Source organism: Streptomyces sp. PsTaAH-137, assembly GCF_003259365.1.
Classification (GTDB): Bacteria; Actinomycetota; Actinomycetes; order Streptomycetales; family Streptomycetaceae; genus Streptomyces.
Window position 1 is genome coordinate 43,088 of sequence record NZ_QLLY01000026.1, and the last position, 57,671, is coordinate 100,758.

Consider the following 57,671-nt stretch of genomic DNA (forward strand, 5'->3'; position numbering starts at 1 on the left):
GTTCCCCGCGCCCCTGAGGCGTGCGCTGCGCGCAGCCTCCCCTGAGGCTGCGCTTCGCGCGCCTCCCGATGGGGCGGCGGGGGTGCGCCTCCCCTGATGGGGCGGCGGTGGTGCGTCTCTCTTGATGAGATGGCGCACGAAGTGCGCATCTCAGGGGCGCGGGGAACTGCGCGGGAAGCGGTCACCGGCCGGTAGTCGATGTACGGCCCAGGGGCGCGGGGAACTGCGCGATCAGACCCCGCCGGAGCCGCGGACGGGCGACGGGGCGGTGTCAGTCGGTGTCCGGGGCGTCGGGCCAGACGCCTATGTGGTCCTGTTCCAGCTGGAGCAGGACGCGGTGTTCCATCGACAGGGAGTCGACGTACTCCGACGGCAACTGGAGGCGGCCCGCGCGATCGAGCATCGCGTACTCGCGGGCCTCCACCGAAGTGCGCCCGCCCTCGTCGACGGTGGTGCGGCGCAGCGTCTCCGTGGAGGTGCGGCCGTCGCGGATGGCGACCGTGCGGCGGACCTCGTTCGCCACGGCCTGGTCGTGCGTCACCACCAGCACGGTGGTGCCGAGTTCGTCGTTGGCCCGGCGGAAGGCGGCGAAGACGTCGGCGGCCGTCGCCGAGTCGAGTTCGCCGGTCGGCTCGTCGGCCAGGAGCAGCGACGGGTCGTTGGCGAGCGCGACCGCGATGGCGACCCGCTGCTGCTCGCCGCCGGAGAGCGCGGCGGGCCGCCGGTCGGCGCGATCGGCGACGCCGAGCAGCCCGAGCAGATCGTGGGCGCGCCGCGCGGCGGCCGCGCGGGCCTTCCGGCCGCCGCGGTGCGCGAGCCGGATGGGCAGGGCGACGTTCTGCGCCGCGTCCAGGTACGGCACGAGGTTGCGCGAGGTGCGCTGCCACACGAAGCCGACGGTCGCCCGCCGGTAGGCGAGGCGGTCGCGGGACCCCATGGTCAGCAGGTCGCGTCCCGCGACCCGGGCCGCTCCGGCGGTCGGCACGTCGAGTCCCGCGAGGATGTTCATCAGCGTCGACTTGCCGCTGCCGGAGGCACCCACGAGCGCGGTCAGCTCCCCTTCCCGGACCAGGAGGTCCAGGCCCTGCAGCGCCTGGACCTCGACGCCGTCGGCGGTGAAGACCCGTACGAGACGGTCGCAGACGACGAGCGCGTCCTGGCCGTGGGCGGGGCGGGCACGCCCGGCCCGCGCCTCCAGCTCGGCAAGGCTGTCGCGGCTGCGGGAGCCGCCGGAGGGCGGTGGCAGGGTCATGAGGACTCCCCTCTCACGGGTCTCACGGGCGTTCGGACGGGGTCTGGCCGGCGGAGCGCGGGCGCCGGTCGCCCGCCCGGCGGGTGTGCAGGACCGTCACGACGGCGGCGAGCACCAGGACCGCCGCGGCGGGCAGTGCCAGCGCGGCCGGGGCGGCCGACAGATGGGGGCTGAACTCCTCGGGCACGGCCGCGCCGTCCTGTCCGGTGCGGGCGGGGCCGAGGGCGAGCAGCCGCAGGTCGATCGCCGGGCCCGCGAGGGCGATCGCGGCCCAGCCGGTGACGATGCCGCCGACGGCCGCGGTCGCCGCGAGCGGTACCGCCTCCAGGAGCGCGAGGTACCGGCCCTGCCGCACCCCGAGCCCCAGCGTGCGCAGGCGGCCGAGGAACGCGGTGCGGGCGGCGGCGTCGTGCAGCAGCGACAGGGCGAGGGCGAGCGCGGCGAACGCACCGGCGGCGGCGACCGCGGCCGCGTAGACCAGGACGCTGCCCTTCTGCAATGACGAGGAGGCGTACTGGGCCCGTACGTCGGAGCGGAGCACGGCGCGTACCGGCGTGGACGACCCGGCGCGGGCCGCCCGTTCGAGGGCCTGTGCGTCGGCCGGGGCGCCGGTGACCAGCAGGCTCGTCACGCCGGCCCGCGCGGGCAGGCGGCGCTGGTCCAGGACGAGGAACGCGCCGGCGGGGACGGCCGGGGTGGTGGTCCGGACGGCGGCGACGCGCACGGTGACGGTCCGGCCGAACACCTCGATCTCCTGCGGTCCCGTGCCCAGCCGCCGGGCGAGCTGGGGCGAGGCGACGGCGCCCACGGCGCCCGAGCGGGTGCCGAGCTCGTCCGGCGCGAAGCCGCCGAGGCCGGTGGAGCGGGCCAGGCGCGCGTACGCGTCGGCGGGGACGGCGACGGCGGTGAACGTGGCGTCCCCCGCCCGTGCGTCGCGGTCGGCGGCGACCGCCGTGACGGCGTCGACACCGGGCAGGGCGGCGACGGTCCGCTCGGCCCCGGGGGCCAGCCGCGCCCCGCTGCCCAGCGCGTCGGCGCGGGCGTCGGCGCCGGTGGCGAGCACGGCCGCCCGGTCCCGGGCGTCCGTGGTGCCGGCCAGCACGGACCCGCCGAACGCCGCTGTCGTCAGGGCGATCACGAGGGCGCAGAGCGGGAAGACGGTGGCGGCGGGCGCCCGTCCGGCCCTGGCCAGCGCGAGAAAGACCACGGAACCGCGCAGCCGGGCCGCGGCCCGGGCGGCCCGGCGCAGCAGCGGCGGGGTCAGCCGCAGCAGCAGAAGCGCTCCGAGCAGCGCGGTCAGCACGGGCGCGACGGCGATCGCGGCCGTGGAGTCCGCGCCGGTGGTGCGCAGCGCCACGAGCGAACCGGCCGTGAGCAGGACGGCCGTCGCCTCGACGACCAGCCGGCGGCGGCCCGGGCGGACGGCGGCGAGGTCCTCCCGCTCGTCGTGCACCCGCGGCACTCGGTGACCGGCGAGGACGAGCAGGGGCGGCACCGCGCAGACGAGCCCGGCGACGGCCGCCACGGCGAGCACGGCCGGGGCGTCGCGGCCCTCGGGCAGCGCGAGCCGGGCGAGCAGGAGTCCGAGGGCGGCCGCGGGCAGCGCGCACACCGCCGTCTCCGCGGCGGTCCGGGCGGCCAGCGCGGGCAGGCCGGCGCCCCGGGCCCGCAGCAGGGCCAGTTCGCCGCCGCGGCGGCGGGTGAGGACGGCGGCCGCGGCGGTCAGGACGAGCGCGGCGACGGCGGCGGCTCCGGTGAGGCCCGCCGTGACGAGGGGGCGCAGCGTGTCGCGCAGCTGGGTGTGGCCCGTGACGACGGCGCCGAGTCCGGTGGTGACGGCGGCGGTGGGTCCCGCGACCGTACGCAGGCGCAGCGCGGCAGGACCGTTCTGCAGCGACGCCGTGGCGCGGACGAGCCCGTCGGCGTCGGCGCCGGTGAGCCCGTCGGTGTCGGGGGCGAAGCGCCAGACCAGCTCCGGCTGGGTCTGGGTGCCGAGCAGGACGGGCGCGGCCTTCGCGGGCAGCAGCAGCGCGGCGGACCAGTACAGCGACGGGGGTTTGCCGCTGGTGGCGGCGAGGCCGGGCGTACGCAACTGGGAGTCGGCCGACCAGTACGGGCTGCCGGGTTCGAGCGTCCGCAGGATGCCGCTGACGGTGAACTCGGGACCGGGGGCCCCGTTCACGTGGGCGGTGTGCACCGTGCTGCCGACGCGCAGGTGCAGGGCGCGGGCGGTGGCCTCCGTGACGGCGGCCTCGGCGGCGCGGGTGTTCTCGGTGGCGTCGCGGGGCGCGCGCGGCAGCCTGCCGTCCACCACCCGGGAGTGCTCGGCGAGGCCGTCCAGCGCGTGGATGCTGAACCGGGGCGGCACGGCCTCCGGGCGGGGCAGGCCGGGATCGGTGCCGACGAGCTGGTCGGTGGTGCGGACCTCGGCGACGGCGCCGCTCACGTCGGCGGCCAGCGGCGCGGGGAACAGCCGGGCGGCCCGCTCCGTCACCCGGGCGAGCGCGTCCGGGGAGACGGCCGCCGCACGGTCGTGGGGCGAGAGCGCCAGCGACGGCTGGGGCGCGGTCAGTTCGACCGTGGTGCGCGAGGGCCCGGCGGTGTCGAGGGCCGAGCGCAGGGCCCGGGAGCCGACCGTGTCGTCGGCGCGCGGCAGCGCCGCGGCGAGAAAGGCGATCACGCCGACGAGCACGGCGAGCGCGAGGGCGGCCCGGGGCGCGGCCCGCAACCGGGTCCGCAGCAAGGGCGCGGGGACCCGGTGTCCGCGGCCCCCGCCGGATTCCGCTGCGCGGTGATCGGTCATGCGGGCTCCGTTCCGGCGCCCGCCGGGGTGCGGGCCGCGTGGCGGGCGAGCAGGGCGGTGACCACGACGGGAACCGTGGCCACGGCGGCGAGCAGCAGGAGGACGTGGGTGACGGGCAGGTCCGTGACCGCCGTCGGCACGGGCCGGGCCCCGGTGGCGGTGCGGACGGTGTACGGGACCACGGCGTGCACCAGCAGCACGCCGATGACGGTGCCGGTGACCAGGCCGGTCAGCAGGTGCGCGGTGTTCTCGGCGGCGACGAGCAGCAGGGGCAGCCGGCGCGGAGCGCCGAGGGCGTTCAGCACGGCGAACTCTGGGCGGCGGACGCGGACCGTGCCCGCGCCGGCCGCCGCGAGGCCGAGCGCCGCGAGGACGACGGCGGCGGCGGCCGTGGCCCAGAGCGCGCCCCGCACGCCGCCGCTGAGCGGATCGCCGAGCAGACGCGCGGCGACCTCGTCGCGGACGGTGACCGTGGCCCCCGGAACGGCGGCGCGCAGGTGCGCGGCGGCCTGGACCGTACGTCCCGCCTCGGGCGCGGCCCACCACTCGGTCGGGGCGAGCGGGTCGCGGTCGTGGGCGGCGAGCCAGACCTCCGCGGCGGCGAGGTCGACGACGAGCGCGCCGTCGGTGCCGGTGGTCGGGAAGGTGGGCGCGGTCGCGGCGATCCGGACCCGCAGGGTCTCGCCGGAGACCGTCACGTCGACGGTGTCGCCCGCGTGGGCGCCGGTGGCCCGCAGGTAGGCGTCGGTGGCGAGGGCGGGCAGGGCGGCGGAGGCACGCGGCACGGCGCCGGGACGCAGCCGCACGGTGGATGTCGCGTCGCCGATGTCGTCCGAGCCGGTCGGGTAGGAGAGCGCGACGCCGTCGCCGGCCGCCCGCGGGCGCAGGGTGCGGGCCGGGTCGTCGAGCGTGCCGCGGGTCACGGTGGACTCGGCGCTCCAGGTCAGACCGGCCGGGAGGGCCAGGGCGCGCGAGCCGGCACCGTCGCCCTCGGTGCTGAGCGCGTCGATGCGCAGGTCGGCCGTGCCGGCGCGGGCCGGCACGGAACCCTCGACGCCGATCTCGACGACGGTGAGCGGGCCCGCCGGGGCGAAGCGGGCGGCGTCCGCGGTGGTGTCGAGAGCGGCGCGGAGCCGGTGGGTGCGGCCGTCGGCGGGCAGTTCGCCCGCGGGGAGCCGGTAGGCGGTGCCGTGCCGGTCGGTGACGAGTACGGTCACCCGCGCGGCCGGGACTCCGCGGTCCCGCGGCCCGGTCCGGGCCCGGATCAGGAGGGCCTGGGCGTCCTTCGGGAGCGTCACGCGGGGGCCTTCGGCGGACGGGCGTGCGGCGGCGAGCGGGGCGAGCGCGCCGTCGGCGAGGGCGGGCCCCGACAGGACGGTGGAGCGCAGGGCGCCGGTGTCGGCGGCCAGGACGGTGGCCCGCGCGCCGCCGGAGAGATCGGTGTCGGCGCGGTGCACGGGCGCCACGGCGCGCAGGTCCCGTACGCCGTCGACCCGGCCGCTCTGGCCGGGACCGCTCGGGCGCGGGTCGTCGAGGCGCAGCGGCGCGCCCGCCGTCTGGTCGGCCTGGTCGTACTGCGAGGTGCGCCACGAGGCGTTCTGCCCGGTGGCGAGCAGCCCGGTGGCCACCGCGAGCGCGAGCAGCAGGACGGGCGCGGTGGCGGCGGCCGGGCGCCGGGCGAACTGCCGTCCGGCGAGGGCGGCCCCGGCACCGCGGCGCCGGGCCGCGAGGAGTTCGGCCGCGCGGGCCGCCCAGGGGAGGAGCCGCAGCAGGAGAACGGTGCCGGCGAGCAGGGTGAGTGCCGGGGCGAAGGCGGCGACCGGGGTGAGCCGGTCGCCGGAGCGCAGCGGGAGCCAGGCCGCGGCGGCGAGGACGGCGAGGGCGACGTCCGCGCCCGCCCGGACGGGCCCCGGCAGGGCGCGGACACGGCCGCTCGCGCTCTCGTCCCGGGCCGGGGTGGCGGTCCCGAGGACGACGGCGGCCCCGGCGAGGGCGGTCAGGAGGGCGAGGAGGACCACCGGAGCGGTGAGCGGGGCGTGCGCGGCGTCGGCGGCGAACAGGCCGGCCAGCGGGCGCGCGGCGAGGACCGCGACGGCCGCCGCGGGCAGCGCCAGGCACAGCGCCTCGACTCCGGCGACGGCGGAGAGCCTGCGGGTGGAGGCGCCGCGGGCGCGCAGCAGGGCCGTCTCCGCGGTGCGGCGCTCGCGCAGCAGCCGGGCGACGAGCAGCAGGACGCCCAGGGCGAGGACGACGAGGTGCACGGCGGCGGTCAGCAGTGAGGTCGCGGCGACCGAACGGGCCGTCGCCGCCTGGTCGAGGAGGGCGGGCAGCCCCGTCGTCACCTCGGCGGCGCCGCCCAGCGCGGGCGCCTTGCGCAGCGCCGCGCGGGCCGACACCACCCGGTCGCGCAGGTCGTCCGCGTCGGCGACGGTCAGCCCGCGGGTGTCGGCGGTGACGCTCCACGCGGTGCTGTCGGTGGTGACCCGGCCGGTGGTGAAGGCGGCGGCGGGGGCCAGCAGCGGCCCGTACGTGGTGAACGAGACGGTGGCCGCGCCGCGCCCGCCGAGCGGGTCGAGCCGCCAGTACGGGTCGGCCGTGTCCCGTGCCTCGTACACCCCGGTGACGGTCACCCGCAGCGTGCGGGAGTCCAGGCGGCCGGTGAGGGCCAGGGTGTCGCCGGCCCGGACCTTGAGGCGGTCGGCGGCGATCCGGGGCACGGCCACGGGGACCGAGCCGGACGGGACGGACGACGGGAGACGGCCGGAGACGAGGCGCACCCGGCCGGTGTCGAGCGTGGCGAGCCGGGCGAGGTCCGGGTGGTCGCGGTCGCCGCCGGGCAGCCCGTACGTGACGGAGCGTTCGCTCTCGCGGACGGTGACCGGCAGCCCGGCGAACGCGGAGCGGGCCTGCCGGGCGACGGTGGCGCGGGCCGCGCTCCGCCCGCCGTCGGGGACGTCGGCGGTGACCGTCAGCGCGGTGTCGTCGCGGTGGTCGGAGGCGCTGAGAGTACGGCGCAGCGCGACGTCCCCCGCGGCGGTCGAGAAGGCGGCGAGCGCGGTGAGCACGGTGGCCGCGAGCGTCACCGCGAGCACGGCGGCCAGTACCGGCAGCCGATGCGCGAGTACGCGCCGCACTCCCCAGGCCAGCACGTGGACCGCCCCCGTCCGTTCGGCGCACCGCCGACCACCGTTCCCCGGACGGCAGTTCGATACGGAGCGCGAGGATCATAACCCCGGCCGTTCGCCCGGCCGGACGGTCGGTGGGCGGGCATTGTCCGGGGCGGCGTGTCCGCATAGGGTGACCGCCCGTCCGGTGGCGGGCGCACGGGCGCCGTTCCGGGCGGAACGCGATGGCGGCGACGGGGTGGGGCGATGACGGAGCAGGGGACGGATCACGGGACGGTGCGGACGGCTTCCGGGCCCGACGCGCCGGAGCAGATGGTGCGCGTGGAGGATGTGCACCGCAGCTACGGGCGCGGGCAGTCCGAGGTGCACGCCCTGCGCGGGGTGTCGCTGACGGCCCGGCGCGGGCGGCTGACCGCGGTGCGCGGGCGCTCGGGCGCGGGCAAGACGACCCTGCTGAACATCGTCGGCGGTCTCGACCGGCCGGACCGCGGCCGGGTGCTCCTGGACGGGGCCGATCTGTCCGGTCTCCCGGAGGCGCGGCTGCGCGAACTGCGCCGGGACCGGATCGGGTTCGTCTTCCAGGGCTTCGGGCTGCTCCCCGTGCTCACGGCGGCCGAGAACGTCGGGGTTCCGCTGCGGCTGCGCAATCTGCCGCGCGAGGAGCGCGACGAGCGGGTCCGCGTCCTGCTCGGCCTCGTCGGGCTGGCCGACCATGCCAAGCAGCGGCCCGACGAGCTGTCCGGCGGGCAGCAGCAGCGGGTGGCGGTGGCGCGGGCGCTGGCCAACCGGCCGGCGCTCCTGATCGCCGACGAGCCGACCGGTCAGCTCGACGCGCACACCGGGGTGGCCGTCATGGAGTTGCTGCGGGCCGTGGTGGACAGCGAGGGCGTGACGGCCCTCGTCGCGACCCACGACACCCGCCTGCTCGACCTGGCCGACGACGTCTGGGACCTGACCGACGGCACGGCCCACCTCCATTCCTGACCCGCGCCCCTGGGTCGTTCGTCGTGTGCGGCCCGGTGGCCGCTTCTCGCGCAGTTCCCCGCGCCCCTGAGATGCGCACTTCGTGCGCCATCTCATAGGGGAGGCTGCGCGCAGCGCATGCCTCAGGGGCGTGGGGAACTGCGCGACCAGCCACGACGAGAGCCGCGGCTGACGGACTGTTCAGCGGCGCAGTCGGCCCGCCCACGCCGAGGTCACCATCTCCGGGACGTCGCGCTTGGCCGACCAGCCCAGTTCGACGGCGATCCGGTCCGCGGAAGCGACGACGCGGGCCGGGTCGCCGGGGCGGCGGTGCTGGATCTCGGGGGCGGTGCCGAGGCCCGTCTCCCTGCTGATGGTGTCGATCATCTCGCGGACCGAGACCCCCACGCCCCGCCCGACGTTGAGCGTGAGATCGGTGCCCGGCGCCGCCCCGGCGAGCCGCTGGGCGGTGACGACATGGGCCTCGGCCAGGTCGGCGACGTGGATGTAGTCCCGGACGCAGGTGCCGTCCGGCGTCGGGTAGTCGGCGCCGAAGATGCGCGGAGCGTCCCCGGCGGTGAGCCGCTCGAAGACCATCGGGACGAGGTTGAAGACCCCGGTGTCGGCCAGTTCGGGCGAGGCGGCGCCCGCCACGTTGAAGTAGCGCAGGGACGCGGTGGCGAGACCGGTGGCCCGGCCGGTCGCGCGGAGCAGCCACTCACCGGCCAGCTTCGTCTCGCCGTACGGGGACATCGGCGCGCAGGGCGTGTCCTCGGTGACGAGCCCGTCGGTCAGCACGGCCTCGTCCGGCATCCCGTACACGGCGGCGGAGGACGAGAACACGAAGGCGCGGACCCCGGCCTCCGTCACCGCGTCGAGGAGGACGCGCAGCCCCTCGACGTTCTCCCGGTAGTAGTGCAGCGGCCGCTCCACCGACTCGCCGACCTGCTTCTTCGCCGCGAGATGGACGACACCGGTGACGGAACGCCCGGCGAGGGTGCGGTCCAGGAGCGCCCGGTCGAGGGTCGAGCCGACCACCAGTTCCACGTCGGACGGCACCCGGTCGGCGACACCGGTGGACAAGTCGTCGTAGACGAGCGTCTCCTCGCCCGCCGCCCGCAGCGCGCGCACCACGTGCGCGCCGATGTAGCCGGCCCCGCCGGTGATCAGCCAGGTCATGTCGGAGAGATCCCCTCGTGCAGAGAACGGGCACCACGCCCTGCCGTCAGTGAAGCAAACGCCGGGCCCTGCGCCGGACCACCGACACGACCCCGCGCAGTCCCGGCGCCGTGCGCAGGGCGAGGGCGCCGGAGTGGGTCGCGTACGGCTGGGCGAGCAGCACGCCGTGGCGGCGGCTCGGGACGGCGGTGCGGCGCAGCAGCCCCGGGCCGTGGACGGCGTGGGCGGTGGTGTCGCGGTGGCTGCCGTCGGCGAAGTGCAGCCGGAGCCGGATGTCCCAGGTGCCGGGGCCGCCGAGCGCCGACAGGTCGAGCAGGACCGTGGCGTCCCACTGCTCGTCGGGCAGGGCGGTGACGGCGGCGGTGCGGCGCTGGACGACGCCGCCGCCCTGCCGGTCGACGAGTTCGACGTCCATCGTGCGCGGTCCGGCGTCGGCGACCCGCCCGTACAGCTCGTGCATGCGCAGGGAGAGCCGGGTGCCGCGCGGCCCGGGCCGCAGCTCGCCCTCGACGGCGACCGGGAGCAGGTGGACCGGCCGGTGCAGCAGATGGCCGAGCGAGACCTGCGGCAGCTCGGCGGACCAGGCGGGGGTGCCGTCGGGCGCGTACGCGTACGGCGGCAGGAGCCGGGCCGGGCGGGCGGCGAGTTCCTTGACGCGGGGCAGGTCGCGCGGTTCCTCGGTGGCCTGCACGATCCGGCCGACGACCCGGCCCGGCGCGGGCGCGAGCTCGAAGTCGGCGGTCTCGAAGGTCTTCAGGTACGTACGGGTCCTGGTCCACCACTCGGTGCGGTACTCCGGCCCGCGCAGATCGAGTTCACGCGCGTACATGCGCAGCGAGTGGTCGAGGAAGTGGGCCCGTGCCGCACGCGCGAGCCGCTTCTGCTCTGCGCCGAGGAGGATGTCGACGGCCGTGCGGTGGGCGTCGAGGCGGGCCTGCCAGTTGTCGATGCGGGAGCGGTCGAGGGAGAGGGAGAGCCGGTCGGCGGTGCGGCGCACGTGCCAGACGTAGACCGGGTCGGGGACCAGCGCCATGCGCGGCCCGGCGGCCAGCACCCGCGCCGTGAACACGAAGTCCTCGTAGACGAACCGCCCGTCGGGGAAGCGGATGCCGTGGCCGCGCAGAAAGTCCGTCCGGTACAGCTTGTTGACGCACAGCGTGTCGTGGACCAGGCGTCTGCGGCGCGCGGGGTGCGCGACGACGGCGGCCCGCGCGTACAGCTCCGGCTGCCAGGGCGTCTCGCGTCCCGACGGCAGTTCGCGCCGCACGCACAGTCCCGCCGCGACCTGTACGCCGTGCCGCTCCGCCGCGCCGAGCAGCGCGTCCACCGCGCCCGGCGGCAGTTCGTCGTCGCTGTCGAGGAACATCACGTACGGACGGGTGACGCGGGCCAGGCCGTCGTTGCGCGGGGTGCCGCAGCCGCCGCTGTTGTGCTCGCGGTGCACGACCGTCAGCCGCGGTTCCCGCGCGGCCAGTTCGTCGAGGACGGTGCCGCTGCCGTCCGTCGAGCAGTCGTCCACCGCGATGACCTCGGCCACGGCCGGGCCCTGGTCGAGGGCCGAGCGCACCGCGTCGGCGACATGGTCGGCATCGTCGAAACCGATCACGACGACCGAGACGGCGGGAGGTGGCGAGATTTTCACAGCTGAATCTTAGGTCTTGTAGGTAAATGTCCGGTAAGTCGAAAGTTTTACTCCTCCGTTCCTTTTCGGAGGGAACGGAACGAGACGAAAACCGCTCCGGCGAGCAGGGCGTTGCGGGCCGCCGTGACCGCGCAGCCCGTCCAGGTCCCGGCGAGCACGTCCGCGTAGAGCACCGGGTACGTGAGCGAACTGAGGGCCGCCGCCGCGAGGATCAGCGGGGCCACCCGGGCCTGTGTGGTGTACCGCGAGGTGAGGCAGACGGCGGTGAGCCCGAGCAGCCAGACCAGGTACTGCGGGCTGATGACGCGGCTGGTGACGGTGAACATCAGCACCGCGCACAGGGCCGCGTCGTACGGCGTCGCCTCCGACCACGCGCGGGCCCGCGTCCGCCACCACAGCAGCACCGCGAACGCCACGACGGTGAGCGCCAGCGCGCCCGCCGCGACCAGTTCGACGTGCGGCCCGACGACCTCGAACGCCCCGTACCGGTACCGGACCTGCCCCGGCCAGCCGAAGTGACGGGCGGTCATCAGCGCGGTCCCGCCCAGCGACTCGATCTGCACCCCGCGCCCGCTCTGCCCGCTCAGGAACGACAGCGGCGCGTCGAAGGCCAGCGTCAGGACGGCGAGGAGCGCGGCCCCGGACGCGACGGCCGCCGTCCACGCCTCCTTCGTCGAGCGGCCGCGCGGCATGCCCAGCAGGGTCAGCGCCGGCCAGACCTTCACCAGGGCGCCGAGCGCCGCGAGGGCGCCGGCGGCGCGGGGTGAGCGGGCCGTCGCCAGCAGGGCGAGCACGGCGAGCGCGGTGACCAGGACGTCGAAGCGGGCCAGCGGGATGTGCAGGAGCAGCGGCAATCCCGCCACCCACAGCCAGGCGCCGCGCGGCTCCCGGCCGCCGCGCGCCAGGACGAACGCGATGAGCGCGTCCGCCGCGAGGGTGAGCGCCACGAACGCCTGGAGGTAGGTGAGCGAGGGGAGCAGCCCGGGGGCGAGCAGCACCGGGCCCGCGCCGGGCGGGTACTGCCAGAGCGGGTCGCCGGACGGGAACGCGCCCCGGGCGAGGATCCCGTACCAGTGGGTGTAGAGCCCGGAGACCTCCCTGGTCACGCCGCCGGTGCCGAGCCCGTCCCACAGTAGGAGCGCGACCATTGCGGCGCGGGTGGCCAGCCAGGCGGCGGGGAGGGCGGCGCGGGCCAGCGGGCCCGGACGGACCCAGGTGGCGAAGACGGGGGCCGGGATGCTCGGTCTGGTGTCGAGTGTCACGGTTCGGGAGCGTATGTCCCGGCCGTGCCCTCCCTAACTGTCCGCGCCGAGCGTCTCGATCTCGGCCCGGTCCAGCGCCTCGGTCAGGCGGTTGAGCCGCGCCCTCAGATCGTCCAGCTCGGCCAGGTCGAACCCCGTGGCCGCGCCGATCGCGCGCGGCACCTCGGCCGCCCGCTCCCTCAGGGCGACGCCCGCCGCGGTGAGCGTCACGACCACCGACCGCTCGTCCCGCGCGCTGCGCTCCCGGCGCACCAGGCCGCTCGTCTCCAGGCGCTTGAGCAGCGGCGACAGCGTCCCCGAGTCGAGCCGCAGCCGCTCGCCGAGCCGCTTCACGGGCAGTCCCGCACCGTCGGCCTCCCAGAGCGCGAGCATCACCAGGTACTGGGGATAGGTGAGGCCCAGGTCCTTGAGGAGGACGCGGTAGACGCCGCCGAACGCGCGGGTCGCGGCGTTCAGCGAGAAGCAGATCTGCCGGTCGAGGCGGAGGTACTCGTCGCGCTGGGTCATGGCTCCAGGGTAATCCTTGAGCGATTCAGTTGTGCGCAATTGAATTGCGTGCTCTACTTAAGGACGTAAGAGGGCGGGAGCACGAAACCGCCGGACGCATCAGCTCTCGAAGGGCAGGCTTCTCATGGACGCCATCTACACCGCTGTCGCCACCGCCACCCACGGCCGCGAAGGCCGCGCCGTCTCCTCGGACGGCGTCATCGACCTCCAGCTCGGCATGCCCACCGCGATGGGCGGCAACGGCCAGGGGTCGAACCCGGAGCAGCTCTTCGCCGCCGGTTACGCCGCCTGTTTCGGCAGCGCGCTCGGCCTCGTCGGCCGCAGCGCGAAGGTGGACGTCACCGACGCCGCCGTCACCGCCGAGGTCTCCATCGGCAAGCAGGGCGAGGGCTTCGGCCTCGCGGTCGTGCTCCGCGTGGAGCTGCCGGACACCGTGGACGCCGAGACGGGCCGCAAGCTCGTCGAGCAGGCCCACCAGGTCTGCCCGTACTCGAACGCGACCCGCGGCAACATCGACGTGCAGCTCGTCGTCGAGTAGGCGGCCCCGCCGTCTCGCGTGGAAACGGGTGACGTTGTGCGGCACATGCCCCACTGTCCCCCGGAATAGTCGGCCTGTCGTACAGGCTCGGCACATGTCGCTGATCACGCACCCCGGGCCGGCGCGCGCCCGGGCCCTGGCCGTCGCCGTCCCCGGTGCCGTGGCCCTCGTCCTCGGACTGTGGGGGCTCGACCGGGGGACGATGTGGCGGGACGAGGCGGCCACCGTCATGGCCGCGTCCCGGTCCCTGCCGCAGCTGTGGCAACTGCTGGGCACGATCGACGCCGTGCACGGCCTGTACTACCTGCTCATGCACTTCCTGCTGCCGCTGCACCCGGGCGAGGTGCTGCTCCGGCTGCCCTCGGTGGCCGGCGCCGCGGCGGCGTCCTGTCTGGTCGCCGCCATCGGCACCCGCCTGGTCCGCCCCAGGACCGGGCTGTGGGCCGGGCTGCTGTACGCCGTCGCGCCGTTCACCCAGTACTACGCGCAGGAGGGCCGCTCCTACGCGCTCGTCGCGGCCGGCGCCGCCGCCGCGACGCTGCTCTGCGTGCGGGCGGTGCGCGAACCGTCGGGCCGGGCCTGGGCCGCGTACGCCGTGGCCCTCGCCCTGACCGCCTGGCTGCACGAGTTCGCGGTCCTGCTGATCCCCGCGCACGCCGTGACCCTCGCCGTGACCCGAGTGGACCGGCGCGTGTGGCGCGGCTGGGGCGCCGCCGCGGCCGCCGCCGCCGTCTCGCTGCTGCCGCTCGCCCTGGTGACCCGGGGCCAGAGCGCCCAGGTCGGCTGGATCCGGCGGCCCGGCCGCGACGACGCCGAGGCGCTGCTGCGGATGGCGGCCGGCGGGCACGGGCTGCTGTACGCGGCGACCCTCGCCCTGATCGCGGTCGCCGTCTCCCGCCCGCCGGCCCGGGTCGCGCAGGGGGCGTGCGGCATCGTCGCGACCGCGTTGCCGCTGGCGCTGCTGCCGCCGCTGGCCCTGCTGGCGCTCTCCCAGTGGCATCCGCTGTACGCGCCGCGCTACGCGTTCTTCGCCTTCGCCGGGGTGCCGCTGCTGGTGGCGGCCGGCGCCGAGGCGCTGGTGTCCCGGGTGCCGCGCCTGGCCCCCGCCGCGACCGCGCCCGCGCTCGCCGGGCTCGGCCTGATCGCGGTCGCCTTCCTCGCCCAGCTCCCGCTCCAGGAGCACCAGCGCTCGGCCCACGCCCGCCGCGACGACCTCGGCGCGGTGGCCCGGATGCTCTCGCGCCAACTACAGGCGGGTGATCCGCTGTTGTACGTCCCGAAGACCGGCCGCAAGTACGCCGAGGCCTACCCGGCCTCCGTCGCCGGCACCCGCGACGTGTCCCTGCTCGCCTCCGGCGCCCGCTCCGGCACCCTCTACGGCCGCGACGTCCCCGCCGTCGAACTCCGCGCCCGGATGGCCTGCCTGCCCCGGCTCTGGGTCTACTTCGACGCGGAGGCCGCCCGCCCCGGCTGGCGCTCGCGCACCGCCACCGACGCCGCCAAACTCGACGTGCTGCGCGAGGACTTCAGGCCCGTGCGCCAGGACCGCCGGCAGAGCGGCATGGTGCGCCTGTACGAGCGGGTGGGCGGCGCGGCGCCGGGGTGCTCGGCCGCTCCGGACGCCCCCGCGTCCGCCGGGAAGTCGCCTTATCCGACACTTCAGCCGATGGGGTGATTGCGTAAAGGGCCGGAAAACTCCGGTCGTCCTGGAGGAGTTGACCTCGCGCCAAGTTGTCATCTCCGGACGGAGTGATCAGTCATGTCGTCGAGTGGGGTTCCCGCACCGATCCCGCCCGCGCGCCCCGTCATCGGGGATGCCGAGATCGAGGCGGCCGTACGCGTCATGCGCAGCGGCCGTGTCGTCCAGGGGCCCGAAGTGGCCGCCTTCGAGGAGGAGTTCGCCGAACTGGTCGAGGGGCGGGCCTGCGTCGCGGTCAACTCCGGCACCTCCGCCCTCCAGCTGACCCTGCTCGCGCTCGGCGTCGGCGGCGGCGACGAGGTGATCGTCCCCTCCTTCTCCTTCGCCGCGACCGCCAACGCCGTCCGCCTGGTCGGCGCCGAACCTGTCTTCGCCGACATCGACCCGCGCACGTACTGCGCCGACCCGGACGCGGTCGCCGCGCTCGTCGGCCCGCGCACGGCGGCGATCATGCCGGTCCACCTCTACGGGCACCCCGCCGCGACGGACCGCCTGACCCCGATCGCCGAGCGGCACGGCCTCGCCCTCGTCGAGGACGCCTGCCAGGCGCACGGCGCGACCCTGCACGCCCGCCCGGCCGGCGCGCACGGCGTCGCGGGCTGCTTCAGCTTCTACCCGACCAAGAACATGCACGCCCTCGAAGGCGGCATGATCACCACCGCCGATCCCGAACTCGCCCGCACCCTGCGGCTGTTGCGCAACCAGGGCATGGAGCAGCAGTACGTGAACGAGATCGTCGGCGCCAACATGCGGATGACCGACGTGAACGCCGCCGTCGGGCGCGTCCAGCTCGGCCGGCTCACCGAGTGGACCGAACGGCGCCGCGCCAACGCCAAGCGGCTCGACGCGCTGATCACCTCCGACGCGGTGACCACGCCGTACGTCGCCGACGGGGCCCGGCACGTCTACCACCAGTACACGCTGCGGGTCCCCGAGCGGGACCGGTTCAGGGCGGAGCTGGCCGCGCGGGGCGTGGGCAGCGCCGCCTACTACCCGACGCCCATCCACCGCCTCGCCCCCTTCAGCACCGGCGACCGGCTGCCCGAGACGGACCGGGCCGCCGCCGAGGTGCTGTCGCTGCCGGTCCACCCCGGGGTCACCGACCGCGAGATCGAGCACATCGCGGACGCCGTCGACTCCGTTGCCGGGAGCCTGTGATGGGCGGCACCCGGCTGCGCGCCGGGCTCATCGGCCTCGGCGCCATGGGCCGCAACCACGCCCGTGTCCTCGGCCTCCTCGGCGGCGTCGACCTCGTCGGCGTGACGGACCCGGCGGGCGGCACCCTCGCCGACGGCACCCCCGTCGTGCCGACCCTGGACGAACTCCTCGCGCTGCGCCCGGACTACGCCGTCGTCGCCTGCCCGACCGCCCTGCACGAAGAGGTCGGAATGACCCTCGCCGCGCACGGCGTCTGCGCCCTGATCGAGAAGCCCCTCGCGCACTCGGTGGTCGCGGCCCGCCGTCTCGTCGACGCGTTCGAGGCGCGGGGCCTGGTCGCGGCCGTCGGGCACATCGAGCGCTTCAACCCGGCGTTGCAGAGCCTGCGTTCGCGTCTGGAGGCGGGCGAACTCGGCGAGGTCTTCCAGGTCGTCACCCGCCGCCAGGGCCCCTTCCCGCACCGCATCGCCGACGTCGGCGTGGTGAAGGACCTGGCCACGCACGACATCGACCTCACCGGCTGGGTGACGGGACAGGAGTACGCGTCGGTGTCGGCCCGCACCCTCAGCAAGAGCGGCCGCCCGCACGAGGACATGGTCACCGTCACCGGCGACCTCACCGACGGCACCCTCGTCAGCCACCTCGTCAACTGGCTCAGCCCGCTCAAGGAGCGCTTCACGGCGGTGACGGGGGAGCGCGGCTGCTTCGTCGCGGACACCCTCACGGCGGACCTGACCTACTACGCCAACGGCGCCGTCACCACCGAGTGGGAGGCGCTGCGGGCGTTCCGCGGGGTCAGCGAGGGCGACATGATCCGCTACGCGACCCCCAAGCGGGAGCCGCTGCTGGTCGAGCACGAACGGTTCCGCGACGCCGTCGCCGGCACCGGCGAACCGAACGGGATCGTCACCCTGCGCGAGGGGCTGCGGACCGTGGAGGTCGCGGCGGCGGTACTGGAGTCCGCCCAGGACCGCGGCTCGGTACGGCTGCCCGCGTCCCGCCGGGAGACGCTCCCGGCGGCGGCCACGTGAGTCCGGACCACGGCCGGCCGGCCCGGTCCCGGCCGCCCGCGCACCCGCCGGACACCGGCGCCCGAGGCGCCACCGACCCCGGCACGCGAGCGCCGGGTGACAGCGACGGACAGAGGATCCCCAGCGTGCAGTCACACCCCGCCCCCGACGAGACGGCGCCCTCCGAGGGCGGCGAGGGCCGCCGGGTCGTCATGCTCGTCGACAACGGCGTCCACGGCGACTCCCGGGTGCAGAAGGCGGCCCGCTCCATGGCGGACGCGGGCTGGGAGGTGACGCTCCTCGGCCAGTCCCCGGACAGCCGGTCCCGGGAGTGGAGGCTCGGCGCCGCCGCCGTCCGGCTGCTGCCGATGAGCAAGCAGCTCAACGCCCGCCGCAACCAGTTCCGCCGCCCGTGGCTGCGCCGCCCGCTCGCCTACCGGCCCGGCGGCATCGCCGACTACCGGGTCGCCCAGGCGAAGGCGTGGCGCGCCGACCTGCTGGCCCGGCGGATCGCGGAGGGCCGCGGACTGAGGCTGCGCCGGGTCGCCGCGCAGGTGATGGTCCGCTGGACCCGGCTGCGCCGCGACCAGCTGGAGCGGGCCCGGGCCGCGCGCAAGGGACTCGACGGCCCGGTCGACCGGCTCTGGGCCTGGGGAGTGCGCCGCTGCATGGGCGACCGCGCCTGGCGCCGCCTCGAACCGTACCTCTGGGACTACGAGTTGACGTTCGGCCCCGCCGTCGACGCCCTGCGCCCGGACCTGATCCACGCCAACGACTTCCGGATGATCGGCGTCGGCGCCCGCGCCGTGGCCCGCGCCGAGGGCCGGGGCCGGAGCGTCAAGCTGGTCTGGGACGCCCACGAGTACCTGCCCGGCATCAAGCCCCGCGCCTCGCACACCCGTTGGCTGCCCGCGCACGTCGGCCACGAGCGCGAGTACGCCCGGTACGCCGACGCGGTCGTCACCGTCTCCGACAGCCTCGCCGAGCTGCTGCGGCGCGAGCACAAGCTGCCGGAGACCCCGGCGGTCGTCCTGAACGCGCCCGGCGGCGAGGCGCCGGAGGACCACGACGGCGAGCCGGTCCCCGACCTGCGCGCCCTGTGCGGCGTCGGCGCGGACACCCCGCTGCTCGTCTACAGCGGCGCGCCCGCCGAACAGCGCGGCCTGCGCACCGTGATCGAGGCGCTGCCCGAACTCCCGGACGCGCACGCCGCGTTCGTCGTGCTCGCGCCCCGAGGTGCGTACATGAAGGGGCTCCTCGCCCGCGCCGCCGAACTCGGCGTCGCCGACCGCGTCCACGCCCTGCCGTACGTCCCGCACTGGCAGGTCGTCGACTTCCTCTCCGGCGCCGACGTCGGACTCATCCCGATCCACCACTGGCCCAACCACGAACTGGCGCTCATCACCAAGTTCATGGAGTACGCGCACGCCAGGCTGCCCCTCGTCGTCAGCGATGTGCGGACCATGGCCGATACGGTCCGCGAGACCGGGCAGGGCGAGGTGTTCCGCGCCGAGGACACCGGCGACTTCGTGCGCGCGGTCCGCGCCACGCTCGCCGACCCGGGCCGCTACCGCGCCGCGTACGACACCCCCGGCCTGCTGGACACCTGGACCTGGCAGGCGCAGGCCCAGGTGCTCGACACCGTCTACCGGCGCCTGCTGTGCGCCGGGGTGCCGGAACGGACCGCCGCGCCCACCTCCCCGATCGGAGTCAACTAGTCATGCGTATCTGTGTAGTGGCCCTCGGCAAGATCGGCCTCCCGCTCGCCGTCCAGTTCGCGTCCAAGGGCCACGAGGTCCTCGGCACGGACGTCGACGAACGGGTCGTGACCCTCGTGAACGACGGCGTGGAGCCCTTCCCCGGCGAGCACGAACTCGACGTCCGCCTGAAGAAGGCGGTGGCCGACGGCCGGCTGAGCGCCACCACGGACACGGCGTCGGCCGTCGCCGTCTCCGAGGCCGTCGTCCTGGTCGTCCCGCTGTTCGTCGACGCCGACGGCACCCCCGACTTCGGCTGGATGGACGCCGCCACCCGCGACGTCGCCCGGGGTCTGCGCCCCGGCACCCTCGTCAGCTACGAGACCACGCTCCCGGTCGGCACGACCCGCACCCGCTGGGCGACGATGATCGAGGAGATCTCCGGGCTGCGCGCGGGCCGCGACTTCAGCCTGGTCTTCAGCCCCGAACGGGTGCTGACCGGGCGGGTGTTCAGCGATCTGCGGCGCTACCCGAAGCTGGTCGGCGGCGTCGACACGGCCTCCGCCCGCGCGGGCGTCGAGTTCTACGAGTCCGTCCTCGACTTCGACGTACGCGACGACCTGCCCCGCCCGAACGGCGTCTGGGACCTGGGCTCGGCCGAGGCCGCCGAGCTGGCCAAGCTGGCCGAGACGACGTACCGGGACGTGAACATCGGCCTGGCGAACCAGTTCGCGCGGTTCGCCGACAGCGCCGGGATCGACGTCCTGAAGGTCATCGAGGCCTGCAACTCCCAGCCCTACAGCCACATCCACCAGCCCGGCATCGCGGTCGGCGGACACTGCATCCCCGTCTATCCGCGGATGTACCTGTGGAACGACCCCGGGGCGAGCGTCGTCGCCGCCGCGCGCGAGGCCAACGCCGCGATGCCCGGGTACGCCGTCACCCGGCTCGCCGAGGTGTACGGCGATCTGGCGGGCGCCGAGGTCCTGGTGCTCGGCGCCGCCTACCGGGGCGGCGTCAAGGAGACCGCGTTCTCCGGGGTGTTCGGCGTGGTCGGCGCGCTCCGCTCGGCCGGGGCCGTGCCCTGCGTCAGCGACCCGCTCTACTCCGACGAGGAGCTGGCCGCCCTCGGCCTCACCCCGTACGCGGGCCAGGACGTGACGGCCGCCGTGGTCCAGGCCGACCACGCCGAGTACCGGGAGACGGGCGTCGCCGACTTCCCGGGCGTACGGGTCCTGGTCGACGGCCGCCGGATCACCGACCCGGCCCGCTGGCCCGGGGTCGCGCGCATCGTGCTCGGCGCGCCCGTGCCCGCGTAGCGTCAGTCACCCAGGGCGAGCCGCACGCCGAACGCGGCGATCACCGTCCCGGTCACCCGGTCCAGGACGCGCCGGGCCCGGGGCAGCGCCAGCCAGCCGCGCAGCACCCGGGCGCAGGCGATGAGCACCGTCGCCCAGAGCAGGCCGAGGGCGACGTGCACACCGGCCAGCGCGAGCCCCATGGCGAAGTGGTTCGAGCCCGCGGGGATGAACTGCGGCAGCATGGCGACGTAGAAGGCGCCCATCTTCGGGTTGAGGACGTTGGTGAGCGTGCCCTGGCGCCAGCCGGAGCGCAGGGAGTCGGCGCCCGCGGCGGCGCCGAATTCCTCGGCCGCGGGCGCCCGGCGTCCCCGGAGCGTGGCGTAGAGCATCCGCGCCCCCATCCAGACCAGGTACGCGGCGCCGGCCCAGCGCAGGATCTCGTAGGCGACGTGGGAGGCGGTCAGCAGGGCCGTCACGCCGAGGGCGCTCAGCGCGCCCCACAGCAGGGTGCCGGTCTGGATGCCGAGGACGACGCCCCAGGCGCGCCTGCGGTGGCCCAGGGCCGAGGTGCGCAGGATCAGCGCGGTGTCGAGTCCGGGGGTGAGGGTGAGGAGCCCCACGACCAGGGCGAACGACCAGAGTGCGGTGGTGATTGCCATGGACGTTCAGCGTACGTGACCGGGCTCAGGCCTCGGTCAGGCGGCCCGGCGCCGGCTCCTCGTAGCGGGCGCCCGTGCGCGGGCACTGCCAGGTGCCGGGCGCGACCTCGTCGAGCCGCTCCCCGGCCCGCCCCACCCAGCCGATCCACCGGGCCGGGACCCCGGCCACGAGCGCGAAGTCCGCGACGTCACGGGTGACGACGGCGCCCGCCGCGACCATCGCCCAGCGGCCGATCCGCACCGGCGCCACGCACACCGCGCGCGCCCCCAGCGACGCGCCCTCCGCCACCGTCACCCCGACCGGCTCCCAGTCGGCGGCGCCCTTCGCCCGGCCGTGCGGATCGACGGCGCGCGGGGTGTGGTCGTTGGTGAGGACCACGGCGGGCCCGACGAACACCCCGTCGGCCAGGGTCGCCGGCTCGTACACCAGCGCGTAGTTCTGGATCTTGACGTTGGCGCCGACCGAGACCCCCGTCCCGAGGTAGGCGCCGCGGCCCACCACACAGCCCTCGCCGAGCCGGGCCCCCTCGCGGATCTGCGCCAACTCCCAGACACGGGTGCCGGATCCGAGGGTCGCGGACTCGTGCACCTGGGCGCCGTCGGCGATGCGGACAGAGGTGCTGGGAACGTTCGTGGTCGTCATGGACTGTGCAACGAGTGACGTGCACGGTCGTTTGCACCACATGCAGAACATTCCCGGCCGCACGCCGGACGCCGCGGCCCCCCAGGACGGCCCAGGCATCCCGGACGTCAGTGTCGTCGTCGCCGTCTACAACACGATGCCGTACCTCACCCGGTGCCTGACCTCGCTCGTCGAGCAGACCATCGGCAAGGATCGCGTCGAGATCGTCGCCGTGGACGACGGGTCGACCGACGGCAGCGGCGCGGAACTCGAACGGTTCGCCCGGCTCCACCCGGACGTCCTCACCGTCGTCCACCAGGCCAACTCGGGCGGCCCCGCGGCCCCCAGCAACCGGGCGCTCGACCTCGCGCGCGGCCGGTACGTGATCTTCGTCGGCGCCGACGACCACCTGGGCCCCGAGGCCCTGGAGCGGATGGTGGAGGCCGCCGACCGGCTCGGCTCCGACATCGTGCTCGGCCGGATGGTCGGCGTGAACGGCCGCTGGGTGTCGCAGGCCGTGTACGGCGAGAGCCGCGACGAGATCACCCTGTACGAGTCCGCGCTGCCCTGGGCGCTGTCCAACACCAAGCTGTTCCGGCGCGAGCTGATCGAGGAGCACGGGCTGCGGTTCGCCGAGGACCTGCCGGTGCTGAGCGATCAGCCGTTCACCCTGGAGGCGTGCTTCCGGGCCGGGCGGATCACCGTACTCGCCGACCAGGACTACTACTTCGCGGTGCGCCGCGACGACGAGACCAACGCCACCGTCTCCTTCCGCGCCCTGGACCGGCTGACCGGCACCCGGCGGCTGTTCGAGCTGACCCGGCGGATGTCCGAGCCGGGCCGCGGCCGCGAGTGGATCCACCAGCGCCACTTCACCTGGGAGGTGGCGCGGCTGATCAGCCCCGAGTTCCTGGAGCTCGGCGCCGACGAGCAGCGGCGGGTGTGCGACGGGGTCGGCGCGCTGCACCGCGCGTACGCGAGCCCGTACGCCCTGAAGAAGCTCTCCGACCGGCAGCGGCTGCTCCTGAAACTCGCCGAGAAGGGCCATCTCGACGCCATGAAGGGCGTGTTGGCGTGCGCGGCCGGGGACGGTCCGCCGGTCGTCGTCGACGAGGAGCGGGCCTACGCGGGCTACCCGTGCTTCCGCGACCCTGAACTCGGCCTGCCGGACGCCTGGTTCGACATCACCAAGGGCACCCGCAAGCGGTTCGCCGAGCAGGAGTTCACCCCGGCCGAGACCCGGCTGACCGAGACCGGCCTGGAGATCGTGGCCCGCAGCTCGCTCGCCGACCTCGCGGACTTCGGCGCGGGCACGGTGCGCGCCGAGACCGCTCTGGAGCGGGCCGGGGAGCGGGTCGTGAAGGTGTACGACGCGGTGGTGGCGGCCGACGGGGACGGCAGCGCCGTCCGGTTCACGCTGCCGCTGGACGAACTCTTCCCGCACAAGGACGCGCCCTGGGAGCGGTGGAGCGTGCGGCTCGTCGCGAGCGCGCTCGGCGAGAGCCCGGAGGTGCCGGTCGCGCCGCTGCCCACGGAGGCCCGGGTGCCCCGGCCGCGCCGGCACCGGATGCGGCCCTACGGCGTCGGCGTCGCCACCCCGGGCGCGGGCGAGCTGCGGATCACCGTGCGGCAGCTCCCGGTGCGCGAGCTGCTGCGGGCGCGGGCCTGAACAGCCTCCCGTCACCCTTTCCGCTCACCCAGGTGGTCCAGCACAAGTGACCGATTCGGCGCCGCGGTGTTGGTCAGTGGATGAAGATCTTGCTGCGCCCTCCCACGGCGACCGCGCTGACCGCATGGACGGCCCTGGTCCGTCCCGCTTCTCCCCGGGTGCCCGCCGCCCGCAGGCCCGGTGCCCCGCCGGGCGGCGGGCCCGCGCGCTGGGCCGTCCCCGCCGCCGTCCTCGCCGGCACCGCGCTCGTCGGTCTGCGGGCCGCCTCGCTAGGCCAGTGGATCGTCGACGACGCCGCCGTCACCTTCGCCTACGTCCGCAGCGTCGGCGAGGGCCTCGGCCCGGTCCAGCAGGCCGGGTCCGCGCCCGTCGAGGGCTACTCCAACCCGGCCTGGCTGCTCCTGCTGCTCATCGGCCGCACCCTGCGCCTCTTCGACCGGGGCGGCTGGGCGGGCGTCAGCGACCTCGCGCTCTTCCCGAAGGCCCTCGCCCTGCTCTGCGTCGCGGGCACCCTCGCCTGTGTCGGGGGAGTGGCCCGCGCGGCCGTCCCGCGCCGCGCCTGGCTCGTGGTGCTCGGCACGGGCGTGCTGCTCGCCGCCAACTTCTCCTACGTGGTGTGGTGCTTCTCCGGTCTGGAGAACTCCCTGTACGGGCTGTGCGCCGCCGCGCTCGCCCTGCTCCTCGTACGGGGCGACGGGCTCAAGGGCGCCTGCGCCGCCGCCGGGATCACCCTGCTCGCGGCGCTCACCCGCCCCGACGGCGCCGTCCTCGCCGCCGCCTACCCGCTCGCCGTCCTCCTGCTGCGCCGCCCGCGTGCGATGCGGCTCGCCGCGGTCAACTGCGCGCTGTTCGGCGCCGGTTACGGCACCTTCCTGCTGTGGCGGCACGCCGTCTTCGGCCTGTGGGTGCCCAACACCGCCGTCGCCAAGGCCCAGCAGCCGCCGGAGCTCGCCGACCTGGCGAAGGTGGGGGAGCTGATCGGGTACGCGGGCTGGGCGCTCGTCCTCGTCTGCGCGGGCTGCGCCGGACTCGTCCTCGGCCGTCCAGGCCCCGCCCGCCGCGTCCTCGCCCTGCTGTGCCTGCCGCTGACCCTCGCCCTCCTCGCGTTCGGCGCGCTCGCGCCGGACTGGATGCCGCTGTACCGGTTCGCGACCCCGGTGTGGGTGCTCGGCTCGGCCGTCGCCGCGCTCGCCGTCACCGCAGCCTGCGGCGACGCGCCGGTGCGGGCCCGCGCCCTCGTCGCCTGCGCGCTCGGCGGGGCGCTCACCCTGTCGCTGGCCGGACAGGACATGCGGGACAAGGAGTTCGCCAACGAGCCCACCCTGTCCATGTGCTGGGTCGCCGACCGCTACGGCCGCCTCTTCGACTCGTACGCCGACCGGCTCGGCCTGCGCCCCGGCGCCACCGCCGCCCTGCCCGACCTCGGCGGCACCCTGCTCACCAGCAGGCTGAAGGTCGTCGACGTCGCCGGGCTCACCGACCGCCGGATCGCCGACGCCTACGCCGCCCACGACCGGGCCGCGCTCACCGGCTATCTGCTGAACGAGGTGCGGCCCGAACTCCTGCACGTCCACGCCGCCTGGCCGGGCCGCTCCGGGCTCACCGCCGAGCGGCTGACCGACGCCGGGTACGTCCGCCTGTACCGCGAGGAGAACGGCGGCGACTGGGTGCGGGCCACCGCCGTCCCCGGCGGCATCGCGCGCATCGCCGCCGTACGGGCCTGGGCGAAGCCCCGCGTCGACCGCATGCGGCACGCCAAGCACCAGCAGCGCGGCGAACTCGGCGACTGCGGCGCCCGGCTCGTGCCCGGCGCGTCCGCCGCCCGGGCCGCCGTCGCGGAGGTCCCGCCGCCGCTGCCCGCGCCGCCGGGGCCCGTCGTCCCCGCGCGGCCCATCCCGCTGGCCCCGCAGCACGCCCCGGCCGCGCCCGCGCCCGCTGTCGCCCGGGAGGCCTGATGACCAGCGCCCTGCTCCCGTCCCAGCCGGCGCTGCGGCCGCGCGCCGTCGTGACGCGCGCCGACCGGCTCGACTCGCTGACCGGGCTGCGCTTCCTCGCCGCGCTCGCCGTGTTCACCCACCACTTCACCGGCGCGAGCCCGTCCGGCGGCGTCGCCCACACCCCGGCGCTCTTCCCGTACTCGACGATGGGCGTCAACGGCGTCGGGTTCTTCTTCGTGCTGTCCGGGTTCCTGCTGGCCTGGGGGCACCGCTCCGGGACTCCGGCGAAGACCTTCTACTGGCGGCGCGCGGGCCGGGTCCTGCCGCTGCACCTCGCCGCCACGATCCCCTGCCTGTGGGTGTTCCACCTGTGGGGCGGGGTGCCCTGGGACCTGCCGAGCTTCCTCGCCTCGCTGGTCCTCGTGCAGACCTGGTTCCCCGGCGTCGTCCCGATGTTCCCGGGCAACGGCGTCTCCTGGACGCTCAGCGTCGAGGCCTTCTTCTATCTGCTGTTCCCGCTCGTGATCCGCGCCGCCTACCGGCTGCGCACCCGCACCCTGTTCGCCCTGTGCGCCGCCGGGCTGCTCGCCATGTGGGCCGTCGGGTTCTGGGCCGCGACGCACCTCTCCCCGTTCCACAGCGAGTGGGTGATGCGGCTTCCGGTGGCGCGGCTCCCGGAGTTCGCGCTCGGCACGAGCCTGGCGCTCGCGGTGGGGCGCGGGCTGCGCATCCCGGTGCGGCCGGGACCGCTGGCCGCCGTCTTCGCCGCGTACACCGTCGTCTACGCCCACCGCGGCGACTGGTTCGGTCCGGGCGTCGTCCAGCAACTCGACTGCTCGGTGCGGCCGTTGGTCGCGCTGTTCTCCGGGCTGCTGATCGTCGCGTGCGTGCGGCGGGAGCGCTCCGGGACGCGCGGCTGGCTGTGCGCACCGCTGATGGTGAAGCTCGGCGCCTGGTCGTACGCCTTCTATCTGCTGCACCAGACGGTGAACCGATACGTCCTCGACCACTGGGGCCGCGCGGCACCGGGCGACCAGAACGTGTTCACCCTCATCGGGGTCGCCACCGTCGTCGTCGCCCTGTCCTGGGCCGCGTACACCTACGTCGAGGAACCCGCCCGGCGCTGGTGGTACCGCCGTCAACCCACGTAGCGTGATGGCCGATTGACGCACCGTGACAGGAAGGGTGAATTGGGCGTAGTGTCCCGCCCCATGGCATGGAAGAACGCAGTCAACGGCGCACTCCGTACCCTGACCGGATACCAGCTGGCCCGCCCCCAGGTGCCCGCCCCGCGCGTCGCCGCGCAGCCCGCACCCGCCGCACCGGCCGCGCCCGCGCGGCCCAAGGGGCTCAGACTTCCGGCCGACTACGACGACGAGGCGAAGGAGATCATCCGCGCCGTCAAGCCGTGGACCATGACGTCCCCGGAGCGGCTGAACGCGTTCGTCCTCGCCACCCGGCACGTCGTGCAGCACGGCATCCCCGGCGACATCGTCGAATGCGGTGTGTGGCGCGGCGGCTCCATGCAGGCCTGCGCCAAGGCCCTGCTCGGCCGCGGCGTCACCGACCGCGACCTGTACCTCTTCGACACCTACGACGGCATGACGCCGCCCACCGTCGAGGACCTGCGGCGCGACGGCACCCCCGCCTCCGACATCCTCGCCCGCAACGACAAGGACAAGGCGATCTGGGCGTACGCGACCCTCGACGACGTCAAGTCCGGCTTCCAGCAGGTGCCTTATCCCGCCGAGCGCGTCCACTTCGTCCAGGGCAAGGTCGAGGAGACCGTGCCCGGCCGCGCCCCCGACAAGATCGCGGTGCTCCGGCTCGACACCGACTGGTACGCCTCCACCAAGCACGAACTCGACCACCTCTACGACCGGTTGGTCCCCGGCGGCGTGCTGCTCATCGACGACTACGGCTACTGGCAGGGCTCGCGCCAGGCCGTCGACGAGTTCCTGGAGAAGACCGGCGAACGGCTGCTCCTGCTCCGCATGGACGAGGGACGGATCGCCGTCAAACCGTGAAGCGGCCGCCCCCGGATCCCCGGCCCCCGCGTCCCGTGACGCGGGGGCCGGCCCGTGCTCACCCGAATGGCGCAGACCGGGTGACCGGCGAGGACGTCGCCGGTTGTTAACGAGTGAGCCACCTCCAGCACACCCGGCTCACCACTGCTGTCCTCAGCCGTCCGGAAGGAATGTGCGCCGCGCATGACACCCCGACTCACCGTCGTCGTCCCCATCTACAACGTCGAGGACTATCTCGGCGACTGCCTGGAGTCGCTGTCGGCACAGACCATGCGCGACCTGGAGGTCGTGATGGTCGACGACGGCTCCACCGACGGCAGCGGGACCGTCGCACGGGACTTCGCCGAACGGGACACCCGGTTCCGGCTCGTCGAGCAGGCCAACGCCGGGCTCGGCGCCGCCCGCAACACCGGGATCCGGCACGCCACCGGCGCCCACCTGGCCTTCGTGGACAGCGACGACGTGATCCCCGAGGGCGCCTACGCGCTGATGCTCGACACCCTCGACGCGACCGGCTCCGACTTCGTCACCGGCAACGTCTTCCGGCTGCGGGCCGACGGCTCCACCGCCCAGTCGCCGATGTTCCGCAAGATCATGGCGACCACCCGCACCGCCACCCACGTCACCCGCGACTGGGGCCTGCTCGCCGACCGCATCGCCTGCAACAAGGTGTTCCGCCGCGACTTCTGGCAGGAGCACTCCTTCGAGTTCCCCGAAGGAGTGCTCTTCGAGGACATCCCCGTCGTGCTCCCCGCCCACTTCCGGGCGCGCACGGTCGACGTGCTGTCCGACACCGTCTACCTGTGGCGCGACCGCGACGGCTCCATCTCCAACAAGCGCGCCGTCCCGCGCGCCATCCAGGACCGCACCGCCTCCTGCGCCTTCGCCAGCCGCTCGCTCGCCGGGCGCGAGGAGTGGCGGGAGGGCAAGCGGCGCTACGACGCCAGCGTCATCGCCGGTGACCTGTGGATGTTCATGCAGGCGCTGCCCGACGGCGACGCCGCGTACCACGAAGCCTTCCTCGACCACGTCAACTCCTTCGCGGACAGCGTCGATCCGGGCATCTTCGACGAACTGCCGCTCGGCCTGCGGGTGCGCTGGCGGCTGGTCAGGCAGCGCCGGATGTCGGAACTCCTCGCCTACATGGCGTACGAGAAGAGCAACCCCGGCGCCTTCACCGCCCGCCGCGGACTGCGCGGCCGCCGCGCCGACTTCCCCGTGCTCGGCGGCCGGCTGCCGCGCTCCGTCGTGGGCCTCGCCAAGTCCGACCTGCCGCTCGACGCCCGGATCACCCAGGCCGCCTGGGACGAGGACGGCAAGCTGCGCCTCAAGGGCTACGCCTACGTGCGCAATCTGCCCGCCGGACGCCTCGCCGCCCGCGCCCGCGTCGCCTGGCTGCGGGCCGGGAAGCGGCGGGCGGTGCCGCTGCGGCTGCGCACCGTCCGCTCGCGCGAGGCCACCCTCGCCTCCAAGCAGGGCCTGCACGACTACGACCGGGCCGGCTTCGAGACCGTCGTCGACCCGGCGAAGCTGGTCACCGCCCGGGGCAGCACCACCTGGAACCTGGAGCTCGGCGCCTGGGCCGGCGGCCTGCTGCCGCGCACCGGACCGGTCCGGCTGAGCGGCTCCGGCACCGTCCCGCTGCGCCACCTCGACGACGACCTGCGCATCGTGCCCACCCTCAGCGACGGCCGGCTGCGGCTGCGCGTGGAGCGGCTCGCGGCCCGTCTCGCCGAGCACAGCGGCGATGGCGAAACCATCCGCCTGACCGGCGCGCTCACCTCCGGCACTCCGCTCGCCGTCCGCGTCGAGAACTGGCGCACCAAGGAGTCCCACGACTTCTCCGTCACCTGCGACGGGCGCGCCTTCACCGCCCGGGTCCCGCTCGCCCTGTTCGGCGGCGTCCAGGACCCGGCCGACCCGTGGGGCGTCGCCCTGGTCCGCGAGGGCGGCGACGGCGGCAAGGACGCCAAGGCCGTCCCGCTGCCGGTGCGCCCCGACATCGCCCCCGGCCGCTACGGCCTCGGCGGCGGCCGCGAGCTGATGGTGCTCGCCAACGCGTCCGGCAACACCGAACTGCGCGACCAGGTCGTACGCCCCGTCGTCGACACCGTCCGCTGGGAGGAGTGCGCCGAGGGCGTCACCTGCCGGGTGTGCATGGACTGCCGCGAGCCCGGGGGCCATCTGCTCCTCGCGGGCAGCTACCCGGTCGGCGGCGAGAAGGAGCTGATCCTCGCCCACGACGGCCACGGCGAACAGGCCGTCGTCCCGGTCACCGTCGCCGACGGCCGCTTCGAGGCCGTGCTGCGCCCGCACGCCGTCATCGGGCAGGCCGGGATCCTGCCGCTCGCCGAGGGCACCTGGCAGCTGCATCTGCGCGCGCCCGGCGACAGCGACCCCGACCGCCGGGTCCCGCTGCTGCTCGCCCCGGCCCGCCACGCCGACCTGCCGCTGCCGCGGGCCCTGCGCGGCCGGCCCTTCACCGTGCAGCGCCGCCACCACGACCACCTCGTCCTGCACTCGGGCTCCGCGCTGCCCGACGCGGACCGCGGGCGCGCCGCCCAGAGCGCGCTGCGCGAGCGGTACGCCGCTCAGCGCACCCTGCCGCGCCGCGACGCCGTGCTGTACATCAGCTTCGACGGCCGCCAGTACTCGGACTCGCCGCGCGCCGTCCACACCGAACTCGCCGCCCGCGACACCGGCCTGGAACACCTGTGGGTGGTCCGCGACCAGCAGGTCGAGCTGCCGCCCGGCGTCACCCCGGTCACGCTGTGGAGCGCCGACTGGTACGAGGCCCTGGCCCGCTGCCGTCACATCGTCACCAACACGCATCTGCCCGAGTGGTTCGAGCGCGCCGACGGCCAGTACGTCGTCCAGACCTGGCACGGCACCCCGCTCAAGCGCATCGGACGCGACCTGCTCGGCAGCGCCAGCGCCGACCCGAAGTACATCGCCACGCTGCCCGCCCGCGCCGACCAGTGGTCGCTGCTCGTCTCCCCGAACAGCTTCTCCACACCGGTGCTGCGCGAGGCGTTCGGCTACACCGGCGACGTGCTCGCCTCCGGCTACCCGCGCAACGACCTGCTGCACGCCACCGACCGGGACAAGCTGGCCGCCTCGGTGCGCGAACGGCTCGGCGTGCCCGACGGCAAACGGGTCGTCCTCTACGCCCCGACCTGGCGCGAGAACCAGCGCCGCACCGGGGGCAGGTACGGCCTCGACCTCCAGCTCGACCTCGGCGCGGCCGAGGCGGCCCTCGGCGACGACCACGTCCTCCTCGTCCGCCGCCACTACCTCGTCGGCGGCGCGGTGCCCGAGTCGGACTTCGTCCGGGACGTCTCCCGCCACCCCGACGCGGCCGAACTCCTGCTGATCGCAGACGTGTTGGTCACCGACTACTCGTCCATGATGTTCGACTTCGCGCAGACGGGTCGGCCGATGCTCTTCCACACCTACGACCTCGACCACTACCGCGACACCCTGCGCGGCTTCTACTTCGACTTCGCCGCCAAGGCGCCCGGACCGCTGCTGCGCACCAGCGACGAGGTGATCGCCGCGCTGCTCGACGCGGACGCCGCGGTCGCCGGACACCGCGACGCCCACCAGCGGTTCCGCGAGGCGTTCTGCGACCTGGACGACGGCACCGCCGCCGCGCAGGTCGCCGACGCGATGCTCGCCCACGACACCACTGGGGGCAGCCGATGACCGGCACCACCAGCACGGCGCCCGACATCAGCGTCGTCGTCGACTGCCCGCCCGGCACCACCGCGGCCGCCCTGCGCGACAGCGTCCGCTCGGTCCTCGACCAGACCCTCACCGCGACCGAGGCCGTCCTCACCGGGCCGGGCGCCGCCGAAGCGGGCGCCGCCCTCACCGCCGACCATCCGCGCCGGGTGCGCACCGGAGACCCGCGCGGCGGCCTCGTCCTGCCGCTGGCCCCGGGCGAACTCCTGGAGCGCAACGCCTGCCGCAACCTCCTCGCCGCCGCCCTGCGCACCGACGCCGACCTGATCGCGGGCCGCTGGACCCGGCGCACCGGCACCGGCGCCAAGGAGCACAGCCCGGTCTGGCAGCAGGAGCTGTACGGGCGTTCCCGCGTCGTCACCGACCCGGCCGAGGCCCCCGAACTCCTCGTACGGGACACGCTCACCGCCGGCTACGCGGTCCGGCGGTCCCGCTGGGCCGAGGGCGGCACCGGCTTCGACCTCGCGCTCACCGCCCGCCGGACCGCCCTCGTCCCCAACCTGATCACCACCCGGCGCCCCGCCCCCGACCCGCTCGGCGACCTGCCGGCGGCCGCCGCGGCGCAGCGCCACGCCCTCGCCCTGCTCACCGACCCCGCGCTGCGCGCCGCCCGCGCCCACGCCTTCCTCACCGACCACGTCGTACCGTGCGCCCGCGCCTTCCTCGGCGCCGCCCCCGGCCGCCGCGCCGAACTGGCCGCCGCCTACGCCCCGTTGCTCGACGGTCTCGTCGACGAGGACGCGCTGCGGGGCCTGGAGCCCCTGGAGCGGGTCGCCGCCGCCCTGCTCGCCGACGGCGACGCGCCCGGGGTGCACACCGCCGCGTACGCGCTGGCCAGGCCCGGCACCGTCGTCACCGCGCAGGCCCGCCACGAGGGCCGCACCTACTGGAGCGCCGAGCATCCCCACCCCTCGTACGACATCACCGAACTCGGCGACGAGCACCGCCCGTTGAGCGGGCTCAAGCTCCTCAACCGGGTCACCCGGTGCGCCCGCGAGGACGGACGCCTGGTGATCGAGGGCGCCGTCGTGCTCCCGCCCGCGCTGCGCGACACCGAGCGCACCCATGTGCTCACCGCGAGCCTCGAACTCGTCGCCCGCGGCCCCGGCGCCCGGACCGTCACCGTGCCGCTCGACGACGTACGGCTGCGCGGCGACACCATCGACTGGCGCGCCACCGTCCCGCTCACCACCGTGCTGCGCCCGCGCGGCATCGGCGACCGGAACTGGGACCCGCGCCTGCTGCTCGGTGTCGACGGCGAACGGCTCGCGCCGCTCGACCTGTTCGCCGAGAAGGGGACCGTCGACACCAGGGCGACCGCGCTCCCGGCCCGCCCCCGGCTCGGCCGCCTCACCGCCGACACCTGGCAGCCCTACGTCACCGCCGGGCACCATCTCGCGGTCTGTCTGCTGCCCCGGCGCCGCCCGGCGCGCACGGCCAACGCGCTGGCCCGCTACGCCACGAACTTCCGCCCGGCCCGCGTCGTCAAGCAGCGCTGGAAGAAGCTCCGCAAGAAGTTCGCCGCCCTGCACTCCCAGCGCACCAAGACGACCGTCTACCGGCACGTGCTGCGCCGCCTGCCGGTCAGCCGTGGCACCGTCGTCTTCGAGAGCCACATGGGCAAGTGCTACGGCGACAGCCCGCGCGCCGTCCACGAGGAGCTGGTCGCACGGCGGCGCGGCGCGCGCGTCGTGTGGTCGTACGCGCAGGACCCGACCGGCTTCCCCACGGACGCCACGCTCGTGCGCCGCTGGTCCTGGCGGTACCTGTGGGCGCTCGCCCGCGCCGAGTGGTGGGTCGACAACCAGGGCTTCCCGCACGCCCTCGACAAGCCGAAGCACACCACGTACCTCCAGACCTGGCACGGCTCCGCGTACAAGCGGATGGGCTACGACGAGACCCGGCACAAGATGCAGAACGCCCCGCAGCGCGAGCAGCTCATGCGCGCCGTCGGCCGGTTCGACCGGTTCCTCGTCCGCTCCGAGCACGACGTGACCACCCTCGCCCGCGCCTACCGCATCCCCGAGGAACGCCTGATGCGCGTCGGCTACCCGCGCAACGACCGGCTCGTCGCCGCCCGGACCCGCGACGAGCGCGAGGGCCGCTTCCCGCGCCCGGACCTCGCCGCACGCCTCGGCATCCCCGACCACCGGACGATCGTCCTGTACGCGCCCACCTTCCGCGGCACACCGAAGAACAAGAAGGCCCAACTACTGCTTGACGTGCGGAAGTTCGCCGAGCGATTCGGTGACACCCACACCCTCCTGGTCCGCGCCCACTACATGGAGGCGGCGACCCTGCCCGTCACCCCGCCCGGCACCGTCCTCGACGTCTCCGGCCACCACGACGTCAGCGAACTCCTCTGTCTCGCCGACGTGCTGGTCACCGACTACTCGTCGATCATGTTCGACTACGCACTCCTGGACCGGCCCCTCGTGCACTTCGCCCCCGACCTCGACCACTACGCAGCCGAACGCGGCAGCTACTTCGACCTGCGGGCCCGCTCCGGCGGTCCGGTCGTCGACACCCAGGAGGCGCTGCACGCCACCCTCGCCCGGATCAAGGAGACGGACGCGGACTGGCAGGAGGCGCGGCGCGCGTTCGCCGCCGAGTTCGGGTCCTACGACGACGGGGGCGCCGCCCGCGCCGTCGTCGACGCCCTCTTCACGCGGAAGGCGGGCCGGTGATGACGACCGCCACCCGGGAGCGGGATCTGTACCTCGTCGCCAACAGCACCGACGAGCTGGGCGGGGTCACCGCCTGGACCCACCAGATGGCCCGCCTCTTCCAGTCGGCGGGACACCGGGTGCACGTCATCGGCGTACACAAGGCCGACCTGAAGATGGCCGTCCCCGCGGCCCCCGACTACCCGGTCACCGCGCTGTACCCGGAGCATCCGCTCACCGCGCGGCCGATGCGCGGGCGCCGCCGGTTCAGCGTGCCCGCGCGGCGCCGTGAGGCCCGCAGGCTCGCCGCGAAGAAGCGGGCCCTCGCCGAGCTGGACACGATCCTGGGGCAGGCGCGGCCCGGCTCCGTCGTCATCGTCACGCAGGTGTGGCCGATGGAGTGGCTGCGCGAGACCGACACCTCGCACCTCACGCTGATCGGCATGAGCCACGAGTCGTTCGCCTACTCGCGGGCCTGCCACCGCTACCACTGGGTGAAGCGGCACTACCCGCACGTCGACCGCTGGCTCGCCCTCACCCAGGAGGACGCCGACATCTGGACCGCCGAGGGCCTCGACAACGTCGGCTTCATTCCCAACGCCCTGGCCCATCTGCCCGCCGTGCCCTCCCCGCGCACCGCGAACGTCGTCTGCTCCATCGGCCGGCTCGCCGACCAGAAGGGCATCGACATGCTCCTCGACACCTGGGCCAAGGTGCTGCCGCACCGGCCGGACTGGGAGCTGCACCTGTACGGGGCGGGCGCCGACGAGCCCGAACTGCGCCGCCAGGCGGCCGAGTTGGGCATCGAGCGCGGTGTGCGCTGGATGGGCCGCACCGACGACGTACCCGGCGCCCTCGCGACCTCCTCCGTGTTCGTGCAGTCCTCGCGCGGGGAGGGGTTCCCGCTCGCGCTGATGGAGGCGATGGCCAGTGGGGTGCCGTGTGCCGCGTTCGACTGCGCGCCGGGGGTGCGGGAGATCGTCCGGGACGGCGAGGACGGGTTGCTCGCGCCTGCCGGGGACCTCGACGCCCTTGCCGACCGGTTGCTGCGGCTGACCGGGAATCCGCGGTTGCGGGATGCGATGGGGGAGCGGGCCCGGGCCAATGTCCAGCGGTTCTCCGAGGCGCGGGTCCTCGACCAGTGGGAGCACCTGTTCGCCCTGCTGGAACGCTAGCCGCCCGCCTGCGGGTGCGCGGGGCTGTTTTGCGCAGTTCCCCGCGCCCCTGGGCCCGTTCTTCGCGCGCGGCCCGGTGGCCGCTTCTCGCGCAGTTCCCCGCGCCCCTGAGATGCGCACTGCGTGCGCCATCTCATCACCGGATGCCTACGGCCTCCTGAGAGAGCCGCACCCATGGCTGCCCTACGGGGAGGCGGCGCGCAGCGCCTGCCTCAGGGGCGCGGGGAACTGCGCGACCAGCCACGACGAAAGCCGCGCGTGGGATCTGGTTTTGGGGGCGCGGGGAACTGCGCGACCAGCCACGACGGTGGCGCGCGTGAAGAACGAACCCAGGGGCGCGGGGAACTGCGCGAGAAGCGGCCACCGGGCCGCGCGTGAGAGACGGCCCAGGGGCGCGGGGAACTGCGCGCTCAGCCACGGCGAGAGGCGCGGACGGGCGGCGGCCCCCCCGGCGTCGAGTTCAGACCCGCGGCGCCGGCGCGGACTCGGCCCCCTGACGGGGAAGCGCGGTCACCCCGGAGGGCCCCTCCCCGAACACGACCCGCCGCACCACCCGCTCCCCGGCACCCCCATCCTCGTAAGGACAGAACCGCTCCCGGAACGCGGCCCGCAACTGCGCGGAGCGCGAGCCGCGCCAGTGCCCCGTGGCGAAGATGTCGATCAGCTCGTCCTCGGACCGCGCCACCGCCCCCGGCGGGAACGAGCGCAGGTCGAAGTACGTACCGCGAGCGGCCTCGTACGCCTCCCAGTCGTCGGCGTGGATGACGATCGGGCGGTCCAGGGCCGCGTAGTCGAACATCAGCGACGAGTAGTCGGTGACCAGCGCGTCCGAGGCGAGGCAGAGCGTCTCGACGCTCGGGTGGTCGGACACGTCGATGAGGCGGGCGGCGGGGATACCGGTCAGCGGCGCCGCGTAGCTGTGGTGCGCGCGGGCGAGGAGCGTGAAGCGCGGGCCCAGGGTGCGCAGCATCCGCTCCAGGTCCAGCGGGAGGCGCTGGGTGACCCGGTAGTCCCGGTGCGTGGGCGCGTAGAGGATCGCGATCGAGTCGCGCGGGATGCGGAGCGTCTCGCGCAGCCGGGCGGTCTCCTGCAAACTCGCCCTCTGGAAGCGGTCGTTGCGCGGATAGCCGTATTCGAGCGTCGTGTACGCGGACGGGTAGGCGCGCTCCCAGGTCAGTGTGGAGTGCCGGTTGCCGGACAGGACGTAGTCCCACTTGTCGGCGTTGGCCAGCAACTGGGCGAAGTCCGTGCCGCGGGCCGCCGCCGGGTGGTCCTGGAGGTCGAGGCCCATCTTCTTCAGCGGGGTGCCGTGCTGGGTCTGCACGAAGACCTGCTCGGCGCGCTTGACCAGGCGACGGTCGAAGTTGACGTTGTTCACGAGGTACTTGGAGCGGGCGAGCGCCGTCCAGTACGCGGCCGTGCCCGGCGTCAGCCGCCGGGTGGCCGCCGGAACGGTGTGGTGGTGCTCCGGCGCCGCGATCCAGGAGGTGCGCACGTGCGGGGCGTGGACGCGGAAGGCCTCCTCCAGGGCGCCCGGGTTGCAGCCGTGGCCGCGGCCCCAGTACGAGGCGAACACCGCGTCGTTCTCGCGCACCGGCAGGCGCAGCTGGACGCGGTAGTGGAACTGGAGCGCGGCGGCCCGCAGGGTGCGGCGGGCCGAGGCCAGGGTGCGGGACAGGCGCCGGCCGACCGCCGTCGCCGCGCACAGGGCCCGGTAGGTGCGGTGGGTGCCGAGCCGGACCAGGGCGTGCCGCAGCCGGGTGCGGCTGCTCACGCGGGCGCCCGGGGTGCGGTAACGGGCGTAGTGGCCGCGGGCCCTGCGCAGGAACTCGGCCCGGCTGCGGCGCGGGAGCCGCCCCCGCTTGGTGAACAGCGTGGAGAGGTGGTCGACCATCCTGCGGAACATCGCCGGACGCCACTGGGCGTCCAGGTCCGGGTGCTGGTCGAGGAACTCGAAGACACGCTCGTACTGGTCGAAGATGTCGAAGTGGCGGCGCGAGGTCGTGCCGAGGATGTTGCCGCCGCGCCGCTGGCGGTAGTGCACGCAGACCCGGTCAAGGGTCGCCAGGGACTCCGCCGCCATCAGCGCCGGGTACGTCCAGGGCGTGTCCTCGTAGTAGCCGGGCGGGAAGGTGAAGCCCTCGCGCTCGATGAACTCGCGGCTGTACGCCTTGTTCCAGACCACCATCAGGATCTTCAGCAGGCCCGGCCGGTCGGCGAGCGTGAACGGCACCGGGCCGTCCTGGGCGAGCAGGTGCGCGAACTGGTTGCGGACCTCGCGGCCGTCCCAGAAGGTGCGCGCGTAGTCGAAGAGCAGGACGTCGGGCGAGCCCGTCTCCTTGACGCGGTCCGCGATCGCCCGCAGCGCGCCCGGGGTGAGGGTGTCGTCGCTGTCGAGGAAGAGGACGTAGTCGCCGGTGGCGTGGGTGAGTCCGGCGTTGCGGGCGCGGCCCAGGCCCACGTTCTCGTCCAGGTGGACGGCCCGGACGCGGGCGTCGCGCGCCGCGAACTCGTCGATGATCTCCCCGCAGGCATCCGGCGAGCAGTCGTCCACCGCGATCACTTCGAGGTCCGTGAAGTCCTGCTCCAGCACCGAGGCGAGGCACGCGTGCAGATACGCCTGCACCTTGTACGCGGGGACGATGACACTGAACCGGGGCAAGGTGACACATCCAGGGAGTCGGCACGGGCATTCTGCCCGGGAACGGCCGACACGCAGGGAAGTTACGCACGATGCGGCATTCGGGGGAACGGCGCGGAGACGGCCGGGGGCGGGCCGGTGAACTCCCGGCCCGCCCCCTCAAACCCGCCCGGTGAACGGCTACTTCACCGCGCCCGCCATCACACCCGAGACGAAGTGCCGCTGGAAGGCGAAGAACACCGCGAGCGGAATGATCATCGAGATGAACGCGCCGGGCCCGAGCACGTCGACGTTGTTGCCGAACTGGCGGACCTGGGTCTGCAGCGCGACCGTGATCGGCTGGCTGCCCGCGTCCGTGAAGACCAGGGCGACCAGCATGTCGTTCCACACCCACAGGAACTGGAAGATGCCGAGCGAGGCGATCGCCGGAGCGGCCAGCGGCATCACCACCCGCGCGAACAGGCGCAGTTCGCCCGCCCCGTCGAGCCGCGCCGCCTCCAGGAGTTCGCGCGGTATCTCCGCGAAGAAGTTCCGCAACAGGAACACCGCGAACGGCAGCCCGAACGCGACATGGAAGAGCACCACGCCGAGCACCGACCCGAAGATGCCGATGTCGCCGAAGAGCTTGGCGATCGGTACGAGGGCCAGCTGCACCGGCACCACAAGCAGCCCCACCACGATCAGGAACCACCAGTCGCGGCCCGGGAACTCCATCCACGCGAACGCGTACCCCGCCAGCGAACCGATCACGATGACCAGCAAGGTCGCGGGCACCGTGATCAGGATCGTGTTGAGCAGGGACTTCGTGATGTCGGAGTTCTCGAGCAGCTTGCTGTAGCTGTCGAAGGTGAGCTGGGACGGCTTGGAGAACACCTTCCACCAGCCGCTCGCCGCCATGTCGTCGGGTGAGCGCAGCGAGGAGAGCAGCAGCCCGACGGTCGGCACCAGCCAGAGCGCGCCGACCACGAGCAGCACGAACTGCACCACACCGCCGCCGAGCTTCTCGCCGATCCGTCCCGCGACCGACCGCTTGGCCCGCACCGTGTCGTCGACCGTCGTCATCGCCGCGCCTCCTGCCTCAGCCGCCGCATGTTGAACCACATCACCGGGATCACGAGGAGCAGCAGGAGCACCGCGATGGCGCTGGCCAGGCCCTCGTTGTTCTCGTTGAACGCCGACAGGTACAGCTGCAGCGCCAGGACGTTGGCGTCGTCCTGGGTGGAGCCCGGCGCGATGATGTAGACCAGGTCGAAGATCTTCAGGACGTTGATCATGAGAGTGACGAGGACGACCGCGAGCACCGGTGCGAGCAGCGGCACCGTGACCCGCCGGAACACCTGCCACTCCGTGGCCCCGTCCACCCGGGCCGCCTCCAGGAGTTCCCGGGGGATCCCGGCGAGTCCGGCGCCGATGAGGACCATCGCGAAGCCCGCCCACATCCACACGTACGCGACCATGATCGAGGTCGTCACGATGTTGAGGTAGAGGTCGAAGCCGCCCAGATGGATGGTGAAGAACTTCTTGTCGCCGAGCCAGTCGACGCCGTTGTACGCCTCCTTGAAGTTGGTGGCGGGCAGCCGGAGTTTTGCCCCGTCGGCGGCGGCGGGCAGGGTGAAGGTGCCGTCGGCGGCTGCCGTCGTGGACGCCACCACCTTGCCGCCCTTCACGGCCTCGACCCGCATGCCGGGGTAGCCGACCTCGGTTGCGTCGACGTCCTTCGCCTTGCCGACGCCCTTGCCGAGCGTGAAGTCCTGCCAGAGCGTGCCGGTGACCTTCCCCGGTGAGGCGGTGGCCGCCTTCGCGGGTTTCGCGTCCTTCGGCATCTCGTCGGCGGCGACCCCGACCAGCGGCAGCAGATAGGACGTGCCCGCCTGCACCGGCTGCTTGGTGAGGTACGGGCCGCCCGCCTTGCCCGCGAGCGGGTCGTTGGCGCGCGGATGGGCCTTCGGGAACGCGGACGCCGAGCTGAACGTGTCGTGGACCGAGGTCCACACCGCGTTCACCGCGCCCTTGCCCGGATCCTGGTCGTACACCAGCCGGAAGATGATGCCGGCGGCCAGCATCGAGATCGCCATCGGCATGAAGACGACCAGCTTGAACGCCGTGCCCCAGCGGATCCGCTCGGTCATCACGGCGAAGATCAGGCCGAGTGCGGTGGCGACCGTCGGGGCGAGCACCACCCACCAGATGTTGTTGTTGATCGCGGCCTTGGTGTCGGAACGGGTGAACAGCGTCTGGTAGTTGTCGAACCCGATGAACGAGTCGCCCGAGGCGTTGAAGAAGCTGCGCACGACCGAGTACCCGATCGGGTAGACGACGAGCGCGCCGAGCAGCACGAGCGCGGGCAGGAGGAAGAAGAGCGCGACGGTCCTGCGGGTACCGGTCACGCTCTTGAAGCGGCGGGGAGCGGGGGCGGGCCCGGGTGTCGCCGACGCGGCCGTGGTGGCCGGTGCGTCGGCGGCGGCACCCGGGCCGCCGTCCTTGTCGGGTCCGGCGGCCGGGGTGGTCATCGCCCGATCAGTCCTTGTACGCCTTGACCGCGTCGGCCTCCAGAGTCTTCTGGGTGCCTTCGATGTCCTTCGGGTTCGCCAGGAAGTCCTGGAGCGCCTTCCACTCGCCCTTGCCGGGCGTGCCGCCGAACGCCTGCGGGGTCTGGTCCGACATGTCGAAGCGGAAGTCGTCGCCGGAGTCGACGAGCGCCTTGGCGATCGTGCGCTGCACGGCGTTCGGGTACGCGGACAGCTCCACGTTCTTGTTCGGCGAGAGGTAACCGCCCAGCTTGGCCTGGATGGTGGCCGCGTCGGGGGAGGCCAGGAACTTCACCAGGGCCTGCGCCGCCGGCGAGTCCTTGAAGATCACCGCTGCGTCGCCGCCGCTGACCACGGGCGCCTTGGCGCCGACCGCCGGGAACGGGAACACCTTCGCGTCCGTGCCGACCTTCGCCTTGGTCTGCGCGATGTTGACCTGCACGAAGTCGCCCTCGTAGACCATGGCGCTCTTGGGCTGGTCGCCGCCGGTGAAGGTCTGCTCGACGGACTTGGTGAACTCGGTGCCCACCGCGCCCTTGTTGCCGCCCGCGAGGTAGTCGCTCTTGCCCCACAACTGGGCCAGCGTCGTCAGCGCCTGCTTGACCGACGGGTCCGTCCACTTGATCTTGTGCGCGGCGAGCTGGTCGTACTTCTCCGGGCCCGCCTGCGAGAGGTAGATGTTCTCGAACCAGTCGGTGAGCGGCCAGCCGTCGGCACCGGCCACCGACACCGGCGTCACCCCGGAGTCGTAGAGCGCCTGGCTGGTGGTCAGGAACTCCTTCCAGGTCTTCGGCTCCTTCGCCGCCGCGTTCTGGAAGACCGCCGCGTTGTACCAGATCAGCGACTTGTTGGCGGCCTTGTAGTAGGCGCCGTAGCTCTGGCCGTCGACCTTGCCGAGGTCCTGCCAGCCCTGGCTGTAGTTCTTCGTCAGCTCGGCCTGCACGTCCTTGTCGAGCGGCTTCGCCCACTTCTTGTCGACGGCCTGCTTGATGGCGCCGGGCTGCGGCAGCATCGCCACGTCGGGCGGGGAGCCGCCCGCGACCTTCGACCCGATGAAGTTGATGATCGGGTCCTGTGCGGGGACGAAGGTGACCTTCGCGCCCGTCCGTTTCTCGAACTCCGCGAGCACCTGCTTGAAGTTCTTCTGCTCGTCACCGGTCCATACGGCGGCGATCTCCAGCGATTTGCCGTCCAGCTTGGGGAGCTGGAGGGAGGAGCCGGAGGAAGAGCCCGTGTCCTTCCCGCCCGGTTCATCGCTTTTTTTGTCGTCACTGCCGCCGCACGAGGCGAGTGCCAGCGTCAATGAGCCTGCGGCCAGGGCCACGGCCGCTCGGCGGAAGGTGGGTGTCCGAAGAGTGCTGCGCATCACTGCCCCGTTCTCGTCCTGAAGGCTGAACGTACGTACTGAGCGCTGTACTTCTGGCGTGTTCGTGCGCTCTGGTCTACGCCCCACCAGGGAGAACCGGCAAGGGTGCCGGGCGCTCCGCGACGGTGATCGTGACGGGGTCGTGATGCCCGGGCCGCTTGTGAAGTTCCCCGCGCCCCTGGGTTGTTCGTTCGTCTGCGGCCCGGTGGCCGCTTCTCGCGCAGTTCCCCGCGCCCCTGAGGCATGCGCTGCGCGCAGCCTCCCCTTGAGAGGCTGCGCTCCGCGCGCCTCCCGATAGGGGCGCGCCTCTCTGGTGGGGCGGGGGGCGGTCGGGGTGCGCCTCTCTTGATGAGATGGCGCACGAAGTGCGCATCTCAGGGGCGCGGGGAACTGCGCGACCAGCCACGACGAGAGGCGCGCGTGGGAACTGGTTTTAGGGGCGCGGGGAACTGCGCGAGAAGCGGCCACCGGGGCGCGCGTGACGGACTACCCAGGGGCGCGGGGAACTGCGCGACCAGCCACCGCCGGGCCGCGGATGAGCGACAACGTGACAGGGGAACTGCTAGAGGAGGGACGGGACTTCCTGGGCCGAGACCGAGCGGGCCGCTCGTTCCAGGGCGCTGGCCAGGAGGGCCAGGTCCGTGGGCCCGTTGCCCAGCTCGCGGACCGGGCGACGGTCCGGGGGATCGCCCATGCGGGCCCAGTCGAGGACGACCACGGTGGGCCGGAGCGTGGCCGTGCGCGGAATCCGCCCGGTGACCCGCCCGGACTGAAGCCCCACATCCCGCCCATCGGCAGCGAACAACCGCCCCCGCCCCGGCGCCGGATCCTCGACCCCACCACCCCGCACGGCATCGAGCACCACCCGGGGCCGAGCCGCCCACCCGGCATCTCCGCCGGAGGCGAAGGAGGCGACGAGATGCACCCCGAGCCGCTCCCCGTCCCGCGCCACGGCCTCCAGCGCCCGCACCACGGACCCCGCGGCGGGCCGCCCCGGCGACCCCAGCGGCGGCGCCAGCAGCGCGTCCAGATCGTCGACGACCACCACGAGCCGCGGCAACGGCGGCGCCGCCTCCGCCTTCTCCCGCGCCGCACCGGGCCGCAGCCGCATCGTCGGCATCGTGGAACTCGGCGCCGTGTCGAGATCGTCGGCACCGGAGGAGGGCGGCGCGCTGCGCTGCGGAACGAGACGCCCGGCGACGGTGCGCTGGGTGTGCCACTCGGTGAAGTGCGTACGCCCTATCAACTCGGCCCGCCGCTTCAGCTCGGTGCTCAGCGACTGGGCGAACTCCCGCATCCGCACCGGGTCGTTGGCCGCGAGGTGGGTCGTGACGTGCGGCAGGTCCGTACAGACCCGCAAGCCCTCGGCCGCGCCGCTCGACCCACCGGCGCCGCCCTCCCCGTCGATGAGGACGAGGCTGAGCCGGTCCGGCCGCTCGGCGGCGGCGAGCGACGCGGCGACGGAGCGCAACAGCTCCGTACGGCCACTGCCCGCGGGCCCCTCGACGAACAGATGCGGCCCGTCCGCGGCGAGATCGACCCCGACCGGCCCGCGCGGCCCGGCGCCGAGCACCGCCACCACCCGGCCGCCCAGGGCCTCCGGATCGTCCGTGGCCGCGGCCCAGCGCGCCATCAGCGACGCCGGGGTGGCCCGCGCCAGCCCCAGCTCGTCCAGCAACCGGGCGACCTGCGGCAACGGCGCCGACACGCGCGCGTGCGGCAGCCCCGACGTGCCCGCGCCCTCCGTGCGCAGCGGTGCGAGCGCCCGCGCGAACCGCTCCGCCCACGCGAGCGACACCGCGTCCACCGTGGCCACGGTCCCGTGCCCGACGGGCTGCCCCTGGGCGGCGCGGTGCAGCCGCAGGGAGGTCGCCACGTCCCCGCTGAGCAGCGCCGCGGCGCCGCACGCGCGGAAGGCCGGGCTCTGCGCACAGGCCGCCTCATAGGTCCGGTCGACCGGGGACGCCGGGGTGGTGGCCGGTGTCTCGGCGAGGCACACCACGTGGATCCCGGCCGCCGAGCCCTCGGCGGCGAGCCGCACGGTGGCCTCCCGCAGCGTGGCCGACCCCGGGTCGCCGTCGACGACGACCACGGCGGCGGCGTCGGGGCGCAGGCCCGCGGCATGGTCGTCGAGGCGGCGCAGCAGCTCACCGGTGCGGGCGGCCGCCTGGTCCCGGTCGTACGCGAGCAGCAGCCGGCAGTCCTGGCCGTGGGCCGGGCGCACATGGGGCAGCCAGCCGAGCCAGGACCACTCGGCGATCCGCTCCGCCTCGGGCCGCGCCCGGTCGGTGCTGATCAGGACGATCTCCAGCTGGTCCGGCGCGTGCAGCGCGGCGAGCTGGGCCACGACCGCGCGGGCCAGACCGGCGAGCCGCGTCCGCGGCCCCGCGAGCCCGAGCGCCCCCGCCTCGGCGAGTCCTACGGTCACCGGGACCGCGGGCAGCGGTCCGGAGCCGCCGGGCCCCGGCCGGTCGACCGTGCCGAGCCGTACGGCCAGCGCCTCCGGGTGCCCGGGCCGGCGCTCCCACAGCCGCGGCCCGGGGCCGAGCGCGGTGAGCAGCAGCGTGGCGGCGTCGGGCCAGGTCTCGGCGGCGGGCACGGCGGGAACGGGCTCGGCGCCGCTGCGGGGAGCGGGCACGCCGGGCTGCTGCGGCGCGCGCATCGCGTACGGCTCGTGGATCGCGTGCTCGGCGTCGTGCGCGGAACGGGCCGTGTCCTTCGCGTGCGGCTCGTCGCGCCCGGGGCCGCGGCGTAGCAGCCGCCCCAGACCGCCGCGCTTGCGCGGGGCGGACGGCAGCTCCGTACCGCGCGGTGGCGTGCCCGTCCCGGTCCGCTCCACGTCGGGCGCCCCGCCCTGGCCCGGTACGACGGGCTGCGCGCCCCCGGGCGCCTCGTCACCCGAGGCGCCCCAGGACGCGTCCCCGTACGTGTGCCGGGTCTCGTCGGAAGGGACCATCGGCGACGAAGGCGCGGCCGGGGCGTCGCCCGCGGCGGGCCGCCGGGGGTCGGCCGTGCCGAGCGCCACCCGCACCTGCCCCTCGCCGTCGGGCGCCGTCGCCAGCGGTGCCGTACGGGCCGTGCCGCCCGCCGCCGTGACCCGCAGCGCCGACTCGCCCAGGCGCAGCAGGGTGCCGGGGGAGAGGCGCACGGGGCGCTCGTCGAGGGAGCGGCCCTCCAGCGTCGTCCCGTTCGTCGAACCCAGGTCCGCCACCGTGACCCGGCCGTCCGGGGCGAGCGTCACCGCGCAGTGCAGCCGTGACACGTCCGGGTCGTCGAGGCTGACGTCGGCGTCGGCGGAGCGGCCGATGCGGATCTGGCCGCCGTGCAGCAGATGGACGCCGCCCGCGTCCGGCCCCGCCACCACGTGCAGCTGGGCCGCCGCCGAGTCGGGATCGGGGCCGGGGTCGGTGGGGCCGCCGAGCGAGAGCACCGCGCCGTCGGTCAGCGGCGGCTCGCCCAGCAGACAGCGCTGCGGATCGAGCCGCTCATGGCCCGCGTATAGCACGGAGGAGGGGGCGTCGCCGCCCGCGGCGGCCGCGACGAGTCCGGAGAGCACGGCGGCGAGCGCGGTGCCCGCGGGCGCTGTGACCAGAAGGTCGCGGACCGGGGATGCGGCCTCGACGGAGGCCATGACGGTAAGCCGGATCTGCATCGCCGTCAGCGGTCCCTTCTGCGCGGGCGCCCGGGCCAGGGACGCCCGCGGTCCCCACCGCAGATTCCCCCGCCGCCACGGGCACGTCAGCCAGTGCTGAGAGGCATCCTCGCACCTGCCACTGACACTTCGCCCGCCCCCCACCCGTAAGTGATCTTGATTGGTCGGCTCTGCCCGCAAAAGTGCCTGCTCTGTCGCCGCCCCGCGACCGGTTGAGATCGCTCACGTCCCCCGTCGGCAACCGGGAGGACCGGAATTGCGTCTTTCCGACGAGGTCTGTCCGTCGAACACGGGTATGAGTGGTCACGGAAGATCGACAGCCTGTACCTCGTACGGCGCCACTACAGTGGGTCGGAACACAGTTCGCAAAGCCAAGCAGGGAGCGCATGACGTGCGGCCGGTAGGCAGCAAGTACCTGCTCGAGGAGCCGCTCGGACGCGGCGCCACGGGCACCGTCTGGCGGGCCCGCCAGCGCGAGACCGCGGGTGCCGAGGCGGCCGTCGCCGGCCAGCCCGGCGAGACGGTCGCGATCAAGGTCCTGAAGGAAGAGCTGGCCAACGACGCGGACGTGGTGATGCGCTTCCTCAGGGAGCGCTCCGTCCTGCTCAGGCTCACGCATCCGAACATCGTCCGCACGCGCGACCTGGTCGTCGAGGGCGAGCTGCTCGCCCTGGTCATGGACCTGATCGACGGCCCGGACCTGCACCGCTATCTGCGCGAGAACGGCCCGTTCTCGCCGGTCGCGGCCGCGCTGCTGACCGCCCAGGTCGCCGACGCGCTCGCCGCGAGCCACGCCGACGGCGTCGTGCACCGCGACCTGAAGCCGGCGAACGTGCTGCTCAAACAGGACGCCGGTGGCATGCACCCGATGCTGACCGACTTCGGCATCGCGCGCCTGGCCGACTCCCCGGGCCTGACCCGCACCCACGAGTTCGTGGGCACGCCCGCGTACGTCGCGCCCGAGTCCGCCGAGGGCCGCCCGCAGACCAGCGCGGTCGACATCTACGGCGCGGGCATCCTGCTCTACGAGCTGGTGACCGGGCGCCCGCCGTTCTCCGGCGGCTCCGCCCTCGAAGTGCTCCACCAGCACCTCAGCGCCGAGCCGCGCCGCCCCTCCACCGTGCCCGACCCGCTGTGGACGGTCATCGAGCGCTGCCTGCGCAAGAACCCGGACGAGCGGCCCAGCGCGGAGAACCTCGCGCGCGGGCTGCGCACCGTCGCCGAGGGCATCGGCGTGCATGCCAACAGCGCGCAGATCCACGCCGCCGAGGGCGTCGGCGCCCTGCTGATGCCCGACCCGGACCCGGCACAGGTCCCGGAGGTCCCCGGCGCCGCCGACCCCACGCAGGTACTGCCGAACAACGCGTCGGGTTTCGGCCAGTTCGGCCAGGTCGATCCGAACGCCGCGACGAGCGTCATGCAGCAGCAGGGCAACCAGGCGGGCCCGCACGGCGCGGCCGACCCGACGGCCGTCATGCCTCCGGTCCCGCAGAACTCCCCGGGCGGCGACCCCGACGACCCGCACCCGTGGCAGAACCAGATGCGCGCGGCCCGCGACCGCAACGAGCAGACGCAGGTCCAGTACCTCAACCCCGACGAGGACCCGCTGCGCCGCCGCCCCCAGCGCCAGGTCCAGCAGCCCCAGCAGCAGCCGCGCCAGCAGAGTTACGCGCCCCGGCAGCCGCGCCAGGCGCCGCGCTCGACCCCGCAGCCGCAGCAGCCCCAGCAGCCCAGGCAGCAGCCGCAGCAGTACGCGCCGCCGCAGCCGCCGCCCCAGCAGGCGCGGCCCCCGCGCGAGCCGCGCCAGCGCAGCGCCAACCCGATGAAGATCCCCGGTCTCGGCTGCCTCAAGGGCTGCCTGTTCATGATCGTGATCCTCTTCGTGGTGAGCTGGCTGGTCTGGGAATTCACTCCGCTCCAGGACTGGATCGGCACCGGCAAGGGGTACTGGGACCAGCTCTCCACCTGGTTCGACGACATCACCGGCTGGATCGGCGATCTGGGGAGCAAAACCGGCAACTGAACTGCGATGTTGGAGATTTGTCGACATCCGGCGGGTGATTTCCCGCTCTGATGCGATGGTTGGCGTCCGGGCCGCGTAGCTTGGGCGCCAACACGCGTCTGTAGGAGCAGTCTTGGCACGGAAAATCGGCAGCCGGTACACCGCCCACCAGATCCTGGGGCGTGGCAGTGCGGGCACCGTGTGGCTGGGCGAGGGACCCGAGGGTCCCGTCGCCATCAAACTGCTGCGCGAGGATCTCGCCTCCGACCAGGAACTGGTCGGCCGCTTCGTCCAGGAGCGCACCGCCCTGCTGAGCCTCGACCACGCGCGCGTGGTCGGCGTTCACGACCTGGTGGTCGACGGCAACGACCTCGCCCTGGTCATGGACCTGGTCCGCGGCACCGACCTGCGCACCCGCCTGGAGCGCGAGCGGCGCATGGCCCCCGAGGCCGCCGTCGCGATCGCCGCCGACGTCGCCGACGCGCTGGCCGCCGCGCACGCCGCCGGCATCGTCCACCGCGACGTGAAGCCCGAGAACATCCTGCTCGACATGCAGGGCCCGCTCGGCCCCGGCGGCGCGCACCCCGCGCTCCTCACCGACTTCGGCATCGCCAAGCTGATCGACACTCCGCGCCGCACCAAGGCGACGAAGATCATCGGCACGCCGGACTGCCTCGCCCCCGAGATCGTCGAGGGCCTCCCGCCGCGCGCCGCGGTCGACATATACGCCCTCGCCACGGTCCTGTACGAGCTTCTGGCGGGGTTCACCCCGTTCGGCGGCGGGCATCCCGGGGCGATCCTGCGCCGGCACGTCACGGAGACCGTCGTCCCGCTGCCCGGCATCCCCGACGAGCTGTGGCAGCTGCTCATCCAGTGCCTCGCCAAGGCGCCGGCCTCCCGGCTGCGGGCCTCGGAGATGGCCGCCGGGCTGCGCGAGCTGCTGCCGTTCCTGGCCGGGATGGCGCCGCTCGACGTCGACGAGCCCGATGCCGAGCAGGACGCCGAGGAGCCGCAGGCGCCGGACGAGGAGCCGGTGGCGGTGGAGCGGCCCCGGCGCGGTGCCGTGCCTCTTGTTCCCGGTACGGCCTCGGCCGACTCCAACCGCGACACCCATACGTCGATGAGGGTCCCGGCGCCGGACGAGCTGGCCGGCGGCGCCCGCGGCACCGCCCGGGCTCCCCGCGCCTCGGGTGCCCCACGGCCCGGCTCCGCCCGCAACCGTCATTCCGCGCGCCGGCGCCGGATCACTCTGGGGGTGGCCGGGCTGGTCCTGGCCGCGGCGCTGGGCGGCGGCATCTGGGCCCTCTCCTCCGGAGACGCCCCCGAGCCCCCCACGGACAACCAGAACTCGGCCCCATCGGCCCCGTAGCGCCCCTCGCCCGTCTGCGGCTCCGTCATGGCTGGTCGCGCAGTTCCCCGCGCCCCTGGGCAGTTCTTCGTGCGCGGCCCGGCGGCCGCTTTTCGCGCAGGTGCCCGCGCCCCTGAGATGCGCACTTCGTGCGCCATCTCATCAAGAGAGACGCGCCACCGCCGCCCCATCAGGAGAGGCGCACCACTGCCCCATCGGGAGGCGCGCGGAGCGCAGCCTCAAGGGGAGGCGGCGCGCAGCGCACGCCTCAGGGGTGCGGGGAACTGCGCGATCAGCCACGACGGTGGCGCGCGTGAAAGTCGGCCCAGGGGTGCGGGGAACTGCGCGATCAGCCACGACGGTGGCGCGCGTGAAAGTCGGCCCAGGGGTGCGGGGAACTGCGCGATCAGCCACGACGGTGGCGCGCGTGAAAGTCGGCCCAGGGGTGCGGGGAACTGCGCGACCGGCCACGACGGTGGCGCGCGTGAGAGACGGCCCAGGGGTGCGGGGAACTGCGCGACCGGCCACGACGGTGGCGCGCGTGAAGGACGGCCCAGGGGCGCGGGGAACTGCGCGAGGCGTGGTTACCGGACCGCAGGCGACCGGCAAGCCAGGAGCCCCGGGAAACCAAGGCGCCCGGCACCCGGCGGAAGCCGCTTGCGGCAGACGTTAGGCTGGTGATGTGGCAGTCGTCGATGTATCCGAAGAGCTGAAGTCCCTCTCCTCGACCATGGAGTCGATCGAGGCCGTCCTGGACCTCGACAAGCTGAGGGCAGATATCGCCGTGCTCGAGGAGCAGGCGGCCGCGCCGTCCCTGTGGGACGACCCGGAAGAGGCGCAGAAGATCACCAGCAAGCTGAGCCACCTCCAGGCGGAGGTGCGCAAGGCCGAGGCCCTGCGCGGTCGCATCGACGACCTCTCGGTCCTCTTCGAGATGGCCGAGGAGGAGGACGACCCGGACACCCGCGCCGAGGCGGAGTCCGAGCTGACCTCCGTGAAGAAGGCGCTGGACGAGATGGAGGTCCGTACCCTCCTGTCCGGCGAGTACGACTCCCGCGAGGCGATCGTCAACATCCGCGCCGAGGCCGGCGGCGTCGACGCGGCCGACTTCGCCGAGCAGCTCCAGCGCATGTACCTGCGCTGGGCGGAGCGTCACGGCTACAAGACGGAGATCTACGAGACCTCGTACGCGGAAGAGGCCGGCATCAAGTCGACCAGCTTCTCGGTCCAGGTCCCGTACGCCTACGGCACGCTCTCCGTCGAGCAGGGCACGCACCGCCTGGTCCGCATCTCCCCGTTCGACAACCAGGGCCGCCGCCAGACGTCCTTCGCCGGCGTCGAGGTGCTCCCGGTGGTCGAGCAGACCGACCACGTCGAGATCGACGAGTCGGACCTGCGCATCGACGTCTACCGTTCCTCGGGCCCGGGCGGCCAGGGCGTGAACACGACGGACTCCGCGGTCCGCCTGACCCACATCCCCACCGGCATCGTGGTCTCCTGCCAGAACGAGCGCTCGCAGATCCAGAACAAGGCCACGGCCATGAACGTTCTTCAGGCGAAGCTCCTCGAGCGTCAGCGCCAGGAGGAGCGGGCCAAGATGGACGCCCTGAAGGGCGACGGCGGCAGCTCCTGGGGCAACCAGATGCGTTCGTACGTCCTGCACCCGTACCAGATGGTCAAGGACCTCCGTACGGAATTCGAGGTCGGTAACCCGCAGTCCGTGCTCGACGGCGAGATCGACGGCTTCATCGAGGCCGGCATTCGCTGGCGCAAGCAGCAGGAGAAGTAAGCGAATCCGCCGTTCCGGCGGCTTTATCGACAAGGCAACTGCCGCTCACAGAGCGGCAGTTGCCTTTCTTTGTGGGGGAGATGTGAAGGGCTTTCTGCCTTTTACATCACAGTCACATGTCCGTACGCCGGTCAATTCCCCTGGATAGGGACATTGTGCACGCAACGGCCTTGACGTTGATCTGAAAACTGGGAAGGCTGGCGCGCGGCATGCGTATCAGTGGGACGTGTGTGTACGGGGGAACGGGTCGGACGAGACTCCTGCTGCCTCCGGAACGCGGTCCCTGGCGCTGCTCCATCGACGATTGGCTACTGGGGGTAGCAGACAGATGACCAATAAGACGCGGATCCGTGTCGCACGGATAGCTGCCGGCGCGGTGATCGCCGCCGGTGCGTCGCTGACCGCCGCGGGGGCCGCCTCGGCCGCCGATGGCTCCGCCACCGAGGACTGTGGCCTGCTCTCCGTCGTGCTGGGCTGCGATGACGGCGGCTCCGACGGCGGTACGACCGACGGTGGTTCCACGGACGGCGGGTCGACGGACGGCGGCGGCGACGCCGGCGGCCTGGTCGGCGGCGGCATCGGTGGCACCGACGGCGGTGCGACGGACGGCGGTGCGACCGACGGTGGTGCCACGGACGGTGGCGCGACCGACGGTGGCGCGACGGACGGCGGTGCGACCGACGGCGGTGCGACCGATGGTGGTGCCACGGACGGTGGCGCGACCGACGGCGGTGCGACCGACGGCGGTGCGACCGATGGTGGTGCCACGGACGGTGGCGCGACCGACGGTGGTTCCACGGACGGCGGCTCCGGCAACGGCGGCTCCGACAATGGCGGCTCCGGTAACAACGGTGGCTCCGGCAACGGCGGTTCGTCGTCCACCGGCGGTTCCTCCTCCACCGGCGGTTCCTCCTCCACCGGTGGCGACAACACCAACCCCGACGGCAACAACAACCCCGTCGAGCAGGGCCAGGGCAAGGACAGCCTCCAGGACACCGGCTCCAGCACGGAGCAGGCCGGGTCCGCCAAGACCGGCGAGCTGGCCGAGACCGGTTCCTCCGGCACCACGTTCCTGCTGATCGGCGCCGCGACCATGATCGCGGGCGGTGTGGGCTTCCGCCTGCTGCCGCGCATGGCGGCCGGTCGCAACACCGCGGTGTGAACTGCGTGACGTGACCCGGGGCCACCCGGAACACGAGAAGGCCCGGAGCCGATCGGCTCCGGGCCTTCTCACGTCCTGCCGCGGCTGCCGCCGCGGCGGCTAAGCCGTCTGGTGCGCGAGGAGCGCCACGGCCGCCACGAGCACCACCACCAGCGCGATCAACGCCATCGGATTGAGTCCGGACAGCGGATTCTGCTGCTGGAGCCGCTCGCGGTTCGCCCGGCAGACCGGGCAGCGGCCCTCGCTCACGGGCGCCGCGCAGTTCGCGCACACCAACCTGTCGTAGGTCATGCGCCTCTCCTCCTCCGACGCGGCGGAGCCGGCCACCGAGTACCCACTGGTTCTCTCCGCTCAACGCTCCGGGAAACGCAACCGTTCCCCCCTCCACTGTGCCAGCTTCGCGGAATTTCGGCGCGTTCCCCTCACAGGACCGTCGCTGACCAGGCACGGGACGGACAAAACCGGCAACGCAACGGGTCCCTCACCGGGACAAAACGCTCATCCAGGGGCGGCGCCTGATATCCGCGAGCCCATTCGCGTATGGTCACGCTCACCTACGGGGTGTCCACGACGCCCCCGCCCCCTACGCCCCCGACGCCCCGAGGCGCACCCGTGATCCGATTCGACAACGTCTCCAAGGTCTACCCGAAGCAGACCCGACCCGCTCTCCGGGATGTATCCCTGGAGGTCGAGCGCGGCGAGTTCGTCTTCCTGGTCGGCTCCTCCGGCTCCGGCAAGTCGACGTTCCTCCGCCTCATCCTGCGTGAGGAGCGCTGCAGCCACGGCCAGGTGCACGTGCTGGGCAAGGACCTGGGCCGGGTCTCCAACTGGAAGGTCCCGCAGATCCGCCGCCAGCTCGGCACGGTCTTCCAGGACTTCCGGCTCCTGCCCAACAAGACCGTCGGTGAGAACGTCGCCTTCGCGCAGGAGGTCATCGGCAAGTCCCGCGGCGAGATCCGCAAGTCCGTGCCCCAGGTGCTCGACCTCGTCGGCCTCGGCGGCAAGGAGGAGCGGATGCCCGGCGAGCTGTCCGGCGGTGAGCAGCAGCGCGTGGCCATCGCCCGCGCCTTCGTCAACCGCCCCAAGCTGCTGATCGCGGACGAGCCCACGGGAAACCTGGACCCGCAGACGTCGGTCGGCATCATGAAGCTGCTCGACCGCATCAACCGCACGGGCACCACCGTGGTGATGGCCACCCACGACCAGAACATCGTGGACCAGATGCGCAAGCGCGTCATCGAGCTGGAGAAGGGCCGCCTCGTCCGCGACCAGGCACGCGGCGTCTACGGCTACCAGCACTGAGAAGTACCGAGTGAAGCTGCGAAAGGCTCAGTAAGCGCTATGCGTGCCCAATTCGTTCTGTCGGAGATCGGCGTCGGTCTGCGGCGCAATCTCACGATGACCTTCGCCGTCGTCATCTCGGTGGCCCTCTCGCTCGCCCTGTTCGGCGCCTCGCTGCTCATGAGCGATCAGGTCAACCAGATGAAGGGCTACTGGTACGACAAGGTCAACGTCTCGATCTTCCTCTGCAACAAGGGCGACTCCGAGTCCGACCCGAACTGCGCCAAGGGCCCGGTCACGGCCGAGCAGAAGAAGCAGGTCCTCGACGACCTGCGGAAGATGCCGGTCGTCGACAAGGTCGCGTACGAGTCCCAGGACCAGGCGTACAAGCACTACAAGGAGCAGTTCGGCGACTCCCCGCTGGCCAGTTCGCTCACCCCGGACCAGTTGCAGGAGTCGTACCGGATCAAGCTCAAGGACCCGGAGAAGTACGAGGTCATCGCGACCGCGTTCAACGGCAGGCCCGGCGTGCAGTCCGTGCAGGACCAGAAGGGCGTGCTCGACAACCTCTTCAAGCTGCTCGGCTACCTGAACGTCGCGGCGGGCGCGGTGATGGCGGTGATGCTGATCGTGGCGCTGCTGCTGATCGTCAACACCGTGCGCGTCTCCGCGTTCAGCCGCCGCCGCGAGACCGGCATCATGCGGCTCGTCGGGGCCTCCGGCTTCTACATCCAGGCGCCGTTCATCATGGAGGCCGCGGTCGCCGGGCTCATCGGCGGCGGCATCGCCTGTCTGTTCCTGGCGGGCGGCCAGTACTTCGTGATCGACAACGGCGTGGCGCTCTCCGAGAAGCTCCAGCTCATCAACTTCATCGGCTGGGACGCCGTGTTGACCAAGCTGCCGCTCATCCTCGCCGTCAGTGTGCTGATGCCCGCGCTTGCCGCATTCGTGGCGCTGCGCAAGTACCTGAAGGTGTGACGAGAGTCCCCCGCCATATGGGGCGCCGCACGGGTCAACCCGCCGTGCGGCGGCCCGCGTTGTCCTAGACTCGCCGACATGTCAGGCCCGGATCGGTTCTCGGTGAAGTCCGCGTCGGCCGCGTCGTCCGCACCGGTCGCACCGCACGCGCCGTCCGCGCCCGCCGCGCCCTCTGCGGTTCGTCGTATCGGCCGCGCCGCGGCCCTCACCGCGGTCTTCAGCTGCGTCCTCGCCACCGGCGCCGCCACGGGCGCGCTGCCCGGAGAGGGCGACAAGGCGCCCGCGCGACAGGACACCGCCGTCGCCCCCCACCCCGGGAAGGCGTCCGGCACGGCCCACGGCAGGGTCTCCGACGAGGCGGCCGAGGCGGCCTCCGAGGCGATGTCCGACGGCAAGTCCCCCGAGCAGTCCGCGGAGGCCGCCGAGGAGGCCGTCAGCCGCAGCGGCGACCGCTGGGGCGCCGTCTACTCCCAGGGCGAGTACCACGAGTTCGAGCAGGCCCTCGACGGCGAGTACACCGGCGTCGGCCTCTGGGCCCGCCGCACCGCCGACGGCCAGGTGCAGGTCACCAAGGTGCGCTCCGGGTCACCCGCGGCGCTCGCCGGGATCCGCGACGGCGACCGCATCGCGGCCGTCAACGGCCGGGCGGTCACCGGCCGGCCCGTCACCGAGGTGCTGACCCTGCTGCGCGGCGAGCGCGCCGGCACCTCCGTCCACGTAGGACTCCAGCGCGGCACGCGCGCGTGGAGCGAGACGCTGCGCCGGGCCAACCTGCCCACCGACTCCGTCTCCGTCAGCCGCGTCGGCGGCGGGGCGACGCTCGTCAAGGTCACCGCCTTCACCAAGGGCTCCGGCGAGAAGGTGCGCACGGCGGTGCGCGCGGCGCCCGCGCGCGGGGGCGTCGTCCTCGATCTGCGGGGCAACTCCGGCGGCCTGATCGACGAGGCGGTCACCGCCGCCTCCGCCTTCCTCGACGGCGGGCTCGTCGCCACCTACGACGTCCGCGGCAGCCAGCGCGCCCTGCACGCCCGGGGCGGCGGCGACACCACCAGACCGCTGGTCGTGCTCGTCGACAGCGGCACGATGAGCGCGGCCGAACTGCTCACCGGCGCCCTCCAGGACCGCGGCCGGGCCGTGGTCGTGGGCACCCGCACCTTCGGCAAGGGCTCGGTGCAGATGCCGAGCAGGCTGCCCGACGGCTCCGTCGCGGAGCTGACCGTCGGGCACTACCGCACCCCCTCGGGCCGAGGCGTGGACAGCAGGGGCATCACCCCCGACCTGGAGGCCGACAAGGACGCCCTGCGCAGGGCGGAGACAGTATTGACTGGCCTCGGCACCCCCTCGTAGTGCGAAAATGGCCAGCACTATGGCCAAGGGAATGTACGTACCGAAGGAGTCCCAGCCCAAGCAGGGCAAGGGCAAGGCGTCCGACCAGAAGGACGGCAAGCGCAAGATCGTCGCGCAGAACAAGAAGGCGCGGCACGACTACCTGATCATGGACACCTACGAGGCCGGCATCGTGCTGTCCGGCACCGAGGTCAAGTCGCTCCGGCAGGGACGTACCTCCCTCGCGGACGCCTTCGTCCAGATCGACGGGGGAGAGGCGTGGCTGCACAACGCCCACATCCCCGAGTACAGCCAGGGCACCTGGACCAACCACGCCGTGCGCCGCAAGCGCAAGCTGCTCCTGCACCGCGACGAGATCGACAAGCTGGACGCGAAGTCCCAGGACGCGGGCCACACGATCGTGACCCTCGCGATCTACTTCAAGGACGGCCGCGCCAAGGCCGAGATCGCGCTCGCCAAGGGCAAGAAGGAGTACGACAAGCGGCAGACCCTGCGTGAGCAGCAGGACCGGCGGGACTCGGACCGGGCGATCGCGGCGGCCAAGCGGCGGCAGCGGGCGCGGGAGCGCTGAGGAACGCCGGCCCGGCAGGAATAGGCTGGCACCGTCGCGCGTTGTTCACGTACGATGGCACTGCTCCTCACGCGGGAGCACCGGATCCTCGGATCCACCTTGAAAAAACAACATGGGGATGATCGGTTTCGACAGCGGCTGTCGAAGCAGGTGAAGCGTGTCGAGGAAGCGGCAATGATCTCGTAAACCATATGTCGCAACCAATAATCGCCAACTCTAAGAGCGATTCCCAGTCCTTCGCCCTCGCTGCCTAATAAGCAGTGAGTGAGGGACCCTAAAAGGGTGTCAGCCCGGGAGTGTTCCCGGCCCGGATCCTGGCATAATCTAGGGGACTAAACCATCGAGCCCGGTCACGGGGTTCGATGGGAAATCAAACAGTGACTGGGCCCGTCGGCGACTTGTTCGCGTGATCACCGGGGCCGAGAAAATCGAAGCGAACTGCACACGGAGAAGCCCTGCTGCTGCACCGTTGGACGCGGGTTCGATTCCCGCCATCTCCACTCATCCCATGCGATAGAGGCCCGACTGGTCACCACAGTCGGGCCTTCGTCGTTGTGTGGTCCCGCTACATGTCTGGCGGGACGCGCCGGTTCTACGGTCCCTCCTCATGAACCCCCACACCAGAGACACCGCAGTCTCCAGAGTCGCAATTCTCCTCACGGCGCTGCTGCTGGCGCTCTTCCTCCCCGCGCTGCCCCGGGCGTCCGCCGCCGCGAGCATCCAGGAAGTGACCGGCTTCGGGTCGAACCCGGGCGCGCTCAAGATGTTCCGCTACGTCCCCGACGGGCTGCCGAGCGGGCGGCCCGTCGTCGTCGCGCTGCACGGCTGTACGCAGAACGCCTCCGGGTACGGCACCGGCAGCGGCTGGACCCAGCTCGCCGACCGGTGGGGCTTCTCCGTCGTGCTGCCGCAGCAGACCACCGGCAACAACGCCAGCTCCTGCTTCAACTGGTTCGAGACCGGGGACATCGCCCGCGGTCAGGGCGAGGCCGCCTCGGTCGCGCAGATGGTCGACAAGCAGGTCGCGGACGCGGGCGCGGACGCCTCACGCGTGTACGTCACCGGGCTCAGCGCGGGCGGCGCCATGACGTCCGTGATGATGGCGACGTACCCGGAGAAGTTCGCCGCGGGCGGGGTCGTCGCCGGGCTGCCGTACGGGTGCGCGCAGGCCGCCGGATCGCCGTACGTGTGCATGTACGTGGGTGCCACCCAGACCGCGAAGCAGTGGGGCGACCGGGTGCGGGCCGCCCGCGCCGGCTACACCGGGCCGTGGCCCCGCCTCACCGTCCTCCAGGGCAGCGCCGACTACACCGTGAAGCCCGTCAACATGACCGACCTGATGAAGCAGTGGACCGACGTGCTCGGCGCCGATCAGACCGCCGACACCAGCGACACCGTCTCCGGCTACCCGCACCAGGTCTTCAGGACCGCCTCGGGGGCCACGGCCGTCGAGACGTACAGCATCACGGGGATGGGGCACGGGCAGCCCGTCGACCCGGGGACCGGGGCCACGCAGTGCGGGACGGCCGGGGCCTACATCCTCGACGTGAATCTCTGCGCCGCGTACGTCCTGGGCCAGTCGTGGGGTCTTGGCTGAGCCCTCCTCCTCCGGGATGCTCCTGTGGCATGAGCAGAACTGACGGAACTGTGGGATTCAACTTCCCTGCGAGGGCGCGACGGTGGGCCCTGCCCGCCGTCGTCGCCGTCACCGCCGCCACCCTGTCCTGGGGCGCGCCCGCCGGTGCCGACTCCGACCCCAGCGGGCTGACCGGTGCGATCGACACCATCCTCGGCGACCCGCGGATGGAGGGCGGCGCGGCCAGTGTCGTCGTCGCGGACGCGCGGACCGGCGAGACGCTCTACCAGCACAACCCGACCGGACGGCTCGCCCCGGCCTCCAACACCAAGCTGGCCACCTCGGCCGCGGCCATGGGGCTGCTCGGCCCCGGCTACACCTTCTCCACCGACGTGCTCGCCGACGGACGCGTACGCGGCGGCAGGCTCGACGGGGACCTGTATCTGCGCGGTACCGGCGACCCGACGACCCTCGCCGCCGACTACGACCGGCTGGCCGCCCGGGTCGCGGCCGCCGGGGTGAAGAAGGTCGACGGGCGTCTCGTCGCCGACGACACCCGCTTCGACCACCAGCGCATCGGCGACACCTGGGGCGGTGACGACGAGTCGTCCTACTACGCCGCCCAGATCTCCGCGCTGACCGTCGCGCCGGACACCGACTACGACGCGGGGACCGTGATCGTCGAGGTGAAGCCCGGGGCGAAGGCGGGGGACAAGCCCGTCGTCAGCGTCACGCCGAAGAACTCGTACGTGCGTCTGGACGTCCAGGCGCGGACCGGGGCGGCCGGCGTGGACG

The 57,671-nt window shown here is 73.7% G+C and carries 39 protein-coding genes and 1 other RNA gene (1 of these 40 cut by a window edge); 25 read left to right on the plus strand and 15 right to left on the minus strand.

Annotated elements, in window-relative coordinates; all coding sequences use genetic code 11:
* Window positions 1-271 precede the first annotated feature (271 nt).
* Genes K377_RS37310 through K377_RS37320 form a run of 3 tightly spaced genes read right to left on the minus strand, consistent with a single transcriptional unit; the run spans window position 272 to window position 7,204 of the window.
* Entirely contained in the window at window positions 272-1,252 is a 981-nt protein-coding gene (locus K377_RS37310; RefSeq protein WP_111668092.1) for an ABC transporter ATP-binding protein, read from the minus strand.
* 22 nt (window positions 1,253-1,274) lie between these two features.
* Complete coding sequence (locus K377_RS37315; RefSeq protein WP_111668093.1) at window positions 1,275-4,055, minus strand: FtsX-like permease family protein; 2,781 nt, start codon at window positions 4,053-4,055, stop codon at window positions 1,275-1,277.
* On the minus strand, window positions 4,052-7,204 hold the full coding sequence (locus K377_RS37320; RefSeq protein WP_111668094.1) for an FtsX-like permease family protein: 3,153 nt from the start codon (window positions 7,202-7,204) through the stop codon (window positions 4,052-4,054). The genes K377_RS37315 and K377_RS37320 overlap by 4 nt, the downstream gene beginning before the upstream one ends.
* 222 nt (window positions 7,205-7,426) lie before the next feature.
* On the opposite strand from K377_RS37320, the gene K377_RS37325 reads away from it, so the two are divergent.
* A complete protein-coding gene (locus K377_RS37325; RefSeq protein WP_111668095.1) occupies window positions 7,427-8,164 on the plus strand; it encodes an ABC transporter ATP-binding protein in 738 nt (245 codons plus the stop codon).
* 180 nt (window positions 8,165-8,344) lie between these two features.
* On the opposite strand, the gene galE is transcribed toward K377_RS37325, so the two are convergent.
* The 4 genes from galE to K377_RS37345 are packed head-to-tail and all read right to left on the minus strand — an operon-like array spanning window position 8,345 to window position 12,733.
* Window positions 8,345-9,322, minus strand: a complete 978-nt coding sequence (gene galE, locus K377_RS37330) for a UDP-glucose 4-epimerase GalE (protein ID WP_111668096.1) — start codon at window positions 9,320-9,322, stop codon at window positions 8,345-8,347.
* 46 nt (window positions 9,323-9,368) lie between these two features.
* Complete coding sequence (locus tag K377_RS37335) at window positions 9,369-10,964, minus strand: glycosyltransferase family 2 protein (protein WP_375605997.1); 1,596 nt, start codon at window positions 10,962-10,964, stop codon at window positions 9,369-9,371.
* 47 nt (window positions 10,965-11,011) lie between these two features.
* Window positions 11,012-12,226: a glycosyltransferase 87 family protein gene (locus tag K377_RS37340; RefSeq protein ID WP_375605998.1), complete on the minus strand. Its 1,215-nt coding sequence runs from the start codon at window positions 12,224-12,226 to the stop codon at window positions 11,012-11,014.
* A gap of 33 nt (window positions 12,227-12,259) precedes the next feature.
* Entirely contained in the window at window positions 12,260-12,733 is a 474-nt protein-coding gene (locus tag K377_RS37345) for a MarR family winged helix-turn-helix transcriptional regulator (protein WP_111668097.1), read from the minus strand.
* A 124-nt stretch (window positions 12,734-12,857) separates the two neighbouring features.
* Between K377_RS37345 and K377_RS37350 the strand changes: the two genes are divergently transcribed.
* The 6 genes from K377_RS37350 to K377_RS37375 all read left to right on the plus strand — a co-directional run bounded on the left by K377_RS37350 (window position 12,858) and on the right by K377_RS37375 (window position 20,154).
* Window positions 12,858-13,271 carry an organic hydroperoxide resistance protein gene (locus K377_RS37350; protein WP_111668098.1) on the plus strand — a complete coding sequence of 138 codons (414 nt, stop codon included), beginning with the start codon at window positions 12,858-12,860 and terminating at the stop codon, window positions 13,269-13,271.
* Between the two features lie 94 nt (window positions 13,272-13,365).
* Window positions 13,366-14,946: a glycosyltransferase family 39 protein gene (locus K377_RS37355; protein WP_111668099.1), complete on the plus strand. Its 1,581-nt coding sequence runs from the start codon at window positions 13,366-13,368 to the stop codon at window positions 14,944-14,946.
* Between the two features lie 84 nt (window positions 14,947-15,030).
* Window positions 15,031-16,128, plus strand: a complete 1,098-nt coding sequence (locus K377_RS37360; protein ID WP_111668100.1) for a DegT/DnrJ/EryC1/StrS aminotransferase family protein — start codon at window positions 15,031-15,033, stop codon at window positions 16,126-16,128.
* Window positions 16,128-17,159, plus strand: coding sequence for a Gfo/Idh/MocA family protein (locus K377_RS37365; protein WP_111668101.1), 1,032 nt, complete (start codon window positions 16,128-16,130; stop codon window positions 17,157-17,159). The genes K377_RS37360 and K377_RS37365 overlap by 1 nt, the downstream gene beginning before the upstream one ends.
* Window positions 17,160-17,284: 125 nt before the next feature.
* Window positions 17,285-18,856 (plus strand): glycosyltransferase family 4 protein, encoded by a 1,572-nt coding sequence (locus tag K377_RS37370; RefSeq protein ID WP_309252264.1) that lies wholly within the window; start codon window positions 17,285-17,287, stop codon window positions 18,854-18,856.
* 2 nt (window positions 18,857-18,858) lie between these two features.
* Window positions 18,859-20,154, plus strand: coding sequence for a nucleotide sugar dehydrogenase (locus K377_RS37375; protein ID WP_111668102.1), 1,296 nt, complete (start codon window positions 18,859-18,861; stop codon window positions 20,152-20,154).
* A gap of 2 nt (window positions 20,155-20,156) precedes the next feature.
* Here K377_RS37375 and K377_RS37380 read toward each other — a convergent pair whose 3' ends face one another.
* Window positions 20,157-20,795 (minus strand): LysE family translocator, encoded by a 639-nt coding sequence (locus K377_RS37380; protein ID WP_111668103.1) that lies wholly within the window; start codon window positions 20,793-20,795, stop codon window positions 20,157-20,159.
* Window positions 20,796-20,820: 25 nt separating this feature from the next.
* Window positions 20,821-21,438, minus strand: a complete 618-nt coding sequence (locus K377_RS37385; RefSeq protein WP_111668148.1) for an acyltransferase — start codon at window positions 21,436-21,438, stop codon at window positions 20,821-20,823.
* A gap of 40 nt (window positions 21,439-21,478) precedes the next feature.
* Between K377_RS37385 and K377_RS37390 the strand changes: the two genes are divergently transcribed.
* From K377_RS37390 to K377_RS37420, 7 genes are all read left to right on the plus strand, one after another.
* On the plus strand, window positions 21,479-23,086 hold the full coding sequence (locus tag K377_RS37390) for a glycosyltransferase (RefSeq protein ID WP_161195061.1): 1,608 nt from the start codon (window positions 21,479-21,481) through the stop codon (window positions 23,084-23,086).
* An 80-nt stretch (window positions 23,087-23,166) separates the two neighbouring features.
* The gene (locus K377_RS37395) at window positions 23,167-25,041 is read left to right on the plus strand and encodes a hypothetical protein (RefSeq protein WP_146614824.1); all 1,875 of its coding nucleotides are present in this window, start codon (window positions 23,167-23,169) and stop codon (window positions 25,039-25,041) included.
* Complete coding sequence (locus K377_RS37400) at window positions 25,041-26,174, plus strand: acyltransferase (protein ID WP_111668106.1); 1,134 nt, start codon at window positions 25,041-25,043, stop codon at window positions 26,172-26,174. Before K377_RS37395 ends, K377_RS37400 begins: the two co-directional genes overlap by 1 nt.
* A 60-nt stretch (window positions 26,175-26,234) precedes the next feature.
* The gene (locus K377_RS37405) at window positions 26,235-27,050 is read left to right on the plus strand and encodes a TylF/MycF/NovP-related O-methyltransferase (RefSeq protein WP_111668107.1); all 816 of its coding nucleotides are present in this window, start codon (window positions 26,235-26,237) and stop codon (window positions 27,048-27,050) included.
* 183 nt (window positions 27,051-27,233) lie between these two features.
* Entirely contained in the window at window positions 27,234-30,755 is a 3,522-nt protein-coding gene (locus K377_RS37410; RefSeq protein WP_111668108.1) for a bifunctional glycosyltransferase/CDP-glycerol:glycerophosphate glycerophosphotransferase, read from the plus strand.
* The gene (locus tag K377_RS37415) at window positions 30,752-33,481 is read left to right on the plus strand and encodes a CDP-glycerol glycerophosphotransferase family protein (protein WP_111668109.1); all 2,730 of its coding nucleotides are present in this window, start codon (window positions 30,752-30,754) and stop codon (window positions 33,479-33,481) included. The genes K377_RS37410 and K377_RS37415 overlap by 4 nt, the downstream gene beginning before the upstream one ends.
* Window positions 33,481-34,635, plus strand: a complete 1,155-nt coding sequence (locus K377_RS37420) for a glycosyltransferase (protein WP_111668110.1) — start codon at window positions 33,481-33,483, stop codon at window positions 34,633-34,635. Before K377_RS37415 ends, K377_RS37420 begins: the two co-directional genes overlap by 1 nt.
* A 460-nt stretch (window positions 34,636-35,095) precedes the next feature.
* Here K377_RS37420 and K377_RS37425 read toward each other — a convergent pair whose 3' ends face one another.
* The 5 genes from K377_RS37425 to K377_RS37450 all read right to left on the minus strand — a co-directional run bounded on the left by K377_RS37425 (window position 35,096) and on the right by K377_RS37450 (window position 44,822).
* Window positions 35,096-37,297, minus strand: a complete 2,202-nt coding sequence (locus tag K377_RS37425; protein WP_111668111.1) for a bifunctional glycosyltransferase family 2 protein/CDP-glycerol:glycerophosphate glycerophosphotransferase — start codon at window positions 37,295-37,297, stop codon at window positions 35,096-35,098.
* 159 nt (window positions 37,298-37,456) lie between these two features.
* A complete protein-coding gene (locus tag K377_RS37430) occupies window positions 37,457-38,338 on the minus strand; it encodes a carbohydrate ABC transporter permease (protein ID WP_111668112.1) in 882 nt (293 codons plus the stop codon).
* Entirely contained in the window at window positions 38,335-39,786 is a 1,452-nt protein-coding gene (locus tag K377_RS37435) for a carbohydrate ABC transporter permease (protein WP_181512747.1), read from the minus strand. Before K377_RS37435 ends, K377_RS37430 begins: the two co-directional genes overlap by 4 nt.
* Before the next feature lie 7 nt (window positions 39,787-39,793).
* Entirely contained in the window at window positions 39,794-41,170 is a 1,377-nt protein-coding gene (locus K377_RS37440) for an ABC transporter substrate-binding protein (protein WP_111668113.1), read from the minus strand.
* Window positions 41,171-41,732: 562 nt separating this feature from the next.
* The gene (locus tag K377_RS37450; RefSeq protein ID WP_111668115.1) at window positions 41,733-44,822 is read right to left on the minus strand and encodes an FHA domain-containing protein; all 3,090 of its coding nucleotides are present in this window, start codon (window positions 44,820-44,822) and stop codon (window positions 41,733-41,735) included.
* A 391-nt stretch (window positions 44,823-45,213) separates the two neighbouring features.
* On the opposite strand from K377_RS37450, the gene K377_RS37455 reads away from it, so the two are divergent.
* The 4 genes from K377_RS37455 (at window position 45,214) to K377_RS37470 (ending at window position 51,123) form a co-directional block, all read left to right on the plus strand.
* On the plus strand, window positions 45,214-46,845 hold the full coding sequence (locus K377_RS37455; protein ID WP_111668116.1) for a serine/threonine-protein kinase: 1,632 nt from the start codon (window positions 45,214-45,216) through the stop codon (window positions 46,843-46,845).
* A 112-nt stretch (window positions 46,846-46,957) separates the two neighbouring features.
* Window positions 46,958-48,193 carry a serine/threonine-protein kinase gene (locus K377_RS37460; RefSeq protein WP_111668117.1) on the plus strand — a complete coding sequence of 412 codons (1,236 nt, stop codon included), beginning with the start codon at window positions 46,958-46,960 and terminating at the stop codon, window positions 48,191-48,193.
* A gap of 661 nt (window positions 48,194-48,854) precedes the next feature.
* Window positions 48,855-49,961 carry a peptide chain release factor 2 gene (prfB, locus tag K377_RS37465; protein WP_111668118.1) on the plus strand — a complete coding sequence of 369 codons (1,107 nt, stop codon included), beginning with the start codon at window positions 48,855-48,857 and terminating at the stop codon, window positions 49,959-49,961.
* 328 nt (window positions 49,962-50,289) lie between these two features.
* The gene (locus tag K377_RS37470) at window positions 50,290-51,123 is read left to right on the plus strand and encodes a hypothetical protein (protein ID WP_111668119.1); all 834 of its coding nucleotides are present in this window, start codon (window positions 50,290-50,292) and stop codon (window positions 51,121-51,123) included.
* Between the two features lie 99 nt (window positions 51,124-51,222).
* Here K377_RS37470 and K377_RS37475 read toward each other — a convergent pair whose 3' ends face one another.
* A complete protein-coding gene (locus K377_RS37475; protein WP_111668150.1) occupies window positions 51,223-51,414 on the minus strand; it encodes a hypothetical protein in 192 nt (63 codons plus the stop codon).
* 321 nt (window positions 51,415-51,735) lie between these two features.
* On the opposite strand from K377_RS37475, the gene ftsE reads away from it, so the two are divergent.
* The 7 genes from ftsE to dacB all read left to right on the plus strand — a co-directional run.
* Window positions 51,736-52,425: a cell division ATP-binding protein FtsE gene (gene ftsE / locus K377_RS37480; RefSeq protein ID WP_026245701.1), complete on the plus strand. Its 690-nt coding sequence runs from the start codon at window positions 51,736-51,738 to the stop codon at window positions 52,423-52,425.
* A 39-nt stretch (window positions 52,426-52,464) separates the two neighbouring features.
* Entirely contained in the window at window positions 52,465-53,382 is a 918-nt protein-coding gene (gene ftsX, locus K377_RS37485) for a permease-like cell division protein FtsX (protein WP_111668120.1), read from the plus strand.
* 78 nt (window positions 53,383-53,460) lie between these two features.
* Window positions 53,461-54,729, plus strand: a complete 1,269-nt coding sequence (locus K377_RS37490) for a S41 family peptidase (protein ID WP_111668121.1) — start codon at window positions 53,461-53,463, stop codon at window positions 54,727-54,729.
* A 19-nt stretch (window positions 54,730-54,748) separates the two neighbouring features.
* Window positions 54,749-55,300, plus strand: a complete 552-nt coding sequence (gene smpB, locus K377_RS37495) for an SsrA-binding protein SmpB (protein WP_111668122.1) — start codon at window positions 54,749-54,751, stop codon at window positions 55,298-55,300.
* A 114-nt stretch (window positions 55,301-55,414) separates the two neighbouring features.
* Window positions 55,415-55,803: a transfer-messenger RNA gene (gene ssrA, locus K377_RS37500) on the plus strand.
* A gap of 104 nt (window positions 55,804-55,907) precedes the next feature.
* Window positions 55,908-56,897, plus strand: a complete 990-nt coding sequence (locus tag K377_RS37505) for a PHB depolymerase family esterase (RefSeq protein ID WP_111668123.1) — start codon at window positions 55,908-55,910, stop codon at window positions 56,895-56,897.
* 29 nt (window positions 56,898-56,926) lie between these two features.
* On the plus strand, window positions 56,927-57,671 hold the 5' portion of the coding sequence (gene dacB, locus K377_RS37510) for a D-alanyl-D-alanine carboxypeptidase/D-alanyl-D-alanine-endopeptidase (RefSeq protein ID WP_111668124.1). 869 nt of this gene lie beyond the right edge of the window; 745 of the gene's 1,614 nt are visible here — the first part of the coding sequence; it begins with the start codon at window positions 56,927-56,929; its stop codon lies off the right edge, out of view.

What these genes read in the sequence shown, in the direction of transcription:
- K377_RS37310 (WP_111668092.1), bottom strand. Translation starts at nt 1,252, where the DNA reads ATGACCCTGCCACCGCCCTCCGGCGGCTCCCGCAGCCGCGACAGCCTT.
- K377_RS37315 (WP_111668093.1), bottom strand. Translation starts at nt 4,055, where the DNA reads ATGACCGATCACCGCGCAGCGGAATCCGGCGGGGGCCGCGGACACCGG.
- K377_RS37325 (WP_111668095.1), top strand. Translation starts at nt 7,427, where the DNA reads ATGACGGAGCAGGGGACGGATCACGGGACGGTGCGGACGGCTTCCGGG.
- galE (WP_111668096.1), bottom strand. Translation starts at nt 9,322, where the DNA reads ATGACCTGGCTGATCACCGGCGGGGCCGGCTACATCGGCGCGCACGTG.
- K377_RS37345 (WP_111668097.1), bottom strand. Translation starts at nt 12,733, where the DNA reads ATGACCCAGCGCGACGAGTACCTCCGCCTCGACCGGCAGATCTGCTTC.
- K377_RS37350 (WP_111668098.1), top strand. Translation starts at nt 12,858, where the DNA reads ATGGACGCCATCTACACCGCTGTCGCCACCGCCACCCACGGCCGCGAA.
- K377_RS37355 (WP_111668099.1), top strand. Translation starts at nt 13,366, where the DNA reads ATGTCGCTGATCACGCACCCCGGGCCGGCGCGCGCCCGGGCCCTGGCC.
- K377_RS37360 (WP_111668100.1), top strand. Translation starts at nt 15,031, where the DNA reads ATGTCGTCGAGTGGGGTTCCCGCACCGATCCCGCCCGCGCGCCCCGTC.
- K377_RS37365 (WP_111668101.1), top strand. Translation starts at nt 16,128, where the DNA reads ATGGGCGGCACCCGGCTGCGCGCCGGGCTCATCGGCCTCGGCGCCATG.
- K377_RS37375 (WP_111668102.1), top strand. Translation starts at nt 18,859, where the DNA reads ATGCGTATCTGTGTAGTGGCCCTCGGCAAGATCGGCCTCCCGCTCGCC.
- K377_RS37380 (WP_111668103.1), bottom strand. Translation starts at nt 20,795, where the DNA reads ATGGCAATCACCACCGCACTCTGGTCGTTCGCCCTGGTCGTGGGGCTC.
- K377_RS37385 (WP_111668148.1), bottom strand. Translation starts at nt 21,438, where the DNA reads ATGACGACCACGAACGTTCCCAGCACCTCTGTCCGCATCGCCGACGGC.
- K377_RS37390 (WP_161195061.1), top strand. Translation starts at nt 21,479, where the DNA reads ATGCAGAACATTCCCGGCCGCACGCCGGACGCCGCGGCCCCCCAGGAC.
- K377_RS37395 (WP_146614824.1), top strand. Translation starts at nt 23,167, where the DNA reads ATGAAGATCTTGCTGCGCCCTCCCACGGCGACCGCGCTGACCGCATGG.
- K377_RS37400 (WP_111668106.1), top strand. Translation starts at nt 25,041, where the DNA reads ATGACCAGCGCCCTGCTCCCGTCCCAGCCGGCGCTGCGGCCGCGCGCC.
- K377_RS37405 (WP_111668107.1), top strand. Translation starts at nt 26,235, where the DNA reads ATGGCATGGAAGAACGCAGTCAACGGCGCACTCCGTACCCTGACCGGA.
- K377_RS37410 (WP_111668108.1), top strand. Translation starts at nt 27,234, where the DNA reads ATGACACCCCGACTCACCGTCGTCGTCCCCATCTACAACGTCGAGGAC.
- K377_RS37415 (WP_111668109.1), top strand. Translation starts at nt 30,752, where the DNA reads ATGACCGGCACCACCAGCACGGCGCCCGACATCAGCGTCGTCGTCGAC.
- K377_RS37420 (WP_111668110.1), top strand. Translation starts at nt 33,481, where the DNA reads ATGACGACCGCCACCCGGGAGCGGGATCTGTACCTCGTCGCCAACAGC.
- K377_RS37430 (WP_111668112.1), bottom strand. Translation starts at nt 38,338, where the DNA reads ATGACGACGGTCGACGACACGGTGCGGGCCAAGCGGTCGGTCGCGGGA.
- K377_RS37435 (WP_181512747.1), bottom strand. Translation starts at nt 39,786, where the DNA reads ATGACCACCCCGGCCGCCGGACCCGACAAGGACGGCGGCCCGGGTGCC.
- K377_RS37440 (WP_111668113.1), bottom strand. Translation starts at nt 41,170, where the DNA reads ATGCGCAGCACTCTTCGGACACCCACCTTCCGCCGAGCGGCCGTGGCC.
- K377_RS37450 (WP_111668115.1), bottom strand. Translation starts at nt 44,822, where the DNA reads ATGCAGATCCGGCTTACCGTCATGGCCTCCGTCGAGGCCGCATCCCCG.
- K377_RS37470 (WP_111668119.1), top strand. Translation starts at nt 50,290, where the DNA reads ATGACCAATAAGACGCGGATCCGTGTCGCACGGATAGCTGCCGGCGCG.
- K377_RS37475 (WP_111668150.1), bottom strand. Translation starts at nt 51,414, where the DNA reads ATGACCTACGACAGGTTGGTGTGCGCGAACTGCGCGGCGCCCGTGAGC.
- ftsX (WP_111668120.1), top strand. Translation starts at nt 52,465, where the DNA reads ATGCGTGCCCAATTCGTTCTGTCGGAGATCGGCGTCGGTCTGCGGCGC.
- K377_RS37490 (WP_111668121.1), top strand. Translation starts at nt 53,461, where the DNA reads ATGTCAGGCCCGGATCGGTTCTCGGTGAAGTCCGCGTCGGCCGCGTCG.
- smpB (WP_111668122.1), top strand. Translation starts at nt 54,749, where the DNA reads ATGGCCAAGGGAATGTACGTACCGAAGGAGTCCCAGCCCAAGCAGGGC.
- K377_RS37505 (WP_111668123.1), top strand. Translation starts at nt 55,908, where the DNA reads ATGAACCCCCACACCAGAGACACCGCAGTCTCCAGAGTCGCAATTCTC.